50 protein-coding genes, 1 pseudogene and 1 riboswitch (2 of these 52 running past the window's edge) are annotated in these 57671 nt (G+C 66.6%); of the genes and pseudogenes, 11 read left to right on the top strand and 40 right to left on the bottom strand.

The features are described 5' to 3' along the window. Together N7I30_RS13515 and N7I30_RS13510 are read right to left on the bottom strand one after the other, a co-directional pair. Positions 1–1300: the 5' portion of an NAD(P)/FAD-dependent oxidoreductase gene (locus N7I30_RS13515; RefSeq protein ID WP_498639489.1), read on the bottom strand. The gene continues 527 nt to the left of window position 1, outside the view; only the first 1300 of its 1827 coding nucleotides appear in the window; it begins with the start codon at positions 1298–1300; its stop codon lies beyond the left edge, outside the window. A 198-nt stretch (positions 1301–1498) separates the two neighbouring features. Next, the gene (locus N7I30_RS13510) at positions 1499–2500 is read right to left on the bottom strand and encodes a 2-hydroxyacid dehydrogenase (RefSeq protein WP_498639487.1); all 1002 of its coding nucleotides are present in this window, start codon (positions 2498–2500) and stop codon (positions 1499–1501) included. Positions 2501–2693: 193 nt separating this feature from the next. On the opposite strand from N7I30_RS13510, the gene N7I30_RS13505 reads away from it, so the two are divergent. Further along, positions 2694–3239, top strand: coding sequence for an SH3 domain-containing protein (locus tag N7I30_RS13505; protein ID WP_024349534.1), 546 nt, complete (start codon positions 2694–2696; stop codon positions 3237–3239). 115 nt (positions 3240–3354) lie between these two features. Here N7I30_RS13505 and irrA read toward each other — a convergent pair whose 3' ends face one another. Together irrA and N7I30_RS13495 are read right to left on the bottom strand one after the other, a co-directional pair. Next, positions 3355–3801 carry an iron response transcriptional regulator IrrA gene (gene irrA, locus N7I30_RS13500; RefSeq protein WP_009211012.1) on the bottom strand — a complete coding sequence of 149 codons (447 nt, stop codon included), beginning with the start codon at positions 3799–3801 and terminating at the stop codon, positions 3355–3357. Positions 3802–3943: 142 nt separating this feature from the next. Then, on the bottom strand, positions 3944–4411 hold the full coding sequence (locus N7I30_RS13495; RefSeq protein ID WP_498639484.1) for a hypothetical protein: 468 nt from the start codon (positions 4409–4411) through the stop codon (positions 3944–3946). A 252-nt stretch (positions 4412–4663) separates the two neighbouring features. Here N7I30_RS13495 and fabA point away from each other — a divergent pair, with 252 nt between their 5' ends. Genes fabA through fabI form a run of 3 tightly spaced genes read left to right on the top strand, consistent with a single transcriptional unit; the run spans position 4664 to position 7309 of the window. Then, a complete protein-coding gene (gene fabA, locus N7I30_RS13490) occupies positions 4664–5194 on the top strand; it encodes a 3-hydroxyacyl-[acyl-carrier-protein] dehydratase FabA (RefSeq protein ID WP_498639482.1) in 531 nt (176 codons plus the stop codon). Positions 5195–5231: 37 nt separating this feature from the next. Next, on the top strand, positions 5232–6449 hold the full coding sequence (fabB, locus tag N7I30_RS13485) for a beta-ketoacyl-ACP synthase I (RefSeq protein WP_491374117.1): 1218 nt from the start codon (positions 5232–5234) through the stop codon (positions 6447–6449). 14 nt (positions 6450–6463) lie between these two features. Further along, the gene (gene fabI, locus N7I30_RS13480; protein WP_498639480.1) at positions 6464–7309 is read left to right on the top strand and encodes an enoyl-ACP reductase FabI; all 846 of its coding nucleotides are present in this window, start codon (positions 6464–6466) and stop codon (positions 7307–7309) included. Positions 7310–7337: 28 nt separating this feature from the next. Here the strand turns inward: fabI and N7I30_RS13475 are convergent, their stop codons facing one another. The 6 genes from N7I30_RS13475 to N7I30_RS13450 all read right to left on the bottom strand — a co-directional run bounded on the left by N7I30_RS13475 (position 7338) and on the right by N7I30_RS13450 (position 11886). Further along, on the bottom strand, positions 7338–8009 hold the full coding sequence (locus N7I30_RS13475; protein ID WP_498639478.1) for a thiamine phosphate synthase: 672 nt from the start codon (positions 8007–8009) through the stop codon (positions 7338–7340). Next, positions 8006–8803 carry a thiazole synthase gene (locus N7I30_RS13470; RefSeq protein WP_498639535.1) on the bottom strand — a complete coding sequence of 266 codons (798 nt, stop codon included), beginning with the start codon at positions 8801–8803 and terminating at the stop codon, positions 8006–8008. Before N7I30_RS13470 ends, N7I30_RS13475 begins: the two co-directional genes overlap by 4 nt. A 44-nt stretch (positions 8804–8847) precedes the next feature. After that, complete coding sequence (gene thiS, locus N7I30_RS13465) at positions 8848–9045, bottom strand: sulfur carrier protein ThiS (protein WP_228241519.1); 198 nt, start codon at positions 9043–9045, stop codon at positions 8848–8850. Next, positions 9042–10019: a glycine oxidase ThiO gene (gene thiO, locus N7I30_RS13460; protein ID WP_498639476.1), complete on the bottom strand. Its 978-nt coding sequence runs from the start codon at positions 10017–10019 to the stop codon at positions 9042–9044. The genes thiS and thiO overlap by 4 nt, the downstream gene beginning before the upstream one ends. Before the next feature lie 149 nt (positions 10020–10168). Continuing rightward, positions 10169–10294, bottom strand: a riboswitch (TPP riboswitch). A 60-nt stretch (positions 10295–10354) separates the two neighbouring features. Then, the gene (locus N7I30_RS13455; RefSeq protein ID WP_498639474.1) at positions 10355–10867 is read right to left on the bottom strand and encodes a DUF2937 family protein; all 513 of its coding nucleotides are present in this window, start codon (positions 10865–10867) and stop codon (positions 10355–10357) included. Positions 10868–10992: 125 nt separating this feature from the next. Then, entirely contained in the window at positions 10993–11886 is an 894-nt protein-coding gene (locus N7I30_RS13450) for a LysR substrate-binding domain-containing protein (RefSeq protein WP_498639472.1), read from the bottom strand. Positions 11887–11980: 94 nt separating this feature from the next. On the opposite strand from N7I30_RS13450, the gene N7I30_RS13445 reads away from it, so the two are divergent. Further along, complete coding sequence (locus tag N7I30_RS13445) at positions 11981–12289, top strand: hypothetical protein (protein ID WP_498639471.1); 309 nt, start codon at positions 11981–11983, stop codon at positions 12287–12289. Positions 12290–12393: 104 nt separating this feature from the next. Here N7I30_RS13445 and pnp read toward each other — a convergent pair whose 3' ends face one another. Together pnp and rpsO are read right to left on the bottom strand one after the other, a co-directional pair. Next, positions 12394–14526 (bottom strand): polyribonucleotide nucleotidyltransferase, encoded by a 2133-nt coding sequence (gene pnp, locus N7I30_RS13440; RefSeq protein WP_498639469.1) that lies wholly within the window; start codon positions 14524–14526, stop codon positions 12394–12396. Between the two features lie 299 nt (positions 14527–14825). After that, positions 14826–15179 carry a 30S ribosomal protein S15 gene (gene rpsO, locus N7I30_RS13435; protein ID WP_276324913.1) on the bottom strand — a complete coding sequence of 118 codons (354 nt, stop codon included), beginning with the start codon at positions 15177–15179 and terminating at the stop codon, positions 14826–14828. Positions 15180–15390: 211 nt separating this feature from the next. On the opposite strand from rpsO, the gene N7I30_RS13430 reads away from it, so the two are divergent. The 4 genes from N7I30_RS13430 to N7I30_RS13415 all read left to right on the top strand — a co-directional run bounded on the left by N7I30_RS13430 (position 15391) and on the right by N7I30_RS13415 (position 21003). After that, positions 15391–16509, top strand: coding sequence for a GNAT family N-acetyltransferase (locus tag N7I30_RS13430; RefSeq protein ID WP_498639467.1), 1119 nt, complete (start codon positions 15391–15393; stop codon positions 16507–16509). Next, positions 16510–17400: a PIG-L family deacetylase gene (locus N7I30_RS13425; RefSeq protein WP_498639465.1), complete on the top strand. Its 891-nt coding sequence runs from the start codon at positions 16510–16512 to the stop codon at positions 17398–17400. Between the two features lie 440 nt (positions 17401–17840). After that, a complete protein-coding gene (locus N7I30_RS13420; RefSeq protein ID WP_498639463.1) occupies positions 17841–19598 on the top strand; it encodes an ATP-dependent nuclease in 1758 nt (585 codons plus the stop codon). Further along, entirely contained in the window at positions 19585–21003 is a 1419-nt protein-coding gene (locus tag N7I30_RS13415) for a UvrD-helicase domain-containing protein (protein ID WP_498639461.1), read from the top strand. The genes N7I30_RS13420 and N7I30_RS13415 overlap by 14 nt, the downstream gene beginning before the upstream one ends. A gap of 674 nt (positions 21004–21677) precedes the next feature. Here the strand turns inward: N7I30_RS13415 and N7I30_RS13410 are convergent. The 27 genes and pseudogenes from N7I30_RS13410 to mutS all read right to left on the bottom strand — a co-directional run bounded on the left by N7I30_RS13410 (position 21678) and on the right by mutS (position 54006). Next, positions 21678–22607: an alpha/beta hydrolase gene (locus N7I30_RS13410; protein ID WP_498639460.1), complete on the bottom strand. Its 930-nt coding sequence runs from the start codon at positions 22605–22607 to the stop codon at positions 21678–21680. 2 nt (positions 22608–22609) lie between these two features. Further along, positions 22610–23707, bottom strand: a complete 1098-nt coding sequence (gene corA, locus N7I30_RS13405; protein ID WP_498639458.1) for a magnesium/cobalt transporter CorA — start codon at positions 23705–23707, stop codon at positions 22610–22612. Positions 23708–23815: 108 nt separating this feature from the next. Continuing rightward, on the bottom strand, positions 23816–24802 hold the full coding sequence (gene truB / locus N7I30_RS13400) for a tRNA pseudouridine(55) synthase TruB (protein ID WP_498639456.1): 987 nt from the start codon (positions 24800–24802) through the stop codon (positions 23816–23818). After that, entirely contained in the window at positions 24802–25215 is a 414-nt protein-coding gene (rbfA, locus tag N7I30_RS13395; protein WP_024349515.1) for a 30S ribosome-binding factor RbfA, read from the bottom strand. The genes truB and rbfA overlap by 1 nt, the downstream gene beginning before the upstream one ends. A gap of 132 nt (positions 25216–25347) precedes the next feature. Continuing rightward, the gene (infB, locus tag N7I30_RS13390; protein WP_498639454.1) at positions 25348–28455 is read right to left on the bottom strand and encodes a translation initiation factor IF-2; all 3108 of its coding nucleotides are present in this window, start codon (positions 28453–28455) and stop codon (positions 25348–25350) included. A 129-nt stretch (positions 28456–28584) separates the two neighbouring features. Then, positions 28585–29217: pseudogene (locus tag N7I30_RS13385) on the bottom strand (RNA-binding protein); the annotation flags it as partial. A gap of 25 nt (positions 29218–29242) precedes the next feature. After that, a complete protein-coding gene (gene nusA, locus N7I30_RS13380; RefSeq protein WP_498639452.1) occupies positions 29243–30853 on the bottom strand; it encodes a transcription termination factor NusA in 1611 nt (536 codons plus the stop codon). Between the two features lie 188 nt (positions 30854–31041). Beyond that, on the bottom strand, positions 31042–31650 hold the full coding sequence (rimP, locus tag N7I30_RS13375; RefSeq protein ID WP_498639450.1) for a ribosome maturation factor RimP: 609 nt from the start codon (positions 31648–31650) through the stop codon (positions 31042–31044). A gap of 245 nt (positions 31651–31895) precedes the next feature. Then, positions 31896–32597, bottom strand: a complete 702-nt coding sequence (gene trmB, locus N7I30_RS13370; protein ID WP_024349510.1) for a tRNA (guanine(46)-N(7))-methyltransferase TrmB — start codon at positions 32595–32597, stop codon at positions 31896–31898. Positions 32598–32600: 3 nt separating this feature from the next. Beyond that, on the bottom strand, positions 32601–33857 hold the full coding sequence (gene metK, locus N7I30_RS13365) for a methionine adenosyltransferase (protein ID WP_024349509.1): 1257 nt from the start codon (positions 33855–33857) through the stop codon (positions 32601–32603). A 184-nt stretch (positions 33858–34041) separates the two neighbouring features. Further along, on the bottom strand, positions 34042–34461 hold the full coding sequence (locus tag N7I30_RS13360) for a helix-turn-helix domain-containing protein (RefSeq protein WP_498639533.1): 420 nt from the start codon (positions 34459–34461) through the stop codon (positions 34042–34044). Between the two features lie 149 nt (positions 34462–34610). After that, positions 34611–36206: an apolipoprotein N-acyltransferase gene (gene lnt / locus N7I30_RS13355; RefSeq protein WP_498639531.1), complete on the bottom strand. Its 1596-nt coding sequence runs from the start codon at positions 36204–36206 to the stop codon at positions 34611–34613. Positions 36207–36415: 209 nt separating this feature from the next. Next, complete coding sequence (locus tag N7I30_RS13350; protein WP_024349507.1) at positions 36416–37480, bottom strand: hemolysin family protein; 1065 nt, start codon at positions 37478–37480, stop codon at positions 36416–36418. Next, positions 37452–38063 carry an rRNA maturation RNase YbeY gene (ybeY, locus tag N7I30_RS13345; RefSeq protein ID WP_498639447.1) on the bottom strand — a complete coding sequence of 204 codons (612 nt, stop codon included), beginning with the start codon at positions 38061–38063 and terminating at the stop codon, positions 37452–37454. The genes N7I30_RS13350 and ybeY overlap by 29 nt, the downstream gene beginning before the upstream one ends. Continuing rightward, the gene (locus tag N7I30_RS13340; RefSeq protein WP_040325976.1) at positions 38063–39061 is read right to left on the bottom strand and encodes a PhoH family protein; all 999 of its coding nucleotides are present in this window, start codon (positions 39059–39061) and stop codon (positions 38063–38065) included. The genes ybeY and N7I30_RS13340 overlap by 1 nt, the downstream gene beginning before the upstream one ends. A gap of 44 nt (positions 39062–39105) precedes the next feature. Next, the gene (miaB, locus tag N7I30_RS13335) at positions 39106–40557 is read right to left on the bottom strand and encodes a tRNA (N6-isopentenyl adenosine(37)-C2)-methylthiotransferase MiaB (protein WP_498639445.1); all 1452 of its coding nucleotides are present in this window, start codon (positions 40555–40557) and stop codon (positions 39106–39108) included. Between the two features lie 57 nt (positions 40558–40614). Then, complete coding sequence (olsA, locus tag N7I30_RS13330; protein ID WP_228239119.1) at positions 40615–41487, bottom strand: lyso-ornithine lipid O-acyltransferase; 873 nt, start codon at positions 41485–41487, stop codon at positions 40615–40617. Positions 41488–41544: 57 nt separating this feature from the next. Next, on the bottom strand, positions 41545–42069 hold the full coding sequence (locus N7I30_RS13325; RefSeq protein WP_024349502.1) for a GNAT family N-acetyltransferase: 525 nt from the start codon (positions 42067–42069) through the stop codon (positions 41545–41547). A gap of 92 nt (positions 42070–42161) precedes the next feature. Further along, positions 42162–42872 (bottom strand): tRNA (adenosine(37)-N6)-threonylcarbamoyltransferase complex dimerization subunit type 1 TsaB, encoded by a 711-nt coding sequence (tsaB, locus tag N7I30_RS13320; RefSeq protein WP_498639443.1) that lies wholly within the window; start codon positions 42870–42872, stop codon positions 42162–42164. 30 nt (positions 42873–42902) lie between these two features. Then, positions 42903–43478, bottom strand: a complete 576-nt coding sequence (locus N7I30_RS13315) for a NifU family protein (RefSeq protein WP_024349500.1) — start codon at positions 43476–43478, stop codon at positions 42903–42905. 138 nt (positions 43479–43616) lie between these two features. Further along, on the bottom strand, positions 43617–44108 hold the full coding sequence (locus tag N7I30_RS13310) for a universal stress protein (RefSeq protein WP_024349499.1): 492 nt from the start codon (positions 44106–44108) through the stop codon (positions 43617–43619). Positions 44109–44192: 84 nt separating this feature from the next. Next, the gene (gene trpS, locus N7I30_RS13305; RefSeq protein ID WP_498639440.1) at positions 44193–45260 is read right to left on the bottom strand and encodes a tryptophan--tRNA ligase; all 1068 of its coding nucleotides are present in this window, start codon (positions 45258–45260) and stop codon (positions 44193–44195) included. Positions 45261–45349: 89 nt separating this feature from the next. Further along, the gene (murJ, locus tag N7I30_RS13300) at positions 45350–46975 is read right to left on the bottom strand and encodes a murein biosynthesis integral membrane protein MurJ (protein ID WP_498639438.1); all 1626 of its coding nucleotides are present in this window, start codon (positions 46973–46975) and stop codon (positions 45350–45352) included. Then, the gene (locus N7I30_RS13295; protein ID WP_498639436.1) at positions 46972–49830 is read right to left on the bottom strand and encodes a [protein-PII] uridylyltransferase; all 2859 of its coding nucleotides are present in this window, start codon (positions 49828–49830) and stop codon (positions 46972–46974) included. Before N7I30_RS13295 ends, murJ begins: the two co-directional genes overlap by 4 nt. A gap of 187 nt (positions 49831–50017) precedes the next feature. After that, positions 50018–50314: a hypothetical protein gene (locus N7I30_RS13290; RefSeq protein ID WP_498639434.1), complete on the bottom strand. Its 297-nt coding sequence runs from the start codon at positions 50312–50314 to the stop codon at positions 50018–50020. 281 nt (positions 50315–50595) lie between these two features. Next, entirely contained in the window at positions 50596–51015 is a 420-nt protein-coding gene (locus N7I30_RS13285) for a hypothetical protein (protein ID WP_024349494.1), read from the bottom strand. Positions 51016–51306: 291 nt separating this feature from the next. After that, a complete protein-coding gene (gene mutS / locus N7I30_RS13280) occupies positions 51307–54006 on the bottom strand; it encodes a DNA mismatch repair protein MutS (protein WP_498639432.1) in 2700 nt (899 codons plus the stop codon). Between the two features lie 166 nt (positions 54007–54172). On the opposite strand from mutS, the gene N7I30_RS13275 reads away from it, so the two are divergent. Both N7I30_RS13275 and N7I30_RS13270 read left to right on the top strand, forming a co-directional pair. Next, entirely contained in the window at positions 54173–56452 is a 2280-nt protein-coding gene (locus N7I30_RS13275; RefSeq protein WP_024349492.1) for an NADP-dependent malic enzyme, read from the top strand. A 284-nt stretch (positions 56453–56736) separates the two neighbouring features. Further along, positions 56737–57018, top strand: coding sequence for a hypothetical protein (locus N7I30_RS13270; RefSeq protein ID WP_040325981.1), 282 nt, complete (start codon positions 56737–56739; stop codon positions 57016–57018). A 50-nt stretch (positions 57019–57068) separates the two neighbouring features. On the opposite strand, the gene olsB is transcribed toward N7I30_RS13270, so the two are convergent. Continuing rightward, positions 57069–57671 carry the 3' portion of a l-ornithine N(alpha)-acyltransferase gene (olsB, locus tag N7I30_RS13265; RefSeq protein WP_498639429.1) on the bottom strand. Its footprint extends 324 nt past the window's final position, so 603 of the gene's 927 nt are visible here — the last part of the coding sequence; its start codon lies beyond the right edge, outside the window; the stop codon is at positions 57069–57071.

Raw genomic sequence — 57671 nt, 5'->3', positions numbered from 1 at the left:
AGAAGTCGGCGTCGACCTCCCGGATCTTGTCGTAGATGGGGATCTGGAACTCGTGCAGGATCCGGTAGGGCAGCGAGGCGAAGATCATGTCCGCCTTGTGGGTGGTGATGCCGTTGGCCACCGCCTGTTCCGAATAGAGCGCCCCGAGGCCATGCTCCATCAGCGGATCGGAGCGCACGATATGGGTGGTCGAGCGCTGCACCATGGTCACGTCCGCGCCGGCTTCCCACAGGGCCGCGCAGATGTCGTGGGCCGAATTGTTGGAGCCGATGACGACGACCTTGCGGTCCTTGTAGGCGTCCGGGCCCGGATGCTGCGAGGAATGGTGCTGCTCGCCGCGAAACCGCTCCATGCCCTTGAACTTCGGCACATTCGCCTTGCCCGACATGCCCGTCGCCATGATCAGCTGCCTGGGCCGCAGCGTCACTTCCTCGCCGTCGCGGTCGACGACCAGCTCCCACTCGCCCTTCGCCGCGTCGTAGCGGGCGCTCGTCGCCGTGGTCTTCGCCCAGTAATTGAGCTCCATGACCTTGGTGTACATTTCCAGCCAGTCGCCGATCTTGTCCTTCGGCGCGAAGACCGGCCAGTTCTTCGGAAAGTCGATATAGGGCAGGTGGTCGTACCAGACCGGATCGTGCAGGCAGAGCGACTTGTAGCGCTTGCGCCAGCTGTCGCCCGGCCGGTCGTTCTTCTCGATGATGATGGTCGGCACGCCGAGCTGGCGCAGCCGCGCGCCCAGCGCGATGCCGCCCTGGCCGCCGCCGACGATCACCGCATAGGGCTGGGTCTCGTAGCCCAGGGTGCGCGCTTCCTCCTCGCGCTTTTCCAGCCAGCTCTTGCGGTTCTTCGCCGCCCCGTGCTCGGCGCCGGCCAGGCGGCGCTCGTGCGACGGCTCCTCGAAGCCCTTCAGCTCGGTCATCGCGGTCAGCAGCGTCCAGGCCTTGCCGTCCTTCAGCCGCAAGACGCCCTCGCCGCGGGCGACCTCGGTCTCGAATACGAACCAGGCGGTGGTCACGCCCCCGTCCTCGGTCGGCTCCTCCGACAGGGTGAAGCCGCGCGGGCCGGTCGCATCCAGCTGCGCGGCCAGCATGTCGCGCACGCCTGCCGGCCCCTCCACGGTCTTGATGTTCCAGGTGAAGGTGACGAGGTCGCGCCAGAAGCTGGTTTCGGCGAACAGCTCGGCGGCGGCGTCGATGTCGCCGGCCGCCAGGGCACTCTCGAAGGCCGACAGCCAGCCTTCGGCGGCGGCACGGGCAGCGCTCGGTTCGGCCGTCACCGGCCGTTCGATGGTCTCGCTCATGGTTCCTCCCCTTGCGCGGTGCTCGAGGAGAGGATTGCCGCGCGACCCCGGCTTGTCCATCATGCGGCTGCGAAACGCAGGCGCAGCAAAAGCCGCAGATCAGGGTCGGCTTCCGCGCAGCGGATATTACCGAGACGTAGAGGCGATCGTGGCTCTGCGTTTGCGGAAAAGTCGACCGCGCGCGGCGCGGCCGTTGCGTCAGATCTGGCCGGGCAGGATGCGGTCCGGCGGGCGGTGGCCGTCCATCAGCGTGCGGATGTTGATGATCACCTTCTCGCCCATCTCGATGCGCGCCTCGATCGTGGCCGATCCCATATGGGGCAGCAGCACCACCTTGTTGTCGCGGGCCAGCTTCATCAGCTTGCGGTCGACCGCCGGCTCCTCCTCGAAGACGTCGAGCCCGGCGCCGGCAATGCGCTCCTGCTCGATCAGCTTCACCAGTGCCTTCTCGTCGATGATCTCGCCGCGGGCGGTGTTGACGATGAAGGCATGCGGCTGGATCAGCGCCAGCCGCCGCGCCGACAGGAGATGATAGGTCGCCGGCGTGTAGGGGCAGTTGACCGAGATGATGTCCATGCGGGCCAGCATCTGGTCGAGGCTCTCCCAGTAGGTGGCGCCGAACTCGGCCTCGGTCTTGGGGCTGACCCGGCCGCGATTGTGATAGTGGATCTCCAGCCCGAAAGCCTTGGCCCGCCGGGCGACGGCGGTGCCGATCCGGCCCATGCCGAGGATGCCGAGCTTCTTGCCGGAGATGCGGCTTCCCAGCATCCATGTCGGCGACCAGCCCGGCCATTTCTCGTCGCCCAGAAGCCGCATGCCGCCTTCCACCAGCCGCCGCGGCACCGCCAGGATCAGCGCTATGGTCATGTCGGCGGTGTCCTCGTTGAGGACGTTGGGCGTGTTGGTGACGAGGAGATTGCGGTTCAGCGCCGCCTGGATGTCGATATTGTCGACGCCATTGCCGTAATTGGCGATCATCTTCAGCCGCGGGCCGGCCTGCTCGATCACCGCCCGGTCGATGCGGTCGGTGACGGTCGGCACCAGGACGTCGGCCTCGCGCACGGCGGCGACGAGGGCCGGCTGCTCCATCGGCCGGTCGGTCTCGTTGAACCGCACGTCGAACAGCTCGGCCATGCGCCGTTCGATCGGCGCCGGCAATTTGCGGGTAATGATCACAAGCGGCTTTTCGCGTGACGCCATCGGCCGCGCTCCTCCCCAAATCAAGACGATATTAACCGAAACGAACGATCATTCGACCCCGGAGCCGAGGGCCCTCCCTAGCAAGGCGGCAGGCGAAAACAAAGCGCTGCGCCTGCCGGGGTCCCGGCCGCTGGAAGACCCCGGCGCCGCCTGACCGCGCGCGCCCCGTGCATCTTGTCGTCTGGAGTTTGCGATGCCGTTCTTCGCCCGTTTTCGCCGTCCGCTGCTGGCGCTTGCCGGCGCCGCCGTGCTCTTCACCGGCGCCGCCCCCCTGCCCGTTGCCCATGCCGTCGAGCTGGGGCCGGTCTCCAAGCTGCCGCTGCCGCGTTATGTCAGCCTCAAGGCCAGCCGCGTGAACCTGCGGATCGGACCGGGGCGCGACTATCCGGTGACTTGGCTGTATCTCAAGGAAGGCCTGCCGGTGGAGGTCATCCAGGAATACGAGCTGTGGCGCCGCATCCGCGATTCCGAGGGCACCGAGGGCTGGGTCTATCACTCGCTCCTGTCGGGCGACCGCACCTCCATCGCCGCCCCCTGGCTGCGCGGCAAGGCGACGATGATCGACATTCACAACAGCCCCGCCACCGATGCGCCGCTGGTGGCGCGGATCGAACCGGGCGTCGTCGCGGGCGTGAAGACCTGCACGGCCGGCTGGTGCGAACTCAAGGTCGCCGACCGCGACGGCTATGTCCGCCAGCAGGAGATCTGGGGCGTCTATCCGGACGAGCGCTTCGAGTAGCCGCAATCCTCTTGCGTCAGCGCCGGCTGCGGCCGGCGCCAGACATCAAAAAAGCCCGGGTCGCGACCGCGATCCGGGCTTTCTGCGTTCCTCGGGATGGACCTGTCGTCGGCGCCTATTCGGCGGCCTGGTCCAGTGCCTTCTTGCGGCGCAGGCGCACCACCACGTCGACATTGACGATTTCCATGCCCTCCGGCGCCTCCGGCAGCCGGTCGAGCCGCAGCCCGCCATCGGGAATGTCGATCATCGAATTGTCGTCCTCGACGAAGAAGTGATGATGATCGGAGGTGTTGGTGTCGAAATAGGTGCGCTGGCCCTCCGCCGAGAGCGGCCGCACGAGGCCCGCATCGGTGAACTGGTGCAGCGTGTTGTACACGGTCGCCAGCGAGACCGGATCACCGGCCTTGTGGGCTTCCTCGTGCAGTTCCTCGGCCGAGAGATGGCGGTCGCCGGCGCCGAACATCAGGTTGCACAGGGCCACCCGCTGCCGCGTCGGGCGCAGACCCACCGAGCGAAGGCGCTCGAATACACAGAAGCTCTGGGCGCGCGTCCGGTTTTCCATTGCTGAATGCCACCAGTCTCTTGTTCGTGCGATAAGTGTCCGCAGGCTTACCGAAGGGCCTGCACGACCGCAATATACGTCATCGGCATCGCGGTCACAAATGCCGCCCCGCAGAACCCGCCATAACGGTTGATGGCGGGGCCTAGCCGCAGCCCTTGGTGAAGGCCGCCAGCGCGTCGCCCGACCCTGTCGGCGGCAGGCTGTATCGCCCGACCGGCCCCGCCACCTCGACGCTGCGGCCCTTGCGCAGGGCCTCGATGAAGGCGGCGCGGGCCGCCAGCGCGCCCTCCGCCACCAGAATCGAGCCGCTGCCGGCATCGCGGGCGATCGCCTCCAGCACGAAGGCCGTGTCGTCGACCGTCGCCACCACCGTATGGGCCTGGCCCGCCTGCAGCCGTCCCGGAAAGCCGGAAAAACTCACCGTCACGCGGCCGGCGCTCGCGCAGCGGAATGTCAGCCCGGTAAATCCCGCCCCCGCCGTAAAGCCCGCGACCGCGCCGTCGCTGCGCCAGGACTGTCCAAGGGCCGGCGCGACCACGGCGAGCAGCATCAAGGCGCCGGCCGACAGGGCGAGAGCGTGGCGGCGCGAAGGGGTGAAAAGGGCGGTCACGGCGGTGCTGCATCCTGTCGAGGGCGGCGGTCACGGCGCGCGCTGAGGCGGCTTCCTTCGCCCGGTGCTATCGAAATTGCGCGCCATGTACCACAGATAGGCTGGCGAGGACGGCGTTTGCCGGCCGCCATCCTGGCGCGCCGGATACGCCGGGCCCAGCCAAACGGTTTCACCTGTGCGGGTGGCGTGGTATGGGCGCAGCCGACAAGGGCCCATGGCAGGGTCGGGAGAACAGGGCGGACACAAGCGATCATGGCGACGAAGAAGACCTCCTACGATTACGACGACCTCATCGCCTGCGGTCATGGCCAGCTGTTCGGCGCCGGCAATGCGCAATTGCCGCTGCCGCCGATGCTGATGTTCAACCGCATCACCGAGGTCGACGAGACGGGCGGCGAGAACGGCAAGGGCATCATCCGGGCCGAATTCGACGTGAACCCGGACCTGTGGTTCTTCGATTGCCATTTCGAAGGCGATCCGGTGATGCCGGGCTGCCTCGGGCTCGATGCGCTGTGGCAGCTCACCGGCTTCTATCTCGGTTGGCTGGGCGAGCCCGGCCGCGGCCGGGCGCTCGGCGTCGGCGAGGTCAAGTTCAGCGGCCAGGTGACGCCGAAGGTCAAGCTGGTCGAATACGGCGTGGAGTTCCGCCGCGTGATGCGCTCGCGCCTGAAGCTCGGCATCGCCAATGGCTGGATGAAGGCCGATGGCGAGGTCATCTACAAGGCCAGCGATCTGCGCGTCGGCCTGTTCAGTGACGAGGACGCGGCTCAGGCCGCTGTCTGATGACGGCGCGAATCCTGGAATCGAGAAGGAGCGGACGATGAAGCGGGTCGTCGTGACGGGCATGGGGATCGTTTCCTCGATCGGCAACAATGTCGACGAGGTAACCGCCTCCCTCAGGGATGCGCGCTCGGGCATCAGCTTTTCCGAGGAATACAAGGAACTGGGGTTCCGCAGCCACGTCCACGGCAAGCCGACGCTGGACCCCACCACCATCCTCGACCGGCGCGCGATGCGCTTCCATGGCGGCGGCACCGCCTGGAACCACATCGCCATGGACCAGGCGATCGCCGATGCGGGGCTCGAGGCCGCCGACATCTCCAACGAGCGCACCGGCATCATCATGGGCTCGGGCGGCGCCTCGACCCAGACCATCGTCCAGGCGGCAGAGACCGCCCGCGAAAAGGGCCCGAAGCGCATCGGACCGACGGCCGTGCCGAAGGCGATGTCCTCGACCGCCTCGGCGACGCTGGCCACCTGGTTCAAGATCAAGGGCGTCAACTACTCGATCTCGTCGGCCTGCTCGACCTCGAGCCATTGCATCGGCAATGCCTACGAGACCATCCAGATGGGCAAGCAGGATGTGATGTTCGCCGGCGGCTGCGAGGATCTGCACTGGACCCTGTCGGTGCTGTTCGACGCGATGGGCGCCCTGTCCTCGGACTTCAACGACCGCCCGGAGATCGCCTCGCGCGCCTATGACAATGCCCGCGACGGCTTCGTCATCGCCGGCGGTGCGGGCGTCCTCGTGCTGGAAGAATACGAGCGGGCCAAGGCGCGCGGCGCCAACATCGTGGCCGAACTGGTCGGCTACGGCGCCACCTCCGACGGCGCCGACATGGTCGCCCCGTCCGGCGAGGGTGCGGTGCGCTGCATGCGCCAGGCGATCGGCCATCTCGACGGCCCGATCGACTACATCAACCCCCATGCCACCTCGACCCCGGTCGGCGACCGCATGGAGGTCCAGGCGATCCGCGAGGTCTTCGGCGACAACATCCCGCCGATCTCCGGCACCAAGTCGCTGACCGGCCACAGCCAGGGCGCCACCGGCGTGCACGAGGCGATCTACTCGCTCCTGATGATGAAGCACGGCTTCCTCGCCAAGAGCGCTCATATCGACGAACTCGATCCCGAGTTCGAGGGCATGCCGATCCTGCGCGAGCGGGTCGACAATGCGAAGATCGACCGGGTCCTGTCGAATTCCTTCGGCTTCGGCGGCACCAATGCCTGCCTCGCCTTCCAACGCGTGACGGACTGAGGTTTGGTGGGCACATGACCGATCTGATGAAAGGCAAACGCGGGCTCATCATGGGCGTCGCGAACCACAATTCCATCGCATGGGGCGCCGCCAAGGCGCTGGCGGCGCAGGGCGCGGAAATCGCCCTGACCTATCAGGGCGAGGCCTTCGGGCGGCGCGTGCGCCCGCTCGCCGAGGAGATCGGCAGCAAGCTGGTCATCCCCTGCGACGTCGAGGACACCGATTCGCTCGACCAGGTCTTCGCGACGCTGAAGGAGGAATGGGGCACGATCGACTTCGTCCTCCACGCCATCGCGTTCTCCGACAAGAGCGAACTCAAGGGCCTCTACGCCGACACGACGCGGGAGAACTTCACCCGCACCATGCTGATCTCCTGCTTCTCCTTCACGGAGGTCGCCAAGCGCGCCGCGGAGATCATGACCAATGGCGGCTCCATGGTGACCATGAGCTACGGCGGCGCCGTGCGGGTCATGCCGAACTACAACGTCATGGGTGTCGCCAAGGCCGCGCTCGAAGCCTCGGTGCGCTATCTCGCCGCCGATTTCGGACCGCGCAACATCCGGGTGAACAGCGTGTCGGCCGGACCGGTGCGCACGCTGGCCGGCGCTGGCGTCTCCGACGCCCGGCTGATGTTCAACTTCCAGCGCCGCAACGCGCCGATGCGCCGCAACACCTCGATCGAGGAAGTCGGCGGCGCGGTGCTCTACCTGATGTCGGAGCTGTCGAACGGCGTCACCGGCGAGATCCACTATGTGGATTCGGGCTACAACATCATGTCGATGCCGTCGCTCGAGGAGCTGAAGGCCCAGGAACACCGCAAGGCGGTCGTCGAGGGCGAGGACGAGAGCGGCGGCAAGTAGCCGCCCTCCCCACTCACAGCCTCAAAGCCTATCGCCGGTAGGGCGCGGTCGCCGCGAGCCATTCGCGCGCCCGCGCTTCCGGGTCCGCGGCCCGGGTCACGTCGGTGACCACCGCGGCGCCGTCGGCGCCCTGCGCGAAGACCTGCGGCAGCCGCTCCACGGTGATGCCGCCGATCGCCACCAGCGGCAGATCGCCGATACGCTGGCGCCAGACGCCGAGACGCTCGGGCGTCTGCGGCGCCCATTTCATCACCTTCAGCTTGGTCTGCCAGACCGGCCCCAGCGCGACGTAATCGGGCTCGGCGGCCAGCGCCACGGCGAGCTCGGCGCTGTCATGGGTGCTGATGCCGAGCTTCAGGCCCGCCGCACTGATCGCCGCCCGGTCCGCCTCGGCCAGGTCCTCCTGCCCCAGATGGACGACATCGCAGCCCTCCTCGATCGCCAGCCGCCAGAAATCGTTGATCACCAGCAGGCAGCCATGGGCCGCGCAGACATCGCGCGTGCGGCGGATCTCCTGCCGCAGCCTTGCCGCGTCCAAGTCCTTGGCGCGCAATTGCAGGAGCTTGACCCCGACCGGCACCAGCCGCTCGGCCATCTCGGCATCGTCGACGATCAGGTAGAACGGATCGAGCCGTAGCCCCGTCCCCGGCCGCTCCTCGGCACCGCGCTCCCCACTCCGATGTCCCTCCGCCCGGCTCATCGCGAACCTCCCGGTCCGCCGACATCGCCGAGCATCGCCTGCCCCAGCATCGGCGTCGAGGGCGCCGCCATGTCGCGCGGCGCCATCGGGTCCGCCTCGAAGGCCAGCCGGCCGGCCTCGACCGCCAGGGCAAAGCCCCGCGCCATCGCCACCGGATCGCCGGCCTTCGCGACCGCCGTGTTCAGGAGCACGCCGTCATAGCCGAGCTCCATGGCGGCGGCCGCCTGCGACGGCAGGCCGAGCCCGGCATCGACCACCAGCGTCACGTCGGGAAAATGCGCCCTGAGCTGGCGCAGGCCGTAGCGGTTGTTCAGCCCGAGCCCCGAGCCGATCGGCGCACCCCAGGGCATCAGCACCCGGCAGCCGGCCTCGACCAGCCGGTCGGCGACCGACAGATCCTCCACCGTGTAGGGCAGCACCTCGAAGCCCTCGCCGGTCAGGATGCGGGCCGCCTCCACCAGCCCGAACACGTCGGGCTGCAGGGTCTCGGCGTCGCGCACCACCTCCAGCTTGATCCAGTCGGTGCCGAAGATCTCGCGGGCCATCTGGGCCGTCGTCACCGCCTCGCGGGCCGAATGACAACCGGCCGTGTTGGGCAGGACGTCGAGGCCGAGGCCGCGGATCAGCTCCCAGAAGGCCTGGCCGGCCCGCGCCTCGCCGGATTCGCGGCGCAGCGAGACGGTGACGATACCGGCCCCGGACGCCTTGATCGCATCGGTCATCATCTGCGGCGAAGGATAGAGCGAGGTGCCCAGCATCAGCCGCGAGGCGATGCGGCGGCCATAGATGTCCATGCCGGTCACGGCGTGCGCCGTGTCGGTGTCGATCGTGTCCATGCTCAGCCTCCCTTCATCGGGGCGATGATCTCGATGGCGTCGCCCTCGGCAAGCCGCACCGTCCCGCGTTCGGTCTTCGGCACGAAGTCGCGGTTCAGCGCGGTGGCGACCACGGCGCCCTCATAGCCCAGTTCGACGAGCGCCCGGTCGAGGGTGGCGGCCTCGACGCTGCGCTCCTCGCCATTGACGGAAATTCTCATGATGCGTCCTTCAGCGTCTCTGCGAAGATTTCGGCGGCGGCCTCCGCCGCCATGGCCGGCGACAGCAGGAAGCCGTGGCGGTACAGCCCGTTCAGGCTGATAACCCGGCCGCTCCGCGTCACCTTTGGCAGATTGTCGGCATAGGAGGGCCGCAGGCCGGCGCCGGTCTCCACCAGCTCGGCCTCGGCAAAGGCGGGATGCAGCGCATAGGCGGCGTTGAGCAGCTCGACGGTGCCGCGCAGGGTGATGCCGCGATCGTCGTCGCTTTCCAGCATGGTCGCGCCCACCATGAACAGCCCGTCGGCGCGCGGCACGACATAGATCGGCGAGCGCGGATGCAGGAGCCGCACCGGCCGCGCCAGCGACACCTCGTTGGTGCGCAGCAGCACCATCTCGCCGCGCACCGCCCGCAACCGCGGCAGCTCCGGTCGCGCCGCGATGCCGCGCGCATCGACGATGCGATCATGGTCGAGGTCGGCGGCCGCGACGCGGCTGCCGAAATGCAACGCCACGCCGCGTTCGAGCAGCCGTTCGGCCAGCGCCTCCAGCGTGCGGCGCGGATCGAGATGGGCTTCCTCGGCAAAGAACAGGCCCTCGCCGAAACGGCCGGCGAGATCGGGCTCCAGCGCGGCGATCGCGTCGGCGTCGAGCCGCTCATGACCCTGCGTGCGGCGGGCGAAGCGGGCAAGGTCCGCGCGGTCGCGCCAGGGCGCCAGCACCAGCGTGCCGTGGCGCGCGACGTCCGGTACATGCCGCGACCACCAGTCGATCCCCGCCAGACCCGGCGCGACGATGGCCGCATCGGCGCTCTCGGCCTCGCAGTGCGGCGCCAGCATGCCGCCGGCCAGCCACGACGCGGCGGCGGTGCCAAGCTCGGGCGCCGCCTCGTACAGCGCGACATCGGCGCCCCGCTCGGCGAGTTCCAGCGCGGTGACAAGCCCGGCAACGCCGGCCCCGATGACGGCAACCCGCATGGTCAGGCCCCGCCGATGCAGCAGGCGTCGTGCAAACAGGCGACCCGGTCGGCCATTGTCTCGATCCTCCTCGACGCGTCTCGGAGATCCGGGTGATGGGCAGGGGAAAGATCGGCGGCGCGGCGCTCGCCGGCGGCGAACCGCATGCCATGGCCACCGCATTCCATCCCTCCGCCGGTCTCAACCGGATCAGGTTCGAAGGGTCGCCACGCGCTCACGCCTTTCGGCGGCCGATGGCCTCTCAGTTCCCTGCCGGAACTCCCCTTGGATGGACGGAATCTGTGCCTCCCAGGCGGCGCTGTCAACGCCGCCGCGCCAAGATCGCGGTCGCGGGCTCAGCTCGACGGCAGCCGACGCTCGCGGCGGCGTCGGCGCATGCGCGCGGCGCCATGGCCGCCGGCGCCGATCGCCCAGCCGAGGGCGAAACCCGCGACCGCCAGAAGCAGCCCCTCGACGGTGATCGGCAGGGCCGGCCGATAGTCGGCGGCGGCCCGCTCGGCGATCTCCCAGTCCGGATCGCCGGCCGCGACGAAGGGGCGGAACAGGGGCGCCGATTCGGCGACGCTGCGATAGCGCCGCTCCACCGCGTCATACCGTGCGATCGTCTGTTCGGCGTCCGTGCCCTGGCGCGCGACGAAGGCGTCGCGGTTCTCGCGCAACCGCGTGACGGCCTCGCTGCGCGACAGGTCGGAGGCCGCGGCACTGGCGTCGAAACGCTCGACGACCTTGCGCAATTCATCGACGGCGCCACCGAGGCGCTGCAGATATTGCTGGGTGAATTCCAGCGACTGGCTGGAGACGAGCCCGAGAAACAGCGCCGCCACGACGCGGATGATCAGCCCCGGCATTCCCTCATCCTCCCTCAAGGCTCCCCAACGCACCGGTCGCACAGAATGACCGCCGGCCCCGCGTCAGACGACGCGCCCCCGGCCACGATACGCCTGCTGCCTGATCATACCAGTCCCCGCGCCTGTCAGGCGAACAGCCGGGTGCCGCGTTCGGCGATGGCGCAGAAGCTGGCGGTCACATGGGCGGCCAGCGCATCGGCGACCGGGCCGGCGCCGTCGCGGCGGGCCAGCGTCATGCGGTAATTGCCCAGCGGCGGCAGGCCGCGCTCGGCGCCCAGCTGCACGATGTCGTCCGACACGACGCTGATCGGCAGCGGCGCGATGGCCAGGTCGGCGGCGACGGCCGCAAGCTGGCCGGTGCAGAACTCGCTGGTATAGGCGACGCGGTAGTCGATATCGCGGGCGTCCAGCGCCGCCAGCGCCATGCCGCGCCAGGCGCAGCCGGCATCGGCGAGGGCGAGCGGCAGCGGCGTTTCGGCCACGGCGAGCCCGCCGCGCGCGCCCACCCAGACCAGCGGCTCGGAATGGATGTAGTCCGGCCCGTCGAGGCGTTCGTCGTGACTGTAGACGGCGAGATCGAGCTCCCCGGACCAGCAGCGCCGCCGCAATTCCTCGGTGCGGTCCAGCCGCACCTCCACCTCGACCTTAGGATGGGTCCGGGCGAAGCGCCGGAGGATTTCCGGCATGGCGACCACGCCGTTGTCATTGGGCACGCCCAGCCGCACGCTACCCTCGCAGCAGGGCGACAGGAAGCGCGAGAAGGCCTCGTCGTTCAGCTTCAGGAGGCGGCGGGCATAGCCGAGGAAGATCTCGCCGTCGGCGGTCAGCGCCACGCTGCGGGCGTCGCGGCGGAACAGGTCTCGGCCCACCATGTCCTCCAGCTTCTTCACCTGCAGGCTGATCGCCGACGCGCTGCGATGCACCCGCTCGGCGGCCCGCGAGAAATTGCCGGTGTCGGCGATCGCCACCATCGTGCGGGCGAGGTCCATGTCGAGATTGGGCAGACTGGGGGTCAGCACAGGCGGAGCCTCCTGTTAGCGAAACTTGCCGCTAGGCTTACTCCTTCTCGTTTGTCTCATCAATGAGAAACCCTCACATTCGGCCCATCGGCAATTGGAGGTTCTCATACTGCATCATTCGGCCCTGCCCCAGCCCATCCGGCTCCACGAGGAGACGACCGGTCAACCCGGCCTTGTCGGCTGGCTGCATAACTGGACGGTGGAGAAGCGTCGGCAGCGGCTTTGCCGCGACGCCTTCAACACCCTTTTGCGCGTCGACGACCATATCCTGCAAGACGTCACCGGCCTGACCCGCCCGCAGGTCGAGGAGGTCGCGCGGCTGCCGCTCGCCCTCCACGCACTCGAGGCGATCGCCCGGCTGCAGGAGCGCTCGTCGCGGCGGCGGCACCGGCGGTCCGCCTGACGCGTAGGCACCGATCGGGTCCGAAGGTCGCGACCCTTACCCCAACGAAAAAGGCGCGCCCCGAGGGACGCGCCTTTCATTCTGTCAGCGAAGAGACGGCCTGATCAGGCGGCGTCTTCCTCGCCCTTCTTGATCTCCTGGCCGGTCTCCTGGTCGACGACCTTCATCGACAGGCGAACCTTGCCGCGCTCGTCGAAGCCCATCAGCTTGACCCAGACCTTGTCGCCTTCCTTGACGATGTCGGTCGTCTTGGCGACGCGATCGGCGGCGAGCTGCGAGATGTGGACGAGACCGTCACGCGAACCGAAGAAGTTCACGAAGGCGCCGAACTCGACGGTCTTGACGACCGTACCCTCGTAGACTTCGCCGACTTCCGGCTCGGCCACGATCGAGTGGATCCACTTCTTGGCCGCCTCGATCTCCTTGCCGGAGGACGATGCGATCTTCACCGTGCCGTCATCCTCGATGTTGATCTTGGCGCCCGTCTTCTCGACGATCTCGCGGATGATCTTGCCGCCAGCGCCGATGACGTCGCGGATCTTGTCGGTCGGGATCTGCATGACCTCGATGCGCGGGGCGAACTCGCCCAGCTCGGCGCGGCTTTCCGACAGCGCCTGGCCCATCTCCTGCAGGATGTGCAGGCGGCCGCCCTTGGCCTGGTCGAGGGCGATCTGCATGATCTCCTCGGTGATGCCCTGGATCTTGATGTCCATCTGCAGCGAGGTGATGCCCTCGGAGGTGCCGGCGACCTTGAAGTCCATGTCGCCGAGATGGTCCTCGTCACCAAGGATGTCGGACAGCACCGCGAAGCGCTCGTCTTCCTTGATCAGGCCCATGGCGATACCCGCCACCGAACGCTTCAGCGGAACGCCCGCATCCATCAGCGCCAGCGAGGTGCCGCAGACGGTCGCCATTGAGGACGAGCCGTTCGACTCGGTGACCTCGGAGACCGCGCGGATCGTGTAGGGGAACTGCTCCGGTGCCGGCAGCATCGGACGCAGGGCGCGCCATGCCAGCTTGCCGTGGCCGATCTCGCGGCGGCCGGGCGAACCCATGCGGCCGGTCTCGCCGACCGAGTACGGAGGGAAGTTGTAATGGAGCAGGAAGCGCTCCTTGTAGGTGCCGGTCAGGGCGTCGACGAACTGCTCGTCCTCGCCGGTGCCGAGCGTGGCGACGACCAGCGCCTGGGTCTCGCCGCGGGTGAACAGTGCCGAACCGTGGGCGCGCGGCAGGATGCCGGCCTCCGAGACGATCTTGCGGACCGTCTTCAGGTCACGGCCGTCGATGCGGCCGCCCGTGTCGAGGATGTTCCAGCGGACGATCTTGGCCTGCAGCGACTTGAAGACGGTGCCGACCTGTTCCTTGGAGTACTTCGTGTCCTCGACGCCTTCCGGCAGGAAGTGGCCGGTGACCTTGGCCTTCACCGCGTCGACGGCGTTGTAGCGCTCGGTCTTGTCGGTGATCTTGTAGGCGTCGCGCAGCTCGCCTTCGACCAGCTGCAGCATCTCGGCCTCGAGCGCCGAATAGTCGGCAACGACGTGCTCGCGCGGCTCCTTGGCGGCATGCTCGGCCAGCTTGATGATCGCGTCGATCACCGGCTGGAAGCCGCGATGGCCGAACATGACGGCGCCCAGCATTATATCTTCGGCCAGCTCGTGAGCTTCCGATTCCACCATCAGGACGGCGCCCTCGGTGCCGGCGACGACCAGGTCGAGCTGCGACTCGGCCATCTCGTCGACATGCGGGTTCAGCTTGTACTCGCCGTTGATGTAGCCCACGCGCGCGCCGCCGATCGGGCCCATGAAGGGCACGCCCGACAGGGTCAGCGCGGCCGAAGCGGCGACCATCGCCAGCACGTCCGGATCGTTCTCCAGATCATGCTGCAGGACGGTGACAACGACCTGGGTCTCGTTCTTGTAGCCCTGGGCGAAGAGCGGGCGGATCGGACGGTCGATCAGGCGGGAGACCAGCGTCTCCTTCTCGCTCGGACGGCCTTCGCGCTTGAAGAAGCCACCCGGGATCTTGCCGGCGGCGAAGGTCTTTTCCTGGTAGTTCACGGTCAGCGGGAAGAAGTCGAGGCCCGGCTTGGGCTGCTTGGCCGACACGACGGTCGCCAGAACGACGGTCTCGCCGTAGGTCGCCAGCACGGCGCCGTCGGCCTGACGGGCGATCTTGCCGGTCTCGAGGGTGAGCGGACGTCCCGCCCAGTCGATTTCCACCTTATGGGTATCGAACATGTTCTTGCCTTTTCATCCTGCGCGCCGAAACCGCTTTCTAGTGGTCATGGGCGGCGCGCGTTGCGGTGCCGAAACGCATCACGGGCAAGACGACGGGAGGCTTCACTTGTGGCACGCGGCGGGGGCGACCCGCATTCGCACCGGAAGCATCCGGCAATCCTGCCCCGTGACCGTTCGAAGGGTCGGACCTGCGAGCCTTGCGGGCGCGCCGGGTACCGGGGCATGACCGCCTCCGACGTGCGGAAGCGGCATAAGCGGCGGGCCGGAAGCGTATCGCCCCCGGCCCGCCGGAAAACTGACTAGCGGCGCAGTCCGAGACGGCCGATCAGGGTCGTGTAGCGCTGCTCTTCCTTGGACTTCAGATAGTCCAGGAGGCGGCGGCGCTGGGAGACCATCTTCAGAAGGCCACGACGCGAGTGGTTGTCCTTCTTGTGGTCCTTGAAATGCTCGGTAAGGTTGGTGATCCGCTCGGTCAGGATCGCAACCTGGACTTCCGGCGAACCGGTGTCGCCGTCCTTGGTGGCGTATTCCTTCATGAGCTCGGCCTTGCGCTCAAGCGTAATCGACATCGGATTCCCTTTCTTGGAAAATGTGAGGGTTGGTCGCCCTGGCCGGGATGTCGTCCAGCGAGGGCCATGAACAGCGCGGGGCAGGCAAACCGCCCGGCGCTGCGGCGCATATACGCGATCTCGGCCCACAATGCTAGCCGCGACCGGCCGTGGCCCGTTTCGCCCCATCGCTGCCGCCGATCCGCCGGCATAGACATTGCCGGCTAAGCAAGCATTTCGCCATCACGATCGCGTCAACCGAATATCAACAGGGTCACCGGTAACAATGCTGCACGAAACGGGCGACCCTGATCCCATGCCAGCAGCATCAGACGATCACGACCTGCGTATCGCCTGCGAGAAGAGCTTCGACTTTTCTGGCCCGGACTATGCCCGTCTCTTCGAAGCCGCGGCCACCGGGGCCTTCGCCCATCCGCTCTGGCTGGGCACATTCTACGCGATGCTGGCGCCGGCGCGGGGCGCTGCGCCCGTCATCGTCACCGGCCGCCAGCCAAACGGCCGCCTCGCCTTCGTCCTGCCGCTGATCCTGCGCCGCGTTCAGGGCATCCGGCTCCTGGAAGCCACCGATCTCGGCGTCAGCGACTACGCCGCGCCGGTGATCGACCCGGCCAGCCGCCCGGCGCTCGCCGCCGACACGACGCTCACCGCCCGCATCCGCGCCGTCCTGCCGGCCCACGACATGCTGCGCCTGCGCCCGGTCCGGCCCGAAGCCGTCGCCGACTGGCGGCTGTTCCTGGCCGCCGAACCGGAACCCGCCGATTTCAGCGCCCATGCCGCCACCCTGACGGCGCCCTATGCCGACTGGCGCCGGACGACCTTCTCGCGCAGCTTCCAGAAATATCTCGACCGCCGCAAGAAACGCCTCCTGAAGAACCCCGCCGTGCGGCTCGACCGGCTGGAGGGCGCCGCCGCCGCCGAAGCCGTCCACCGGCTGCGCGATCTGCGCAGCGGCCGCTTCGACGGCGACCCGATCCAGACGCCGGACGTCGCCCGATTCTACGCCGCCATCGCCGAGCGCGGCAGCGGCGCCGGCTTCTGCGCCCTCTACCGCCTGTCGGAGGGCGACACGCCCATCGCCTATGTCTTCGCCCTCACCCAAGGCGAGCGGCTGCTCTACCTCCTGATCGGCGCCGACTACGACAATTTCGGCCGCCACTCCCCCGGTCTCGTCCTCTACGATCTGATGATGGAGGACTGGCTGGCGCGCGGCGGCCGCATCTTCGACTTCACCATCGGCGACGAACACTTCAAGACCGATTTCGGCACCGCGCCGACACCGATCTTCATCCTCACCGGCACACCCACTGTACTGGGCCGGGCCGCCCGGCTAGTCTTTGCGATACGCGAAAAACTTCGCCGCCTGCGCGGGGTCATGCTGCGCCGCACAGTATCGACGAAGACCAGCGAGACATAAATGCCTGCCAGGCCCGACTTTCTGACCAATTCCATGATCATCGGCGCGCATCCCGACGACGAGATGCTGTGGTTCAACGCCATCGTCGGCAAGGTGGACAAGGTCGTCATCGTGTTTCGCGACTTCTGGGCCGCGCCCCGCCTCGGCCCGGCGCGGGCGGCGGCCATGGCGGCGCTGCCTCTGCGCGACGTCACCTGCCTCAACATCGCCGAGCCCGGCACCTATGGCTGCGCCGACTGGCAGACCCCGGTGCTCACCGATTACGGCATGCGGCTCGGGCCCGAGGAGACCCGCCGCGAGGTCACGCGCCTTGCCAAGCGCGCCCTCGGCAAGGTCTCGCCGCTGTCGCCGGTCACCTCGCCCGAGCGGGTCGCCCAGGCCTACCGGGACAATTTCACCCGCATCTGTGATGCGCTGGCGCCGATGCTCGCCCCCGACATGAACGTCTTCACCCACAATCCCTGGGGCGAATACGGCCATGAGGACCATGTCCAGGTCTTCCGGGCCCTCGACCATCTGCGCCGCAAGATCGGCTTCACCCTGTGGATGTCGAACTACTGCACCGAGCGCTCGCTGCCGCTGGCCATGCGCTATCTGCGCTGCGACCCCGCGCCCTATGTGCGGCTGCCGACCGACAAGGCGCTGGCCGAGGCGATCGCGGACGTCTACCGCGAGCATGATTGCTGGACCTGGACCGACGACTGGGCCTGGTTCGACGACGAATGCTACATCGAGGCGCCTCGCGGCGAGGCCGGCGGCAACCAGAACCGCCTGATGCCGCTGAACTTCTTCAGCGGCGAAACCGCCCCCCGCAAGCCACTGCCCCTCAAGACCTCCTCCGCCCTCATCCTCTCCGCCCTCGCCGGCGCGGCTTTGGCGGAGCTTTGGTAGGGGGCTTGGGACAAGCATAATCGAGAGTGGCCTCGCTAGCCTTCAGGTACGGAGCGGACCAAAGTTACGAAGACGCATCCGGCGAAGGCCATGATTGGACCATAGGAGGCAAACAGCCCGGCGCTACGCATGGCCGGGGCGAAAAGCCGTATACGGGGCCGACTTTGAGCCACGCCGGCCACTCCGCTGCGCCGCTCTTCAGGAGCGATTTTCAATATTGACCCTTGATGTATTCTGCGACAGCACGCCCGCACGAAGCTCTTTCGAAATCAATTATTTTATCCTGACTGGGAATGCTAAACCTATTTATTCTATCGAATATCTTACGTGATTTCATTTTTACAGCCCGATGAACTTGACACTCGCATTTAGACGCCTGCGCATTCCGGGTTGACGTCGCAACAGCCTCTACTTAATCTAATGATCAGGAGACCAACTATATGCGCGTCGGTTATGTAGAGATCAATCAATTCCGGGGCATTAAAGAATTAAACTGGGCACCTGCGGAGGGGCTTAACTGTCTTATCGGCCCGGGCGATTCTTGTAAAACTACTATTCTTGATGCTGTCGAACTGGCGCTTTCACCACGTCACAACTTACGCTTTGATGATTTAGATTTCTTTGGAGGAGAATTCAACGAAGACACTAGAATAATCGTAACGCTAACTGACCTCCCGGACGAATTTATTTCCGATGCGAATTATGCTCCTTATCTCAGGGGTATCTCCAATAATGGCAAGGTTGTCGACGAACCTCCCCTTCCCGAGGAGGGGCAACATGCCTTGTCAATAATGCTCAGCATCAATGAAGGTCTAGAGGGAACGTGGACGCTATGGAATGAGCGTGTTGCTGCGGGCCACATGAGAGAGCGCTCGCTGTCCTATGCGCACAGGACAAGAGTTGCCCCTGCTCGCCTTGGTATCTATGCGGATCGGCATCTAAGTTGGGGGCGAAATTCGACGCTCGCCCGTATGAGCGAAGGAATCGCGGACACCCAGAACATTCTTGCCCACGCTGGCAGGATTGCCCGCAATCATTTCAGGAACGAGGCGGCAACGCTTTTCAAAAGCAGCCTCGATAGCGTCAAACTGGCTGCCAAGAAGGTGGGCCTCGCACTTCCCGGTACAATCGCTGCTGGTCTGGACGTCCAGAACCTGGCGATCACGAACGGAAGCGTAGCCATTCATGATGGGCAAGTTCCCCTGCGTGCGCTGGGAACGGGGTCGTCAAGGCTGCTCGTTGCGGCGCTGCAGGATTACTCCAACGCGTCTTTATGCCTGACCATTATCGACGAGGTCGAGCACGGGCTCGAGCCTCATCGGATCGTTCGGCTGCTCAAGCACTTGAAATCGAAAGACCGCCTAAGTCCTCAGTTGCTCATCACTTCACACTCGCCGATTGTGATCCGCGAGCTGAGTGTTCACGATCTGAATGTTGTCCGCCGAGATGAGGATGGTCACGTATCTGTTCGGCCTGCGGACAAGAAATATAGCAAGCGGGATCCCCAAGCGCCTCCTCGTTCAATGCCTGAGGCATATCTGGCTCCCACAGTGCTCATATGTGAGGGAAAAACTGAAGTTGGCCTTCTGAAGGGACTGGATGATTATTGGGTTGCCCAGCATTTCGACAACTTGGCTCTCAAGGGCATCGCCCTTGCTGACGGTGGTGGGGTCGACCATGCCCCGGCGCTGGCGGGACAGTTCTGTGGTCTAGGCTATCATGTGGGCTTGCTGTTGGATTCAGATCAGGATCCTGCTGACACCGAGATACTTGGCAAGTTGGAAAGGGCCGGAGTCACCGTTTTCCGTTGGGACAAAAGCTACTCAACTGAAGATGTCCTGTTTCATCAGCTGCCCTTGGCCGCTGTCGAAATACTCTTCGATTACACCCTCACATTTCTCGATCAGACAGCTATGCTAGATGCGGCCAACAAGCCCAGACAAGCGGATGATCGCTTCATTTCCATCGATCAGATCAGAGCCCGGCTAAGCGACAAAGCCGTTCTCGACGCTTTGGCAGCGAGAGCAAAGGGGAAAAAGAGAAAAAGTAGCGAGCACCTGCATGGAGCTTGGTACAAGGACATAGCGAAGGCGGAGCACATAGCACAAACGATTCTCGGCCCCCATCTTAAGGACGCGCAAGAGGGCCTACAGGGAAAGATAAGCACTCTTCGGAGCTGGATTGATGGCCATTCCTGACCAACTCCGGATGGCCCTGCGAGAAAAAGTCCACGGTTCGGTCGTGGCACCAGCTGGATACGGCAAGACAGAAACGATTGCCGACATCGTCGCGGAAACCACGTGCCGCTGTTTGCTTCTCACCCACACCCTCGCAGGCGTTGATGCGCTCCGAAAGCGCCTCCGTGAGAAGGGCGTGAGGTCTGATCGCTACCAACTCGAAACGATTGCCGCGTGGTCCTTAAGATACGCGGCAGCATATCCGGCAACGTCGGGCTTTCCGCAACTGACAACGCCGCGGGGGCATCAATGGTCGATAGTCTATGCATCCAAGCGGAAGCTGCTTGAAGGGCGCTCGATCAACCGCGTGATCCAGGCATCCTACGGCCTCGTTCTCGTGGATGAATATCAGGACTGTAGTGCTGACCAACACGCAGTCATGGTGCTGCTGTCAGAACTTGTCCCAACCCTCATTTTCGGAGATCCGTTGCAGAGCATCTTTGATTTTGGAGGCGAAGCAGCTGTGCGCTGGCATGAGGACGTACTGCCGGCCTTTCCTGAACTCTACGAGTTGGTCACCCCGTGGCGATGGAAAAATCAGAACAATGATCCTCTTGCCGAATGGCTTTGCAACGTGCGCGCCAAACTATCCGCAGGCAAAGCTATCGACTTGCGCAAGACGCCAAACTGCGTCCGGGTGCACCACCTAGACGAACCCGAACGATTAAGAGCCTTGGAGAAAAAGGCTTGCAGTCACACTGGTCTGTCAGACACGAACCGGCTCGCCATTATAGGCTCGAAAAGCAGCGAACGGGTGCGGGCGGCGTTGGCGAAGCGAGTCCATGCTCAAAACGTCGAGACAATCGAATGCAAGGATTTGCAAACAGCCTGCTCGACGATTGAAGCGACGGCCGGCATGGATCGGTTAACGTTTGTGATGGGACTACTTCAGGGGGCGATTGTTGGGGTGAACAAGACCCCTTTCCTACGTCGGATAAGTGAAATCCATGCCGGCAAGCAGATCCGGAAGCCTCTGACGGTGGCCGAAGCTGAGGCCCTAACGATCTTGTCGGATGATAAATTGGGGCCTGTCATCGCGCTACTCGATGAATTCCGGAAGCGAGGCCGTACGTTCCGCGGTGAGCTCATCTTTGCGCTTCGTGAAAGCCTTCAGCTGCGTTGTATGCCGGACAGCCCGTCGCTGCTGGAATGCGCTTGGCATGTGCAGGAACGCCGGCGTCATGCCGGCCGACGCCATGGCTACAAGATTGTCACCAGCACCCTCCTTGCGAAGGGCCTTGAGTATGAGAATACGGTGATTTTCCTGACAGAGCCCGCCACGAAGGAAGACATCTATGTCGCTTTGACCCGAGCGTCACGCCGCATCGACATCGTAACAACCGATCTCGACCTCTTAGCCAAGTGATTGCGATCACCTGCGGTGATAGCTCGCCTTAGTAGCACCCAGTGCGCATTTAGCGCAGATCGCAGCCAGTAGCGATCTGACAAAGGTGAGTTTATTCAGCGACTCAGGCATTCCTAAAAGACTGGCAACGGGTAGTGGAGGGAACGGCAGGTGCCCGCCTGAAAAGCGTCGAAAGCCGCCAGTCCACTTTCGGCCCACATCAGCGTAGCCCCAAAAATCTTATCCCCACCCTTCGCCACCGCCTGCACACTGCCCTCACCGCGTCCCCGACGGGACGGACGATCGCCGGGATCGTTCGGGGAGGCGGGCGGCGTCCGCGACGCCTGGCCCTTCCGGAGGGTCGGGCGGCCCGGACGGATGCGTGGCCCCGCCGGACCCTGCCCACTAGGAGGCGGCGCGGAACGGTCCGCATGCGGGGAAACCCGCACCGAGCCGGCAGCCACCCACCCCGAGGCCTGCGCCCGCGCCCATGCGGCGCCGGCTGACGGAAGGGTGAAACGCATCTGCCAAGACGCCGTGCGGAGCGCCGGAGGCGAGCCGATACAAAATCAGTCGGAAGGTTCGCCTCCGGCGCTCCGCTGCCCATCGGCAGCCGGACGAGATCCGCCGGGGGAAGCCCGGCGCAGAACGGGCCACAGCCGGGGCGCATCGCGCCGCCGGGCGCGGCCGCGCGCCTAGCCGAGGAAATCCGCGATGCGGGCGCGCAGATCGGCGGCGCGGGCGATCCAGCCATCCATCTGCAGGACTGCGTGAATCATGCCCGCCTCGCGATGGGCGGTGACCTGAACGCCGGCTTCGCCGAGGCGCGCGGCAAAACCCTCGCCCTCGTCGCGCAGCGGGTCGTGCTCGCAGGTGATCACCAGCGCCCGCGGCAGGCCGGTGAGGTCCGCCGCCAGAAAGGGCGAGGCGCGCGGCGTGTAGCGGTCGGCGACATCGGGCACGAAGAGGTCGTTCTCATAGGCGAGCGAGTCTCGCGTCATCACATGGCCGCTCTCGGTGCCAAGCGACGGCCAGGGGCGGTCCGGCCGCAGATCGGTGTTGGGATAGACCAGCACCATTGCTTCGGGGCCCCGCTCGCCCGCCTCGCGCAGCGCCAGCGCCACGTCGGCGGCAAACAGCCCGCCGATGGAATCGCCGCCGATGGCAAAGCGCGCCGGATCGCAGCCGAGCGTTTCGGCCGCATCCCGCAGGGCGCGCGTGGCGGCGAGGCAATCGTCCTGGGGGGCGGGATGGGGATGTTCGGGCGCCAGCCGGTAGTCGACCGAGGCGATCGCCCAGCCGGTCGCTTCGGTCAGCTGGCGCAGCGGGACGTCGTGGCCCTCCAGCGAGCCCGCCATGGCGCCGCCGCCGTGATACCAGACCAGGAGCGGCGGCGATGCCGCGCCGTCTGGCCGGGTCAGGCGCACGCGGATCGGCCCGGCCGGGCCCGGCACCGCGATGTCGCGGGCGGTCACGCCGGCGGGCGCCTCGCCGGAATAATCGGCCATGGCGCCGGTCATGGCGCGGGCCTGGGCGAGTTTCTGGGCGGCATCGCGCGGCTCCACCTGCACGGCGGCCTTGCGCGCCAGATCGTCGAGAACGGCCTGGGCTTCAGGGTCGAGCATGATCAGATCCAGCGCCGTTTGCGGAAATAGACGAGCAGGCCCAGCGCCAGCGCCACCATGAAGGCCAGCGCGATCGGATAGCCGAGCGGATGCTGGGTCAGCGGCATGTTCCAGTCGGAAATCTCGGGGTTGAAGTTCATGCCCCAGAGACCGGCGAGAAAGCCGAGCGGAATGAAGATGGTCGAGATGATGGTCAGCAAATTGATCACCTCGCTCGTCTTGGCCGCCGACAGGGTCATGTGCAGGTCGATCAGCCCCGAGGCGGTGTCGCGATAGGTCTCGTTGGTGTCGATGAGCTGGTCGGCATGGTCCTGCACGTCGGTGAAATAGACCCGCGTCTCGGCCCTCAGCCACGGCCGGTCGAGCCGCAGGATGACGCCCAGCGCGTCGCGGGTCGGCCGCAGCCAGCGCTTCAGGCCCAGGAGCTCGCGGCGCAGGCCGTGCAGATCGTGCACCTGGTCGCCGTCGACGCCGGCCAGGATGTCGTCCTCGAGCTGCTCGATCCGCGCGATCTGGGCGTCCACCACCGGGAAATAGCCGTCGATCACCGCGTCGATCAGGGCATAGGCGAGATAGTCGGCATGGCCGGCCAGAAGCCGCGGCGCGCCCTTGGCGATGCGCTGGCGCACCGGCTCGAAACTGTCGCCGCCGCGCTCCTGGAAGGTCAGGACGAAGCCCTCGCCGAAGAACAGCGACAGCTGTTCGCTGCCGCCCTCGCGGTCGAGCATCCGCATGACGACGAAGGCGTGGTCCGCCTGCACCTCGCATTTGGGCCGCTGGGCGGTGTCGAGCACGTCTTCCAGCGCCAGCGGGTGCAGCCCGAAGGCAGCGCCGATGGCGCGGATCGCCTCGATGTCGGCAAGGCCCGAACAGTCGATCCAGACCAGCGGCCACGATTCGCGCAGCGCCAGCGCTGCTTCGACCGTCACGCCGGTCTGGCGCAGGCTCTCGCCGCCGCCGATGGCGACGACGCTGATGTCGGTGGGGGCGGCCTGCGGGTCGGCCTCGAGGGTTCCGGGCGGCGCACCGACGGCCAAACGCCGCGCCTTCTCCTTGCGCCGTGCCCGCCGTTTCGTTCCGGTTATGCTCGCCAGTCTCATCGCGCCCCTGCTGCCCTGCTGCCGCCCGGAGCTTTATCCCGGCGGCTCATCGCAGCGAGATAAGGCGCGGCGGCGGGATCGACAGGCGCGAACGGGATCAGCGGTGGTTCAGCCCTTGCCGCCGAACACGCGCTTGGGCCGGAAGGAGCCCTCTTCAACCGAGCCTAGCGCGATCAGCCGGCCATGGCCGGTGGCGTAGGCCTCGTCGCAGAAGGCCGGCGCATCGCGGCCGCGCAGCAGCACCGGATTGCCGGACAGGACGCGGCTCGCCTGCTCGTCGCTGAGCATCACCTCGTAGAGATCCGACAGGGCCGATTCCGGGCTGACGAGATACTCGTCCAACGGCTCGAAATCGACGACGCGCGGTTTGGCTCCGGATTCGATCGCCTCGGCGTCGAGCTCTTCCATGCCCTCTTCGGCCGCCGCTTCCAGCTCGCTCAGCGGCACCAAGTCGTCTTCCCCGAAGGCGCCGACGGAGACACGGCGCAGCTCGACCACATGGCCGTAGCAGCCGAGATCGCGGCCGAGGTCGCGGGCAATGGCGCGCACATAGGTGCCCTTGCCGCATTCCGCCTCGAAGACGGTCGTCTCGGCGTCGGGCATCTCGACGATGTCGAGGCGATGAACGGAAACCGTGCGCGGCGCGATCTCCACGGTCTCGCCCTCGCGCGCCAGGTCATAGGCCCGCTCGCCGGCGATCTTGATAGCGGAGAAGTTCGGCGGCACCTGGGTGATCTCGCCGGTATAGTCGGCCAGCAGATCCTCGATGTCGGCCCGCGACGGGCGCGCTCCGGAGGAATTGACCACCGGCCCCTCGGTGTCGTCGGTCGTCGTCTCGGCACCCCAGCGGACGCTGAAGCGGTAGACCTTGCGGCCATCCATGACGAAGGGAACGGTCTTGGTCGCGTCGCCCAGCGCGATCGGCAGCATGCCGGAGGCCAGCGGGTCCAGCGTGCCCGCATGGCCGGCCTTCTGGGCGAAGAACATCCATTTCATCTTCGACACGGCTTCGGTGGAGCCCATGCCCTTGGGCTTGTCGAAGATGATCCAGCCATTGATCGGCCGACCCTTGGGCTTCTTGCCACGGCGTGCCATCAGCCGTTGTCCTTGTCGTCGTCCTCGTCATCGAGGTCGCGGGCGACCTCCGGCGATTTGAGGAGCGCGTCGATGCGCGCGAAATTGTCGAAGGAGGTATCGGTGCGAAACCGCACCTCCGGCATGTATTTCATCTGTCGCAGCGCCGGCGTCAGCCGGCCGCGGATGAAGCGGGCATTGCGGTTCAGCGCGTCGACGAAGGGCTTGGTCTCGGTCTGACCGAGGATCGTCACATAGGCCGTCGCGAGTTTGAGATCCGACGACATGCGCACCTCGGTCACCGAGACGAGCGCCTTCTCCAGCATCGGATCGTTGATCTCGCCGCGCTGCATCACCTCGGTAAGGGCGTGCCTGACCTTCTCGCCGACGCTCAACTGGCGCTGCGAGGGTCCGGAGGATGAGGTTCGGGCCATATCCGAATCGTCCCGTCATATCGGTGGATGGGCAAAGGGTGCTCGCCGTTTCCGGCCAGCGTGACGCGCAAGGCTCGGCGGGCGAGGATCGCTCCCCGCCCGCCGATTGAGCCCTGTTGTTTCCGCGTCGCTCTAGAGCGTGCGGGCCACGTGCTCGACGCGGAAGCACTCGATGACGTCGCCCTGGCGAATGTCCTCGTAGCGCTCGAAGGCCATGCCGCACTCCTGGCCGCTGATGACCTTGGGCACTTCGTCCTTGAAGCGCTTGAGCGTCTTGAGCGTGCCTTCGTGGATGACGACGTTATCGCGGATAAGGCGCACGCCGGCACCGCGCTCGACTTCGCCCTCGGTGACGAGACAACCCGCGACCTTGCCTACCTTGGTGATGTTGAACACCTCCCGGATCTCGGCATTGCCGAGGAAGGTCTCGCGGCGCTCTGGCGAGAGCAGGCCGGACATCGCATCCTTCACGTCATCCACGAGGTCGTAGATGATGTTGTAGTAGCGGATCTCGATCCCGTCGCGGGCCGAGGCGTCGCGGGCCTGCTTGTTGGCGCGGACATTGAAGCCGATGATCGCGGCGTTGGAGGCGGCGGCGAGCGCCACGTCCGACTCGGTGATCGCACCGGCCCCCGAATGGACGATCCGGGCACGAACCTCGTCGGTGCCCAAGGCATCGAGCGCGCCGACAATGGCTTCGATCGAGCCCTGCACGTCGCCCTTGATCAGCAGCGGGAACTCCTTGAGCCCCGTATCCTGCAGCTGCGACATCATCTGCTCGAGCGAACCGCGCTGGCCGGCATTCTTGGCGACCTGCTTCTCGCGGGCCACGCGCTGGCGGTAGTCGGCGATCTCGCGGGCCTTGCCCTCGTTCTCGACGACGGCCATGCGGTCGCCGGCAAGCGGCGTTCCCTGCATGCCCAGCACCTCGACCGGCGTCGACGGCGCGGCTTCCTTGATCTGCTCGCCCTTGTCGTTGATCAGGGCGCGCACGCGGCCCCACTCATCGCCGGCAACGACGATGTCGCCGATCTTGAGCGTACCGGTCTGGACGAGAACGGTCGCGACCGGACCGCGGCCCTTGTCGAGCTGCGCCTCGATGACGGAACCCTCGGCGGTGCGCTCCGGGTCGGCCTTCAGGTCGAGCAGTTCGGCCTGCAGCAGGATCGCCTCGAGCAGCTTGTCGAGGTTGAGGCCCTTGGTGGCCGAGACCTCGACGTCGAGGACCTCACCGCCCATGGATTCCACGAAGACCTCGTGCTGCAGGAGGCCCGTGCGGACCTTCGACGCATCGGCGCCCGGCTTGTCGATCTTGTTGATCGCCACGATGATCGGGACACCCGCCGACTTGGCGTGATTAATGGATTCGATCGTCTGCGGCATGACGCTGTCGTCAGCCGCCACCACCAGAACGGCGATGTCGGTCGCTTCGGCGCCACGGGCACGCATCGCCGTGAAGGCGGCGTGGCCCGGTGTGTCGATGAAGGTGATCTTCTGACCATCCTGCTCGACCTGATAGGCGCCGATATGCTGCGTGATGCCGCCGGATTCGCCGGACACCACGGACGTCTTGCGGATCGCGTCGAGCAGCGAGGTCTTGCCGTGATCGACATGGCCCATGATCGTCACGACTGGAGGGCGCGACTGCAGCTTCTCGACATTGTCCTCGACGTTGAAGATGCCTTCCTCAACGTCGGATTCCGCCACGCGGCGAACCGTGTGTCCGAATTCCGACGCGATGAGCTCGGCCAGATCCGCTTCGATGATGTCGCCCGGCTTCATCATCTGTCCCTGCTGCATGAGGAACTTGATGACGTCGACGGAACGCTCCGACATGCGGTTGGCGAGTTCCTGAATGCTGATCGTCTCTGGAATGGTCACTTCGCGTGCAATTTTCTCCCGCGGCGTATTCTGCTGCGAGCGTTTGAACTTCTCCTGGCGGCGCCGGATCGACGACAGGGACCGGCCCCGTGCGCCATCATCGGCGGTCAGCGCCTTGTCGAGCGTCAACTTGCCGCGACGGCGGCCGGCATCGCGATCCGGCCGGGCCGGCTTCGGCGCCTCGGCACCCTTGACCGGACGACGGACGCCCGGACGGGCGCGCGCATCGTCTTCCTCGCCAGGCCGGCGACGGGCATCGCCGCGACCACGTGCAGCGGCAGCTTCCGCCGCCTCTGCGTCGGCCGGGCTCGGTGCCGGCGCGTTGGCGTCGGCCTTGCCCTGCGGAGCGCGGCGTTCGGCATCGGCCTCGGCCTTGCGGCGGGCCTCGGCCTCGAGCTCGAGCCGGGCGTTCTCCTCGGCCTGCCGGCGCTCGGATTCCTCACGCTCGCGCTGACGGCGCTCGTCCTCGGCAATGCGGCGAGCTTCCTGCTCCTGGAACAGGCGGCGGTCTTCGGCCTCGCGCTGCTTCGCGAGTTCGAGGGCACGGCGACGTGCATCCATCTCGCGCGACGACAGGTCGCTGAGAACGGCGCCGCGCGGCTGACGACCGGTGGCCGGCGCCGCGGGACGACGCTCGTCGCGACCGCCCGGACGTCCACCGCCCTGCGGGGGGCGACCACCGGCACCAGCCTGGCCGGGACGGCCCTGCGGTGCGGCGCCCGTACGGCCGGCAGCCGGACGTGCCGTTGCGGTCGGCGCGGAAGGGGTGCTGGCGACCGGCGCGGCCGGCTTGGCGGCAGCCGCCTTCTCGGCGGCAGGCTTCTCGGCAGCGGGGGCCGCAGCCTCGGCCTTCGGCGCATCCGGCTTGGCCGCTGGGGCCTCCGGTGCCGGTGCTTCCGCGGCCGGCGTCTCGGGCACAGCCGGAGCGGCCGCTTCGGCCTTCGCCGCGACCGGAGCTTCCGGCTCGCTCGGCGCCGGTGCCTTGGCAGCCGGCTCCTCGCCGGGCTTGGGACCGAGCTGGATCTGCTGCGGGCGACCGCCGGCCTGGGGCGGGGTCGGCGGCGGCGTTGTCGGCGCGACGCGCGGCGACGTCGCCTCTGCCGGCGTTTCGGCCGGCTTGGCGGGTGCAGCCGGCTGCGGCGCACGCGGCTTCAGGCCGGCGGCGACCGCAGGCGATGCCTCGCGCTCCTCCGGCTTGGCGATGCGCCGCTTCTTGGTCTCGACAACGACGTTGTTGGTGCGCCCATGCGAGAAACTCTGACGCACCGTCGACTGCTCGACGCCGCTCCGCTTCAGGGTCAGGGTCTTCTTCGTGCTGACGCTCAGCGTCTTGTCGTCGCCGGACTTGGTATCGCTCATCTACGCTTCCGCTTCCTGCGCGGGATCGAGCCCGCGCCCTTCATCTTGCCCGGAGCGTCGCTGTAAAGGCGCTCCCATGTCGTTCCCAGTATCGGTCACGTGGCCGGCGGACCCTGCGGGCGCGCCTGAAACCGATCCGGAGCCTTCGCCCCGATATGTCGCGAGTGCTCGAAGGCACGTCGCCGCAGCCGAGCCCGCGCCACCGGCAAGGATCGCTGCATGTATCACATTCCCCTGGCCAAAGGCCAAACCCAATTCGTCCGCATCGAGCAGACGCAGGGATGAAATCTCAGTTCCGCTGGTCGCCGCGACCGCGCGTCGGGCGGCGTCCAGCTTGCGTATCCCGTCCGGCGCCGCATCGCTGGCATGGATCACCATGAGCGCGCGTCCCGACCGGATGGCCGTGTCCACCTTGGTCGCGCCGGTCACCAATTGTCCGGCCTTCCGAGCCAGCCCGAGGGCGCCCAGTGCGGCCCTGGCCAGGAGCCCGTCCACCTGATCGCCGAGATCGGCGGGTCCGGTGACCTGCGCCCGGAACGCCCGGGCGAAGAGCTTGCGGCGAACCGCCTCGTCGACCAGCGTCCGGTCAAGCGAGACATGGGCTCCCCGTCCGGGAAGTCGACGCCGCAGATCCGGCACGACGGCCCCGTCGGGGCCACGGACGAAGCGGATGAGATCGGCAGGATCGCACGTCCGACGTGAAACGATGCACGTACGATCGTTCAATTCAACCTCCGCTTCGTCGCCCGCGTCCTCCGTCATGCCGATTCCCGGCCCGTCCTTCGACTCAGACCGCCTGGCCTTCCTCGGCCTCGTCGGTCATCTCTTCCCCTTCCGGTCCGGCAAGATCCGCTTCGGTGATCCAGCCGGCGATCAGACGCGCCTGCAGCACCATCTGGTCGGCGTCGGCCCGCGACACGTCGAAGGCGGACAGTGCCCCCGGGAAACGCGTCGTCTCGCCGTTCTTGCGCTCGGTCCAGCCGATCAGATCGTCGGCGGCGCAGCCGGCGAAGTCTTCCATCGTCTTCACGCCGTCTTCGCCCAGCGCCACCAGCATCGGCGTGGTCACACCGTTGATCTGACGCAGATCGTCGCTGACGCCCAACTCGACGCGCTTGGCGTCGAACTCCGCCTCGCGGCGCTCCAGGAATTCGCGTGCGCGCTCCTGGATCTCGGAAGCCGTCTCGTCGTCGAAGCCTTCGATCGCGGCGACCTCGTCCTGGTCGACATAGGCGATTTCCTCGACGGTGGCGAAGCCTTCCGACGCCAGCACCTGACCGACCATCTCGTCGACATTCAGGGCGTTCATGAAGGTCTCCGAACGCTCGGCGAATTCCTTCTGGCGCCGCTCGGATTCTTCCTGCTCGGTCAGGATGTCGATGTCCCAGCCGGTGAGCTGCGAAGCCAGCCGGACATTCTGTCCGCGACGACCGATCGCCAATGACAATTGGTCATCGGGGACCACGACTTCAATACGCTCGGCGTCCTCGTCGAGCACCACCTTGGCGACTTCCGCAGGCTGCAGCGCGTTGACGAGGAAGGATGCGGCGTCCGGCGACCAGGGGATGATGTCGATCTTTTCGCCCTGCAGCTCGCCGACCACGGCCTGCACGCGCGAACCGCGCATGCCGACGCAGGCGCCGACCGGATCGACGGAAGAATCGCTCGACGTCACCGCGATCTTGGCGCGCGAACCCGGGTCACGGGCGACGGCCTTGATGGTGATGATGCCGTCGTAGATCTCCGGCACTTCCATGGTGAAGAGCTTCGCCATGAACTGCGGATGGGTGCGCGACAGGAAGATCTGCGGACCGCGCTGCTCGCGGCGCACGTCGTAGACGAAGGCGCGGACGCGATCGCCATAGCGGAAGAGCTCCCGCGGGATCTGCTCGTCGCGGCGGATGATGCCCTCGCCGCGGCCCAGATCGACGATGACGTTGCCGTATTCGACCCGCTTGACCGTACCGTTGACGATCTCGCCGACGCGGTCCTTGTATTCGTCATACTGGCGGTCGCGCTCGGCGTCGCGCACCTTCTGGACGATAACCTGCTTGGCGGACTGGGCGGCGATGCGACCGAAATCCATCGGCGGCAGCTGCTCGGCGATGAAGTCGCCCGGCTCGGCGTCGGGGTTCTTGTCCCGGGCGAGATCGAGATAGATCTGGGTGTTCGGATCCTCGACCTCGTCGACGACCTCGAGCAGCCGCTGCAGCTTCATCTCACCGGTCTTCTGGTTGATGTCGACGCGGATGTTGGTTTCCTGGCCGTAGCGCGAACGTGCCGCCTTCTGGATGGCGTCGGCCATCGCCCCGATGACGATCTCACGATCGATCGACTTTTCCCGCGCGACAGCGTCCGCAATCTGCAGAAGCTCCAGCCGGTTCGCACTGACTGCCATTGTCTCTTCTCCTGACTTCGAACCGTCCGCCGCTCAGCCGCAGTCGGTCCCATCATCGCTTCCGGCCGTCCACCCTTCAGGTGGCTTGTGGCGCCTGGCGTCCGGTCGGGCTCCCGACCGGGTCACCCCGCAGCGCCCGGCTTGTCGTTCGTCATAAGGCGGCGGGCGCTGGCGCCCACTGCGCCACTCTAGTGCTCGGAGGCTCCCGCCTCGTCGTCGTCGCCGGTATCCGGATCGACGTCGCCACGCGCCTTGCGGGCAGCCTTGTCGGCCTTCAGGGCCGCGGCGATCAGATCGTCGGTCAGGATCAGCCGCGCTTCGCCGATGGCATCGAAGGGAATCTCGACGGCGCCCGGCTCGCCTTCGGCAGGCTGGTCGCGCTCGACGGTGATCGCCTCGTCGCCTACTGCCACGATCTTGCCGCGATAACGCTTGCGCTCGTTGATCAGCCGGTTGGTCTCGAGCTTCATCAGGAAACCGGCCCAGGTCTCGAAGTCGCCCTTGCGCACGAGGGGACGGTCGATGCCCGGCGAGGACACTTCCAGATGATACGCCTTGTCGATAGGATCGTCGACATCGAGAACCGGAGAGACCGCGCGCGATACCGCTTCGCAATCCTCGACGGTCATCGTGCCGTCCGGCCGCTCCGCCATGATCTGCAGCGTCATGCCGTTGAGGCCCGAGGTGCGCACGCGCACCAGCCGGTAGCCGATCTGCTCGATCGCCGGCTCGACGATCTCAGCGACGCGGCCTTCCAGGCCCTGTTCCTTCACGATGCGGTCTGTAGCGGTCGTCACGGTACTCCGAGAGAAGTGTTGCGGGCCGGCGTCCGACCCGGCCCAATTGATCGATCCGCGACATGGATCGGCGTCTTGACGCGTGATCACTGGAGATACCGCACCCCCGGTAACAAAAAAGAGCGGGACCGGCAGGACCCACTCTCTCGACCACATCGCAGAGAATTTGGGAGGGGTATACGCCGTTTTGCTCGATCCTTCAAGCATCTTCACGACGGCCCCGGCCACGCCGCGTCAAAACCGCCTCAGCGGCGACGGAAAGTCAGGTAGGCCGGCGGACGTCCCTCGCGGATCGCCTTCGCCTCGTAGCGGGTGCCGGGCCAGGCCTCGTAGGGCGTGTGCCAGTCGGCCGCGCGCTCGGCCGTCCATTCGAATTCGGCATGGTCGCGGCAGTGGCGCAGCGTCCAGTCGACATAGGTGTCGATGTCGGACGCGAAGCGAAAGCTCGATCCGGGCGCCAGCACCCGCGCGATCCGATCCAGATTGCGCGCGTTGACGAACCGCCGCTTGAAATGGCGGCGCTTGGGCCAGGGATCGGGATAGAACAGATCGACGCCGGCAAGGCTTGCCGCAGGCAGCCAGTCCAGGAGGCGTGTGGCGTCGTCGTCGTAGAGCCGGAGGTTGGGCCGCGGCGCATCCTGGATGGCGCTGAGCAGCTTCGCCATGCCGTTGACGAAGGGCTCGACGCCGATGAAGCCGACGTTCGGAAAGCGTCCGCTTTCGTGCAGGAGATGCTCGCCGCCGCCAAAGCCGATCTCCAGCCGCACCGCCTCGACCGGCACCGGAAACAGATCGGCCAGAGATTCGGGGGCAGGCTGGGTGAGGTCCGGCCGCAACTGCGGCAGAACCTCTTCGATCAATGCGGTCTGGCCGGGCCGAAGCTTCGGCCCCTTGAGCCGGCCGAAGAACGCCTCGCGCGAGCGCTCGGGATGTCCTTCGGCCGTCATCGATCAGCTGGCCAGCGCGGCCTTCAGCTTCGGCGCGAGATCGGTCTTCTCCCAGGAGAAGGAACCGTCACGGCCGGGCTTGCGGCCGAAATGGCCGTAGGCTGCGGTCTTGGCGTAGATCGGCTTGTTGAGGTCGAGATGACGACGGATGCCCGTCGGCGACAGATCCATCACCGCCCGGATCGCCTTCTCGATGGCGACTTCGTCGACATTCTTGCCGGTCTCGTGGAGGTCGACATAGACCGCCAGCGGCTGGGCGATGCCGATCGCGTAGGCGAGCTGGATCGTGCAGCGGTCGGCGAGCTTGGCCGCGACGACATTCTTGGCCAGGTAGCGCGCGGCATAGGCAGCAGAACGGTCGACCTTGGTCGTGTCCTTGCCGGAGAACGCGCCACCTCCGTGCGGCGCCGCACCGCCATAGGTGTCGACGATGATCTTGCGGCCGGTGAGACCGGCGTCGCCGTCCGGGCCGCCGATGACGAACTTGCCGGTCGGGTTGATGTACCAGGCGCAATCGTCAGCGATCGCGATGTCGCTCAGGGCTTCGCGGATATAGGGCTCGACGACCGTCCGCACCTTGGCGGAATCCCAGCTGTCATCGGTGTGCTGGGTGGACAGGACGATCGAGCTGACCTCGAAAGGCATGCCGTCCTTGTAACGCACGGTCACCTGGCTCTTGGCGTCCGGGCCAAGATGCGCTGCGTCCCCTTCGCCCTTCTTGCGGGCGGCCGCCAGGATCTCGAGGATCTTGTGCGCGTAGAAGATCGGCGCCGGCATCAGGTCCGGGGTCTCGCGGCAGGCGTAGCCGAACATGATGCCCTGGTCGCCCGCGCCTTCGGCCTGGTTGGCGCCGTCTTCGGCGTCAGACGCCTTGTCGACGCCCTGGGCGATGTCGGCCGACTGCGAATGCAGCAGGATGTCGACCTTGGCGTTCTTCCAGTGGAAACCGTCCTGCTCGTAGCCGATATCGCGGATCGCACGACGCGCGGCAGACCGGAAACGACCGGCATTGATGACTTCGTTGCCGTTCTTGTCGGTCTTCATCAGGCTGGCCGGCAGGCGAACCTCGCCGGCGATGACGACGCGATTCGTGGTCGCCAGGGTCTCGCAGGCGATGCGAACCGACCAAGGGTCAACGCCAGTCTTCTTGGCCTCTCGATAGATCAGATCGACGATCTCATCGGAGATCCGGTCGCAGACCTTGTCGGGATGGCCCTCCGACACGCTTTCGCTGGTGAAGACATAGTCAGAACGCGCCATCGATTCCTCTTTCCGTTTCTGGAGAATCCCGCTCGGGGCAGTCAGACGCGAGAGCTTGTCGTGCCGTTGAGCACCACAACAGGAACTTACGCCCGGCTTGAATCTTGCGGAATGCGGTTTGGGGCAATGGCAGCGCGGCGTCAAGTGCGCCCGGGGCTCACGTATGACGCGAGTCGCTCAGAACCTAGCTGTCGGTCTCGCCCGAGTCCGCCAGGGTGCGGACCAGATCGATGACGCGGCGGCGGACCTTCGGATCGGAGATGCGCACAAAGGCCCGGTTGAGTTGCAGGCCCTCGGAAGAAGAAAGGAAGTCGACGACATAGTCCGGGCTCGACGGCTCCTGCAGACTTTCGTTGCCGCTCATGCCGGTGGGCGCATCCTCGAAGAAGAAGGACACCGGAACGGTCATCACTTCGGAAATCCGCTGCAACCGGCTGGCACCAATGCGGTTGGTGCCCTTCTCGTATTTCTGAATCTGCTGAAAGGTGATCCCGAGGCTTTCGCCCAGTTTTTCTTGGCTCATGCCGAGCATGGTCCGACGAAGACGAACCCGCGACCCGACGTGGATATCCACCGGATTGGGCTTCTTCTTGTTGTCGACCATGGCGGGTGCCTCTTCTCTCAGCATCATCGACATCGCAACTTCCATCCGATGCGGCGGGCCGTCATCCCCAGTGGCGGTGCGCCTCCGGGCCCCAGAAAATTGTCGCAATCAATTTCGGCCTTCGGGTTAGGCAGCGCGTGTCGCGCATGTCAATCAATCAGAGCGCGCATCTTTAACCGCATTGCTATCGGGATCATCCATATTATGAAAAATGCAATCCAGAATGGGGTGTTGCCCCAGCTTGCGTAGATCGTGGCGGGGGCGGCCCTGGGCAGCGGCGTTTCGATGCTTCCCGTCGCGCCGAGCGCCAGCCCGTCGAGCTGCCGTCCATAGGCGTCCGTGACGACCGAGATGCCGGTGTTGGCACTGCGCACGAGCGGCAGTCCGAAGGCGACCGAGGTCAGTTCGGCCAGCCGCAGATGCTGGTAGGGTCCGGGCGTATCGCCATACCATGCGTCATTGGTATCGTTCACGAAAAAGCCCGGACGATCGTCGGGCGCGCCGGCCTCGATCTCGGAAGGAAAGATGATCTCGTAGCAGATCAGCGGCAGGAAAGAGGGCGCGCCTTCGAGAGGAACCGGACTGCGCACGGTACCCGCCGAAAAGCCGCCCGGCATTTCGGCGAGTTGCGACAGACCGAACCCTTCGAGAAATTCCTGGAACGGCAGATATTCGCCGAAGGGGACCAGATGCGTCTTGTCCCGCGCATCCACGATCTGGCCCGCGTCGTTGATGACGTAGACCGAGTTATACACACGAGAAGAGGTGATATCGGCGCCTTCGAGCCGTGCTGCGCCGGCAATCAGCGTTTCGCCGGGCTGCAGCGCCTCAGCGATTCGCGCGATGGCGTCGGGCCGCTCGGTCAACAGGAATGGAAAGGCGGATTCGGGCCAGACGACAAGGGTGCGCGTAGAAGGGTCGGCGGGCCCATCCGAGGCAGCGCCTCCGGCCGCGGCGGGATCGACACTGGCCGCGACAGCGTCGGCTCCGGTCAGCGACAGGTGGCGCTCGAAGATCCGCTCCGCTTCGTTCTCGTCCCATTTCAGCGATTGCAGGATATTGGGCTGCACCACCCGAACCCGGACATTCTCGACCAGCTCGGTCGGATGGGCCTGCAGCCGCCAGGCCCCGTATCCCACATGCAGGACGAGCAGGGTCGCCGCGGCCGCCAGCATCGCGGCCCGGCCCCGCCGGTCGACGAGGACGGCCGGGCTGGCAAAGACGACGACGGCCAAGAGGGTCAGCCCGTGCACGCCGACGAGGCTGCTCGTCTGCATCAACAGCGGCAGCGGCGCGGCCATGACGCCGATCTCGTTCCAGGGAAAGCCCGTGAACAGGATTTCGCGCAGATATTCGATTAGCGCCAGCGAGCCGGCCAGCGCCAGGATTCGATACGCGCTGTCGGTCCACACGCAACGCGCCAGCGCGGCCGCCAGCCCGAAATAGATGGCGAGGATCGCCGGCAGGCCGAGCACCGCGAGCGGGATGAAGATCGCAAAGCTCGCCGCGTCGACCATCATGGCGGCGCCCAGCCACCACAGGCCGGCGACGAAATAGCCGAAGCCGAACAGCCAGCCCGTGACGAAGGCCGGCGCCATGCGGCGCAGGGCCGAGCGGCCCGGCTCGGCGGCCGCGCCGTCGAGGAGCCAGACGAGCAGCGGAAAACCGATGAAGCCGACGGCGGGGAAATTGTAGGGCGGCAGGGCGAAGGTACAGATCGCCCCCGCAGACAGCGCCAGCACCATGCGGCGCCAGCCTTCGGCGAGCGACACCCAACCGGCAATCCGGTCGAGAATATTGTCGTCGCGGATGCGGTCGTCGCCGCGGGAAATAACGCTCACAGGGCCCCCTGCAGGATTCGGTCGGGCCGGCATCCTACGCCGGGCGCCGACGATATGCAGAACATTCCCGCGACTTCGGCTGCCGAAGGCGGCCAGCGGTCACCGACGCCCCCTCAGGCGTCGGCCAGTCCTTCCACGAAGCGGCGGCGCTTCTCGCCTTGGCGAAAGCGGACGATCCGGACACGGCGAACCCGGCGCGGGTCGGCATCGAGTACCTGGAACTCGAAGCCTGGAACAGCCTGCACCACTTCGCCGCGCGCCGGCACGCGGCCGAGCTCGGAGAACAGGAGACCGCCGATCGTGTCGGCCTCGTCCTCGTATTCGCTGATGTCGAAATCCTCGCCTACCAGCTTGCGAACCTCGTCGAGGTCGGCACGGGCGTCGGCGTAATAGATGCCGTCGCCGCTTTCGGTGATCATCGGGGCGTCGTCGTCGTGCTCGTCCTCGATGTTGCCGACGACCATCTCGATGATGTCCTCCAGCGACACAAGCCCGTCGGTGCCGCCGTATTCGTCGATCACCAGCGCCATCTGGGTGCGGGTGGCCTGCATGCGCGCCATCAGATCGGTGGCGAGCATCGAGGGCGGCACGAAGAGAACCTTGCGGATGATCCCCAGGTCGGACACCTTCCGGGCCAGGTTGATCTGGCGCAGGTCGAGGCCGGCCCGGGTCCGCGCGGCCGGCTCCTTGGCGCCCTGCCCGTTGGCCGGTCGCGCGACGCGGGTGATGTGGCCGACGACGTCGCGGATGTGGATCATGCCGCGCGGGTCGTCGAGGCTTTCGCCATAGACCGGCATGCGCGAATGGCCGCTCGATTCGAACTGCTTCATGAGTTCGCCGAGGGTGGTCGTGATGTCGACGGCCTGAATGTCGGCACGCGGCACCATCACATCCTCGACGCGCAGTTCGCGCAGCCGCAGAATGTTGTTGAGCATCGCGCGCTCCTCGGGCGAGAAGGCCCCCTCGCCGGGATCGTGATGCAGGAGGGCCTGGGTCAGGTCCTCGCGCATCAGGCGGGGCATGCGCGGACGCACCCGCTGGATCAGGCCGCCAAAGAAGCCGTCACTGCGGTTTGCGCCGCGCCGACTTCGGTCGTCGCCGGCTGCGTGGTCGTCGCCATTCTCGGCGCCGGCCGGTCCGCGGTTGCCGTCAGCCGCCGCGTCTGTGTCGAAGGTCATCGTCTCGCTCTTGGTTCGCCGGAACATCCTGTTCGGCTTCGTTCAAGGGACCGGGTTCGTCGCCATAGGGATCGGCGATGCCAAACTCGGCAAGAATGGCGATCTCCGCCGCCTCCATGTCGTCGGCCTCGGTGTCGACCATGTGATCGAGGCCCATCAGATGCAGGAAGCCGTGCACGAGAAGATGGCGGAAATGGTCCGCAAAGGCCTTGGCCTCCTCATCCGCTTCGCGCGCGACCGTTTCGAAGGCGACCAAAAGATCGCCCAGAAGCGGGCCCGGCCGTTCGCCCGGCGCCAGATCGGCCATGGGGAAGGACAGAATGTTGGTCGGCTTGTCCTTGTTCCGCCATTCGGCGTTGACGGCGCGTACCGTCTCGTCGTCGGCCAGCGTCAGGGATATCTCGCTGACGAGATCGCCGGGCAGGCCCAGCCGCGCCGCGGCGACCGAAAAGGTCTCCACCGCCATCGCCGGAATGTCCCCGAGCCCGGCGTCGTCCCAGCGCGGATCCTCGACGGTCAGGGCGACGGTCAGGCCATCATAGGTCGGCATGCCGAAGGCGGCACGCGGTTGCGATCCGGGCATTACCGGGCCGCGGGGATGCCCGGCGCACGGGCGCGCGTCGCATCCTCCTCATAGGCCTCGACGATCGCCTGGACCAGCGGATGGCGAACGACGTCCTTGGCGGCAAAGCGAACCGTCACGGCCTGCGGCACCGTCTCCAGAATGCGCATCGCCTCGGCGAGACCGGATTTCTGACCGGGTGGCAGATCGACCTGGGACGGGTCCCCGGTCACCACCATCCGGGCATTCTCGCCCAGGCGGGTGAGGAACATCTTCATCTGCATGGTGGTGGTGTTCTGCGCCTCGTCGAGGATCACCGCCGCATTCGCCAGCGTCCGGCCACGCATGAAGGCCAGCGGCGCGATCTCGATGGCGCCGGCGGCCAGCGCCCGCTCGACCTTCTCGGCCGGGATCATGTCGTAGAGCGCGTCGTAGAGCGGCCGCAGATAGGGATCGACCTTTTCCTTCATGTCGCCGGGCAGGAAGCCGAGCCGCTCGCCGGCCTCGACGGCCGGACGCGACAGGATGATCCGCTCGACCTGCCCGCGCTCCAGCAGCATCGCGGCATGGGCGACGGCCAGATAGGTCTTGCCGGTGCCGGCCGGCCCGACGCCGAAGACGAGCTCGGAGCGCTCCAGCGCCCGCATATAGGCGTCCTGCGTCGGCGTGCGCGCGTGGATGGTCCGGCGTCGCGTCGAGATCTGCGCGAGCGACATGCGGCCCTTCTTTTCCAGCGTCGGCAGATAGAGCTGGTCGTCGGCCGCGATCGCCATGCGGATGGCGCCCTCGACGTCCTTGATGCCGATCTCGGTGCCGGCCTGCAGCCGCTCATACAGATAGTCCAGCGCCCGCCGGGCCTGCTCGCAGCTCGCCGAATCGCCGCGGATCTCGACCTTGTTGCCGCGCGCCCGCGCGTCGACTTTCAGTTTCTGTTCGAGCAACGCGAGATGCTCGTCGAACTGGCCGAAGAGCGAGCCGGCCAGGCGGTTATCCTCGAAGGTCAGGACGATGTGAGCCATGTCGGATGCACCCGACGCAGGGGCTGCGGTACTACGCTCCGTCCTCAAGCGATCTTCCTTATCGGTTCGGCAGGCACTGCGTTGCGATGCCGCGCCTCGGCGGCCGGAACGGCACCGCCAGTCGCCAGCAGCGAATTCGGCAGGGTCGATTCGATCCGCACGGTCACGATATCGCCGATCTCGCCGGCGGCCGCGTCCAACACAACGGGCTGCAGGAACGGCGAGCGTCCGACCCGCTGGTGGGGATAACGCCCCGGCTTTTCGACCAGAACGTCGATGTCACGGCCGACGAGGCTTTCGGCGAAATCGACCTGATGCTCACGAAGTAAGGCCTGCAGCCGCTGCAGCCGCTCCGACTTCACCGCTTCGTCCACGTGATCGTCCATCGTCGCGCCCGGCGTGCCCGGACGGGCCGAGTACTTGAAGCTGAAGGCCGAGGCGTAGCGCACCTGCGAGACCAGTTTCATCGTGTCCTCGAAATCGGCGTCGGTCTCGCCGGGAAAGCCGACGATGAAGTCGCCGGACAGGGCGATATCGGGGCGTGCCTGACGAATGCGGTCGAGAAGCCGCAGATAGTCGGCGCCCGTATGGCGACGGTTCATCGCCTTGAGAATACGGTCGGAACCCGACTGCACCGGAAGATGCAGATAGGGCATCAGAGCCGGCAAATCGCGATGGGCGGCGATCAGGTCGTCATCCATGTCACGGGGATGAGAGGTGGTGTAGCGCAGGCGCGCGAAGCCCGGAATTTCGGCCAGCGCCCGCAACAATCCGCCAAGACCGATGTCGCGGCCCGCCTCGTCCTGCCCCGACCAGGCATTGACGTTCTGGCCGAGCAGCGTGACCTCGCGCACGCCGGCCGCCGCCAGCGCGCGGGCCTCGCCCATGATCTGGGCCAGCGGACGCGAGACTTCGGAGCCGCGCGTATAGGGCACCACGCAGAAGGTGCAGAACTTGTCGCAGCCTTCCTGCACGGTGAGGAAAGCCGTCACGCCCCGCGCACGGATTTGCGGCGCCGTCACCTTTGGCAGATGCCGGAACTTGTCCTCGACGGCGTAGTCGGTCTCCACGACCTTGTCGCCGCGCGCGACCCGGGCCAGCGCCTCGGGCAGCCGGTGATAGGTCTGCGGTCCGATCACGAGATCGACGACCGGCGCGCGGTCGATGATCTCCTGACCCTCGGCCTGGGCGACGCAGCCGGCCACGGCCACGCGCATCTCCACGCCCCGCTCGGCCTTTTCGGCCTTCAGCAGCTTGATGCGGCCCAGTTCGGAATAGATCTTCTCGGCGGCCCGCTCGCGGATATGGCAGGTGTTGAGCAGAACGAGATCGGCGTCCTCGATCACTTCGGTCGGCTCGTAGCCATCGCGCGCCAAGGCATCGCCCATACGCTGCGAATCGTAGACGTTCATCTGGCAGCCATAGGTCTTGATGAAGACCTTGCGGGTATTGATGCCGGTCTCGTCCGGTCGTGTTGCTGCAGTCGTGTCGGTCATGCGCCCTTCTGATCGGCCCTCGTGTGCTGCCGGCGCGCGCCGCCGGAAACGAGTGACCTATCCCCCTATATCGACAGCATCGTGACGCGGTGCAAGCGTCGGCTCGCGTCGCGATACCACAGCCGGCTGCTTTGCAGGCAGATTGTGGCCGCAAAGGCTCGCCGCCAGCATCGCCCGAACGCTGTCCTCCGCGGCCCTGGCGACATGCTTGCGGTTGGAATCGGCGGCGAAGACGATTGGCTCGCCGAACGAGATCTCGACGTCGATGGCCCCTTCCTTCAGGACGCCGAGCAGATGCGGCCCGAGCGCCACATCCCCCGGCCAGGCCACCAGTGGGCGGAACCGCCGCCCCAGTGGCACGCCATTGGCATGGGTATAGGCGATTGCCACCGGCTGAACCCGGACCTGCGCCGTATGCGAAGAGACCAGCGCCGCCTGGGCCGCGCCGAACAGCGCCGTCTTGAACGGCAACACCTCGTTGCCGTCCGAGGTCGTACCTTCCGCAAACAGCACCATGGCGTCGCCTTCGCTCAGCCGGCGGGCGATGGCCCCGGCCTGATGGCCGGTGCGGTGGCGCGCCCCGCGTTCGACGAAGACCGTGCGCTGCAGCTTTGCCAGAAGCCCAAAGGCAGGCCAGCCCTCGACCTCCGACTTGGCGATGAAGGACAGGGGCATGACCCGGCCGAGCACCATGATGTCCGACCAGGACTGGTGGTTGGCGGCGATCAGCAAGGGATGGTCGGAGCATGGCTGGCCGACGATGCGGACCCGCAGGCCCGCCACCCGGCAGGCGATACGGTGCCACAGCACCGGCAAGGTCCTGGCCAGCGACCATCCACGGGCGATGGCGACAGCCTGGACCGGCCACAGGATCAGGGTCAGTGCGACGAGAATGACGCTGACGGCTGCGACGCGCAGCGTTCCGATCATGGCCGCGCCACGTGCGCCGGGCACGCCTGCGTCTGCTTGCTCTGCATGTTCATGCGCCTAGCGGAGCGCCCGCTTCAGCGTCAATGCGCTCGTCCGGTGGCCTTCGGGATGGCGGTAATAGGCCGGCCGTCGGCCGACCTCCTCGAACCGCAGGCGCCCGTAGAGCTTGCGCGCCGCCGTGTTCTCCTCGTCGACTTCGAGGAAGAGGGATTCGGCCCGGGCTGCGTGAAGGAGTTGCAGGATCTCGTCCATCAGAAGACGGCCGACGCCGGCGCCGCGGGCGCGCTTGGCGACCGCAATGGTGAGGATCTCCGCCTCGCCTTCGGTGTTGCGCGCCAGCACGAAGCCCAACGGCGGATCATCGGGCAGGCCGATCCGGCGTGCGACCACGCCGAAGGTACCATCCTGCGCGAGGATCGCGGCTAGTTCATCCCCCGTCCATGCCTGATCGAAGGCCTGGCTGTGAATCTCGGCCGCGGCGTCGATGTCCCCCTCGGACAGCGGCGCAGCGACCACTTCCTGGCCGCCGAAGAGGCCTTCGAGAAATGAGACGGTCCAGACCCAGGGCAGAAACCAGTACATGAGCCCTCACTCGCTCCAGCGTGCCGACGATCGGTGTATTCGGCCCTGCGGGAAGACCAGAGCCGACCACCCTCGATCCTAACCCTAATCCGCTAGGCTTGCGGAGCGCTTTCGCCGGGAATGGCAAATAGTCCGGTCGCGGCTGCCGGTTTGGCGTCGGCGCCCCGTAGATAGAGCGGGCGCGGAGCCTCGCCGGTCGCGCGGCCGGCGGCCAGACGACACAGCGTCGCAATGTCGAGTGCGGCCGTCTCGGACAGGATGGCGACATCGCGCCCGGCCAGCGCCTGACGGGCGATCCGGGCACCGGTTCCCACGATTGCGAGTGACACCCCTTCCGGCGCGTGCGCCACGACGCCGACGAGGTCTTCGGGCGCCAGTGCCGCTGGCTCCTTCAGCGCGGCGCCGTCGGCATCGTAGAGGGCCGCATAGACCTCGCCACGCTTGGCGTCGAGAACGCTGAGAACGGCCATGTCGGCGGCAAGATGCGGGGCTGCGAGCACCTCCAGCGTCGTGACGCCGATGGCCGGCACCCCGAGCGTCAGCGCCAGACCACGCACTGCCGACACACCGACCCGAAGACCGGTGAACGAGCCCGGCCCGACCGTGACGGCCATCCTGCGCAGCGACCCGTAATCGGCACCGGCTGCGTTCAGGACGTCGTCGATGATGCCGAACAGCTGCTCGGCATGGCCCTTGCCGATCTCCGGCTCGTCCCGTGCCAGCATGACGCCGGCATCCATGTCGAAGAGCCCCACCGAGCAGCGCGCAAAAGCGGTGTCGACGGCCAGAAGCAGTGCAGCCATCGGCTCAGACAGGCCCGGCGCTAAGCGGCATCAGGCGGCCTCGACCGCTTCCACCGCCTCGACCTCGGGCACGAAATGGCGCAGCAGGTTCTGGATGCCGTGCTTCAGGGTCGCCGTGGACGACGGGCAACCGGCGCAGGCGCCGCGCATGTTCAGATAGACGGTGCCGTCGCGATAGCCGCGGAAGGTGATGTCGCCACCGTCCTGGGCCACCGCCGGGCGGACGCGGGTCTCGAGCAGTTCCTTGATGGTGGCGACCGTACCCTCGTCGCCAGCCTCGAAGAACTCTTCGCCGTCGGGCATCGCGGCGTTGGAGCCCTGCGCCGTCATCACAGGCTCGTTGCCCATGAAGTGCTCCATCAGGCCGGCAAGAATTGCCGGCTTGAGGTGCTGCCAGTCCGGGCCGTCCTTGCTGACGGTGACGAAATCATAGCCGAAGAAGACGCCGGTCACGCCCGGCACGTCCATCAGCCGTGCCGCCAGCGGCGAACGGTTGGCGGCGTCTTCCTTGGACAGGAACTCTTCGGTGCCACTCTCCAGCACGACCCGGCCGGGCAGAAACTTCAGCGTGGCGGGGTTCGGGGTGACTTCGGTCTGGATGAACATCTCGCATCCTCTCTTGCGACCTCGAGGTCGCGCATAATCTGGAATCGTTCTAAACTTATCTCAGAACGACGATCGGGGCAACATAAGGGGTCTGCCGCCGGGGCGACAGGGCCTGCCGTGACGGTCGGTCGCCGCGCGTCAGCAGAGGCTCTGGATATCCTCGTCGGTGAGGGTTGCCGGGACGATGGTGACCGGGATTGGAAAGGCCGCGCCCTTGCCCGCCACCGCGGAAACCAGCGGGCCCGGACCTTCGTTGGCCTCGCCCGCCGCCAGCACCAGGATCGCGATCTCGCGGTCCGCCTCGATCAGGGCGTGGATCTGCTCGATGACGGTGCCCTCGCGGACGACACCCTCGGGCTCGATGCCCACAGCCTCGCGCAATTCGTCGGCGACCTTGCCGAGCCGCGCCTCGGCTTCCTCATTGGCCTCGGCGCGCATGATCTTCTCGACGCCGAGCCAGTGCTGGAAGTCGCCGGGCTCGATGACATACAAAAGCACAGCGCCGCCGCCGCTTGCCTTGGCGCGCTGCGCCGCATAGGCCGCGGCGCGCATGCACTCCGGCGTGTCGTCGATAATCGCGAGGAACTTGCGTTTGCCGCCGGCGTCCCGACCGATGCGTTTCGATACCATGGCGGCAAGATGGCAGCGGCGGTGCCCCGCGACAAGGTGACGGGACGCACTGTCACCGCCGCTTCGCCATAAACCGTTGCAGAATCAGTCCCGCAGCAGGCCGATGATGTCCTTGACGTCGTTCATCGTCGTCGCGGCAATGGCGCCGGCGCGCTCGCCGCCATCCTTCAGAACCGCGTCGATATGATCGGGTGCCGCCAGCAGGCGGCGCATCTCGCCGCTGACCGGGGCCAGCTTCTCCACGGCCAGCTCGGCCATGGCCGGCTTGAACTCGGAGAACTGCCGGCCACCGAACTCGGCGAGGATCTCGGCCTTGGACCGCTCGGCGAGCGCGGCATAGATACCGATCAGATTGTCGGCCTCCGGCCGGCCCGTCAGCCCGTCGACCTCGGACGGCAGGGCGTCCGGGTCGGTGCGCGCCTTGCGGATCTTGCGCGAGATCGCGTCGGCGTCGTCGGTCAGATTGATGCGCGACAGGTCCGAGGGATCGGATTTCGACATCTTCTTCGAGCCGTCCTTGAGGCTCATCACCCGTGTCGCCGGCCCCTCGATCAGCGGTTCGGTGATCGGGAAATAGCCGTTCACCGTCTCGTCGCCCATCTGGATCGGCTGCCCCAGCCCGGCGGCGGCGATCTTGTCGGAGAAGTCGTTATTGAACTTGGCGGCGATGTCGCGGGTCAGCTCCAGATGCTGCTTCTGGTCGTCGCCGACGGGGACGTGGGTTGCCCGGTAGAGCAGGATGTCGGCCGCCATGAGGCTCGGATAGGCGAGCAGGCCCAGCGAGGCGTTCTCGCGGTCCTTGCCGGCCTTTTCCTTGAACTGCGTCATGCGGTTCATCCAGCCGATGCGCGCGACGCAGTTGAACACCCAGGCGAGCTCGGCGTGGCCCGGAACGCGGCTCTGGTTGAAGACGATGTGCTGCTTCGGGTCGATGCCGGCAGCCAGGAACGCGGCGGTGATCGATCGGGTCTGACCGCGAAGGTCGTCATGGACGAGCTGGGCCGTGATCGAGTGCAGGTCGACGACGCAGTAGATGCAGTCGTGGCTCTCCTGCAGCGCGACGAACTTGCGGATCGCGCCGAGATAATTGCCCAGATGCAGATTGCCCGTGGGCTGCACGCCGGAAAAGACGCGGGGGGTGATGTCGCTCATGGTCGGCGGCTCCGGAATTGGCAGCGCGGGCGGGAATTGCCGCGCGTTATGGCCGAGGGCACGGGCACGATCAAGCGCCCTGCCCCGGCTCAGGATGCAGCGGGTGGCGGAGGCGGTCGCTTGCGCTTCAGGACGGCGAGAAACAGCCGGCGGTCAGCGGCCCCTGTGGCCAGCGCCAAGGCGAAATAGATCGCCATGGCGGAGGCGATGAGAATGCCGATCGCCAGGATCTGCGTCGTCAGCGCGCTCGACGGCTGCAGCCAGTCGCCGAGCTCGATCATCTCGACGATCAGCACACCGCCCATCAGGAGCGCGCAGACGAGCACCAGCGCGGTCCGCTTCAACAGCTCCCGGTCGATCTGCCACTGGCCCTTGCGGTAGAGGCCCGCAAACAGCAGACCGGCATTCAGCCAGCCAGCCAGCGTCGTGGCCAGCGCGATGCCCCGCTCGGCGATCAGCCAGAACAGGATCAGCGACAGGACGATGTTCGCTCCCGCGGAGGCAAGCGTCGCCTTCATCGGCGTCTTGGTGTCCTCGCGGGCGAAATAGCCGGGCGAAAACACCTTGATCATCACAAAGGCCGGCAGCCCCAGGGCGTAGAGGCCGAGGACCGAGGCGACGACAGGCGTCACCGACGGATCGAAGGCGCCGCGCTCGTAGATCACCCGGATGATCGGCTCGGGGATGATGAACAGGGCGACCGCGGCGGGCAGCGTCAGGAACAGGGCGAATTCCAGGCTGCGGTTCTGGGTGTGCTGGGCCTCGCGCAGATGGCCCGCCTTCAGGGCGCGGGCGAGTTCGGGCAGGAGCACGACGCCGATCGCCACGCCGATCATGCCGAGCGGCAGCTGATAGGGCCGGTCGGCATATTGCAGGATCGACACCGCCCCCGGCTTGAAGGAGGCGATGGCCTGGCCGACGAAGAGGTTGATCTGGGTGATGCCGCCGATCAGGGCGGCCGGCCCGGCCAGCACCAGGAGCCGCTTCAGGCCCTTGGTCCAGCGCGGACGCCTGAGCGCGACGCCGAAGCCGGCCATGCGCATGGCGACGACCACCATGGCGAGCTGCGCCAGCCCGGCAATCATCACGCCCCAACTCATCAGGAAGCCGATGGTCGGCTTGTCGGCCTCGGTCCACAGGCACCAGGACAGGACGCCGATCAGGATGAAGTTCAGCAGCGTCGGCGCCGCGGCCGCCACAAAGAAGCGGCGGAAGGCGTTGAGGATGCCGCAGACCATCGCCATCAGCGACATGCAGGCGAGATAGGGGAACATGATGCGCGAGAAGGTGACGGTGATGTCGTAGCGCGCCGCACAGGAGATCACGTCACCGCCCGCCGACGGATCGTCGACGCATACGGCAAGGCCGGGCGCGATGATCGTCTTGACCAGCACCGGCATGAACACCAGCGCCAGCACCGTCAGGACGACGAGCGCGGTGAACAGCGTCGAGAAGATCTCGTTGGCGAAACGCCGCGCGCCCTCCTCACCCTCCTCTTCCAGCGAGCGGGAGAACAGCGGAATGAAGGCGGCGTTGAACGCGCCTTCGGCGAAGAGCCGCCGGAACAGGTTCGGAAAGCGGAACGCCAGGTTGAAGGCATCGGCCACCGGTCCGACGCCCAGCGCCGAGGCCATCATCATTTCGCGGCCGAAGCCGAAGATGCGGGAGACCAGCGTCGCCCCGCCGACCGTGGCGAACTTGGACAGAAGGCTCATCGATGGGGAATGCCGAATGCGCGCTGCGAGGACATGACGACAGGTGAGGACATCTCGCCCTCCGGGCTTTCGAAGACGCGTTTCAGCCGGACCTCGATCCGCTCGATGCGGGTCTCGCTGGTGATCTTCGTGCCGATCAGGTCGGTCACGTAGAAGACGTCGACGACCTTCTCGCCATAGGTCGAGATGTGGGCCGAGCGGATGTCGAGATTGAGGTCCGAGATCGCACCGGTGACGTCCGACAAGAGGCCGGGCCGGTCGAGCCCCTCGACCTCGATGACGGTCAGCTGGTTCGACAGGGTGTTGTCGACGCTGACCCGCGGCTTGACGGCAAAGAGCTCGGTACTGCGCGGCGGCCGGCGATTGGCCAGAAGGCTGGCCGGCATCTCGCGGCCCTGCAGCAGCTTGCCGATATTGGCACAGATGCGCTCGGCGCGGCGGAGCTCGTCCTCGTCGGATTCGAACTCGCGGTTGAGCAGCATCACGTCCAGCGCCCGGCCGTCCGACATGGTGAAGATCTGCGCGTCGGCGATGTTGGCGCCGGTGCCGGCGCAGGCCCCGGCGATCAGCGACAGAAGCCGCGGATGGTCGGGCGCCAGCACCATGATCTCCGTCACTTCGCGGAAGCGGTCGGTGCGCGTCTGCGTCGCCAGGGCGCCGGCATCGCGCGACTCGCGGATGAACTCGGCATGGCGAAGCTGGTCGTCCAGCGGCGCGGTGAGGAAATAGTTCGGATAATGCAGGTCGAGATAGCCGGTGCGCTCGGCTTCCGGCCAAGCGCCCAGCCGCTCGGCCAGACGCTCGCGCGCCTGCCCGATCCGCTCGCTGCGCGAGGTCTGGGTGAAGCCGCCGGTCAGGGTCGGCTCGGTCTCCATGTAGAGGGTCCGGATGAGCTGGCCCTTCCAGCCGTTCCAGACGCCGGGGCCGACCGCGCGGATGTCGCAGACGGTCAGGATCGTCAGGAGCTTCAGGCGATCGAGCGTGCGCACGCGTTCGGCGAAGTCGAGAATGGTCTTGCGGTCGGTGAGGTCACGCTGCTGCGCCGTCATCGACATGACGAGATGGTCCTCGACCAGCCAGGCGACGAGATCGGTCTCGCGCTCGTCGAGGCCGAAGCGCGGGCACAGTTCGCGGGCGATCTCGGCCCCGGCGATGGAATGGTCCACCGGTCGGCCCTTGGCGATGTCGTGCAGGAGCAGCGCCAGGTAGAGCGGCACCCGGTCCTTCTGGAGCGGCATGAAGCCGCTCGACAGCGGCACCTCTTCGACCAGGTCGCCGTGCTCGATGCGCGACAGGGTCGAGATCGACCGCAGCAGGTGCTCGTCCACTGTGTAGTGGTGGTACATGTTGAACTGCATCATCGCGACGATCCGACCGAAATCGGGGATGAAGCGACCGAGGACGCCGGCCTCGTTCATCCGCCGCAGATGCAGCTCGGGGTCCTTGCGATCGGTCAGAACGTCGATGAAGAGGCTGTTGGCCTCCGGGTTGTCCCGCAATTCGGCATCGACCAGGCGCAGGGACCGGCGGATCAGCTTCAGCGCATCGGGGTGGTATTCCAGCTCGTGCAGCGCGGCGAGGCGGAAGATGCGGATCAGATTGACCGGATCGTCGCGGAAGACGGTGGCACGGCTGATATTGATGCGGTTGTTGTCGATGTGGAAATCGAGGGTGCCGGGGATCTTCTTGGCCCGGGCGCGCAGGGTACGCACGAAGCCGCGGATGCCGGGGGCGTCCTTGGCGTGCTGCTCTTCCAGCGCCGCGCAGAAGATGCGCGTCAGATCGCCGACATCCTTGGCGATCAGGAAGTAGTGCTTCATGAAGCGCTCGACGTCCTTCAGGCCCGGATGGGCATTGTAGCCGAGCCGCTTGGCGATCTCCGGCTGCAGGTCGAAGGACAGCCGCTCCTCGGCCTTGCCGGTCGCGAAATGCATGTGGCAGCGCACGGCCCAGAGGAAATCCTCGGCCTTGGCGAAGAGCTTGGCCTCACGCCTGGAGAAGACGCCGGCCTCGACCAGCGCCTCGGTCGTGTTCACCCGGTAATGGTACTTGGCGATCCAGAACAGGGTGTTGAGGTCGCGCAGACCGCCCTTGCCCTCCTTGATGTTGGGTTCGACGAGATAGCGCGTGTTGCCGGTCTTGGCGTGGCGCGCGGACCGCTCCTCGAGCTTGGCGGCGATGAAGGCCTCGCTCGTCCCTGCCACAACTTCGGCCTCGAAGCGCGTGTCCAGTTCGGCCAGAAGCTCTTCGTCACCGGCAATGAGCCAGCGTTCGAGAATCGCGGTGCGGATGGTGAAGTCGGCGCGCGCCAGCTTGATGCATTCGTCGACGGTACGGGACGCGTGACCGACCTTGAAGCCCAGATCCCACAGGAGATACAGGAGATATTCCACCACCTGCTCGCCGAGTGCCGACTGCTTGTAGGGGAGGAGAAACAGGAGATCGATGTCGGAGCCGGGCGCCAGCGTGCCGCGGCCATAGCCGCCGACCGCCAGGACCGTCATGCGCTCGCCGGCCGACAGGTTGGAGGCATTGAAGACGAAGCGCAGGGCGTAATCGTGGATCGCGTGGATCACCGCGTCCTGCAGCCGGGCGAGACGGCGCGCGCACAGGCTGCCGCTGCCATCCTCGAACAGCATTTCCTCGATGGTGGCGCGGCCGTCGCGGATCACGTCCCGCACCAGCGCAAGGACCTCGCTGCGCGCCGTGTTCGAGGCCCCGCCTGCGCTGTCTTTCTCGGCGATCGCGGCCAGCCTGCCACGCAAGCCATCCACGTCGAGGATACCGACAAGGCTTTCCCCCTTGGGCAGGGAAGCGGGGCTCGACAAGGCGGCGGAGGCCTCCAGCATCGTCATCGGCAATCCTGATCGATCGAATTCGCGTTCGGCGGCAGGCTATATCCCATTCGCCAGCGCGAAGCGAGAAAGCCGGCAGATCATCACGTCCAGGAAGTGTCCGCCGGGCCAGACGCACAAAAAAGGGCCGCCCCGCGGGACGACCCTTGATCGGCGGAAGGTGAATTCCGCCCCGTGCAATACCGGATTAGCGCTGGGTGGCGCCACGCTCGGCTTCGTTTGCCTCGGTGCGATAGAAGTCGCTGCCCGGAACAACCGAGGTCTCGTTGGTCGCCGCGGTCGTGTTGCCCTGGGCATAGCCATAGGCACGCGCGTCGGTCTGCGTGGTGGCAGCGGCGACGCCGCCGTCAGCGGTGACCTGGCGCTGGGCTTCCTCGTTGCGGGTCTCGTAAAATTCCGAACCCGGGATGATCGACTGTGCGGCAGCCGGAGCGGCGATCGAAAGACCGATGACTGCTGCCGAAATAGCGATTACATTCTTCATTGTATTACCGTTCACTTAGATGATTTCAATTCTCTGCGTCGCCGGATAAATGAAATATCCCGTGGCGCCGATTGATCCCGATGTAAGCACTGTATCGCTCGACAAAAGTGCCGGATTGTGAACAGTCCGTGGCTAAAAATCATGCCCAATGAAATGGAACCCGATTTTTGTCACGCCGGTGTGAACGAATGGCCTGACGAGCCTGCAGAACGCAGAAAAGGGCCGCCCTTCTCGGGACGACCCTTTCAATGTGCTGCCCGCCAGAGTGCGGACGAAGCAGATTACTTGATGACGTTGGTGTTCGAGCCGTCCTGCAGCGCCTCACCCTTCTGGGTCTTGGCACCTTCCTCGGGCGAGAAGGTCGCGCCCGAACCCGGGATCAGCACGTCATCGCCGTTCTCCGGCGTGGTGGACGACGTGGTCATGCCGTTGTCCTCGGCGACATCGTTGCGCTCCTGCGCTTCGGCCGTCTCGGACTGCGTCTCGCTACCCGGCACGATGGTGGCCTGGGTGTCGTTGGCTTCCGGCGCCATGCCGGTCATGCCGTCGCTCTCGGCCACGTCGTTGCGCTCGGCGGCGTTGTTCTGCTCGATCACGGTTTCCGAACCGGGGATCTTCGGCGTGGCGTCCTGCGCCAGTGCACCAAAGCTGAACACCGAGGTACCAAGAAGGGCGGCGGTAAAGATAGCAGTCGTCTTCATAAGAAATGCCTTTCGTATGAGTATCAGTGTGAACACATCCGACGATGGCGTCGGTAAATTCACGATCGGCACAACAACGGCGCCCATCCCTGCCGGTTCCACATAAATCGACAGACCCGCCCGGGCCCGGATCACGAAGATGAGATGAAGCTGTCATGAGCGACGGGTGGATGCAGCGGGCCGAACGCCCGCTGGGTCGGGGCGCACGGGGTCTCCCGCAGCTCTGCACCCGGAGGCACGGGGGCTGCCTGAGCCCCGCCCCATGCGTCAATCTGTCATGCAACGGCGAATTCAGCCTTGCGGCTTCGCCAATCCCTTCAGCCGGTAGAGCTCTTCCAACGCCTCGCGGGGCGACAGGCTGTCCGGGTCGACTTCGGCCAGGGCGTCACGCAGGGCCGTATCGGCCGGCCGCTCCGGCGGCTCGCTCCGGCGCACGACCGCCGAGAACAGCGGCAGGTCGTCGACGAAGGCACTGCGCTTCTCGCCCTGCTCGCCGCGCTCGAGCTGGATCAGCACCTGCCGTGCCCGCTCCACCGCCTGCGTCGGCAGCCCGGCGAGCTTGGCCACCTGGATGCCGTAGGAGCGGTCGGCAACGCCGGGCTTCACCTCGTGCAGGAAGATGACCTCCCCTTCCCACTCCTTCACCCGCATGGTGGCATTCTTCATCCGGCCAAGCCGGGCCGCGAGAGCCGTCATCTCGTGGAAATGGGTGGCGAAGAGCGCCCGGCAGCGATTGACCTCGTGCAGGTGCTCGACGGCGGCAAATGCGATGGACAGGCCGTCATAGGTGGCCGTGCCACGGCCGATCTCGTCGAGGATGACCAGCGCCCGCTCGCCGGACTGGTTGAGGATCGCCGCCGTCTCGACCATCTCGACCATGAAGGTCGAGCGTCCTTCGGCGAGATCGTCGGAAGCCCCCACCCGGCTGAACAGCCGGTCGACGATCCCGATATGGGCCCGGGTCGCCGGCACGTAGGAACCGATCTGGGCAAGAACGGCCACGAGGGCGTTCTGGCGCAGGAAGGTCGACTTGCCGCCCATGTTCGGCCCGGTCAGCAGCCAGATCGCGCCGGCGTCGGCATCGTCGGGCGGCGACAGATCGCAGTCATTGGCGACGAACGGGTCGCCGCTTCCCGCCTTCAGCGCAGCCTCGACCACCGGATGCCGGCCGCATTCGACGTGAAACGCCAGGCTGTCGTCGACGAGCGGCGCGGTCCAGTCTTCGGCCACCGCAAGCTCCGCGAGAGCCGCGGAGACGTCGAGCACCGCCAGCGCCTCGGCGCCGCGCTGGATCGCCTCGGCGCAGCCGACGACGGTGTCGGCGAGGCGGTCGAAGGTCGCCAGTTCGATGCGCAGCGCCTCGGAGGCCGCGCCCGCGATCCGGCTTTCGAGCTCCGACAGCTCGGTCGTCGTGAAGCGCATGGCGGAGGCCATGGTCTGGCGGTGGATGAAGCGGGCGACGCCCTCGCCTTCGGTGAGTGCCTTCGCCTGTCCGTCGCTGACCTCGACGAAATAGCCGAGTACGTTGTTGTGCTTGATCCGCAGATTGCGAACCCCGGTCTCGACGGCGTAGCGCCCCTGCAGTTCGGCGATCACCCGGCGGGAATTCTCGCGCAGGGCGCGGGCCTCGTCGAGTTCGGCGATGGCGCCCTCGCGCACGAAGCCACCGTCACGCTTGAGCAGCGGCATGTCGTCGGCCAGCGTCTCGGCCAGCGGTTCCAGGCACTGGCGCGGCAAGGCCGAAAGCGCAGCGATCGCGCGGGCGAGTTCGGCCGGCAGATCGCCGTCGAGGCTGGCGGCGATCGCCAGCCCCGCCTCGAGTCCGTCGCGGATCGCGGCGAGATCGCGGGGACCGCCGCGACCCAGCGACAGCCGCGACAGCGCCCGTTCGGTGTCCGGCAGTCCGCCTAAAGTCGCGCGCAGCCGCTGGCGGGCTGTCATATCGGCGATGAAATGCGCCACCGACGCCTGACGCTCGCGGATCGCCGCCGGATCGGTCAGCGGCCCAGCCAGGCGCCCAGCGAGAAGTCGCCCTCCGGCGCCGGTCACCGTCCGGTCGATGGTGGCGAGAAGACTGCCCTGCCGCTTGCCGGAAATGGTGCGGGTGAGTTCCAGCGAGGCGCGGGTCGCCGGATCGATCTGCATGAGCGAGCCGGGCGCGATGCGCTCGGGCCGCTGCAGGGCGGGGCGCGCAGCCAGCTGGGTCTTGCCGAGATAGGCGATCAGTGCCGCCCCGGCGGCGAGCTCGACCCGCGAGAAACCGCCGAAGCCTTCCAGCGTCGCCACGCCGAAGAAGCGGCACAGCCGCTCCTCGGCGGTGGCTCCGTCGAACAGCGCCTGGGGCTCGGGCCGGGCCGTGCGGCCGAAGCGGCGCAGCAGCGGCTGCAAGGTTTCGTCGTGGAACACCGGATCGGCTACCACCAGTTCGCTCGGCTCGATCGCGGCAATGTCGGTCGCCAGCCGCGCCATATCGGTCTCGGCCAGGCGAAAACTGCCGGTGGAGAGATCCGTCCAGGCCAGGGCGAAGGTCGCGCCAGGTCCCGAGCCGCCGAGCCGCGCCAGTGCCATCAGGTAATTGGGCCGACCGGGCTCCAGCAGGGTCTCCTCGGTGATGGTGCCGGGGGTGACCAGCCGCACGACATCGCGCCGGACGACGGACTTGGCGCCGCGCTTGCGGGCCTCGGCCGGGTCCTCGACCTGTTCGCAGACGGCGACTCGGTGGCCGAGGGCGATCAGCTTGTGGAGATAGTCGTCGGCCGAGACCACCGGCACACCGGCCATCGGAATGTCGTCGCCCAGATGCTTGCCGCGCTTGGTCAGCGTGATGCCGAGAGCGCGCGACGCCTCGACGGCGTCGTCGAAGAACAGCTCGTAGAAATCCCCCATCCGGTAGAACAGGAGACAGTCGGGATTGGCCGACTTGATCTCGATGTACTGCGCCATCATCGGCGTCGGAGGCGGGGTCGCCGCGGCGTCCGTTTGCGCTGTCATCGCTTCGATCGTTCTCTTGCGTCCTTGTCGTCCGGTCGGTGGCAGAGGGGCCGTGTGGGGCGTGGGAACACGTCCCGGGCCGGCCGCCAAGCTTCCCTTGGCATAGCTTTGCGGGTATCGCGATGGAAGAGGAGACACCAACAATCCCAAAGGGAGGGGCACCAGCATGCTTGATAAACCGGGCCAGCGTCCGCCATCCGTGACCGACCAGGAAGCCTTAGACTTCCACTCGCAAGGCCGTCCCGGCAAGCTCGAGATCAACCCGACCAAGCCGATGGCGACCCAGCGCGACCTGTCGCTGGCCTATTCGCCCGGCGTCGCGGTTCCGGTCCGCAAGATCGCCGAGGACCCGGAAACGGCCTTCGACTACACGGCCCGCGGCAACATGGTCGCCGTCATCTCCAACGGCACGGCGATTCTCGGCCTCGGCAATCTCGGCGCACTGGCCTCCAAGCCGGTGATGGAAGGCAAGGCCGTGCTGTTCAAGCGCTTCGCCGACGTCGATTCCATCGATTTGGAGGTGGACACGGAGAATGTCGAGGAGTTCATCAATTGCGTGCGGCTTTTGGGGCCGTCCTTCGGCGGGATCAATCTGGAAGACATCCGGGCGCCCGACTGCTTCGTCATCGAGGAGCGGCTGCGCGAGCTCATGGACATTCCGGTGTTCCATGACGACCAGCACGGCACCGCGATCATCGCCGCCGCCGGCCTGATCAACGCCCTGCACCTGACCGGGCGCGACCTGACCTCGACCCGGCTGGTGGTCAACGGCGCCGGCTCGGCGGCGATCGCCTGCGTCGACCTTTTGAAGGCGATGGGCTTTGCCGCCCGCAACATCATCGTCTGCGACACCAAGGGCGTCATCCATCGCGGCCGCGAGAGCGGCATGAACCAGTGGAAATCGGCACACGCCGTGGACACCGACCTGCGCACCCTCGCCGAGGCGATGGACGGGGCCGACGTGGTCTTCGGCCTGTCGGCCAAGGGCGCGCTGACACCGGCGATGGTCGCCTCAATGGCCAAGAACCCGGTGATCTTCGCCATGGCCAATCCCGATCCGGAGATCACCCCGGAGGAGGTCGCCGAGATCCGCTCCGACGCGATCATGGCGACGGGCCGGTCGGACTATCCCAACCAGGTCAACAACGTTCTCGGCTTTCCCTACATCTTCCGCGGCGCGCTGGACGTGCGGGCCACCACCATCAACGAGGAGATGAAGGTCGCGGCGGCCGAAGCGCTCGCGGCGCTCGCCCGCGAGGACGTGCCGGATGACGTGGTGGCGGCCTATCGCGGCCAGCGCCCGCAATTCGGGCCGCGCTACATCATCCCGGTGCCGTTCGATCCGCGGCTGATCTCGGCGATCCCCCAGGCCGTGGCGAAGGCCGCCATGGACACCGGCGTCGCCCGCCGCGCGATCGGCGATTTCGAGGCCTATGACAAGGAGCTGCGCTCGCGCCGCGACCCGATCGTCTCGACCCTGCAGCGCATCTATGACGGCGTGCGCCGGGACCCCAAGCGCGTCGTCTTCGCCGAGGGCGAGGAGCCGCAGGTGATGCGGGCCGCCCTTGCCTATGTGAACCAGAATCTGGGCACCGCCATCCTGCTCGGCCGCGAGGCCGAGATGCGCGAGACCGCCCGCGAGGCCGGCATCGACCTGGAGCGGCCGGGGCTGGAGATCATCAATGCGCGGCTGTCCAACCGGGTGGAAGCCTATACCGACCTTCTCTACAGCCGGCTGCAGCGCAAGGGCTATCTGCATCGCGACTGCGTGCGGATGATGCGCAACGACCGCAACCATTTCGCCAGCGCCATGGTCGCCACCGGCGATGCCGACGCGATGGTCTCGGGCGTGACGCGCAACTACCAGACGGTGCTCGCGGACGTGACCCGCGTCCTCGATGTCGAGCCGGGCCATTGCATGATCGGCGTCTCCATCGCCCTGTGCCGTGGGCGCACCGTGCTGGTCGCCGACACGGCGGTGCATGACATGCCGAATGCCGAGGAACTGGCCGACATCGCGGTGGAGGCCGCGGCCATGGCTCGCAAGATGGGCTACGAGCCGCGGGTGGCGATGCTGGCCTATTCGACCTTCGGCAATCCGCCGGGAGACCGGGCGCAGAAGGTGCAGGACGCGGTGCGCATCCTCGACAGCCGCAATGTCGATTTCGAGTATGACGGCGAAATGAACGCCGACGTGGCGCTCAACGCCGAGCTCATGGAGCAGTACCCGTTCTGCCGCCTGTCCGGCCCGGCCAACGTCCTGGTCATGCCGGCCTTCCACTCGGCCTCGATCGCCACGAAGATGCTGCAGGAGCTCGGCGGCTCCAAGGTGATCGGACCGCTGCTGGTCGGGCTCGAGCGGCCGGTGCAGATCGTCTCGCTCGGTGCCCGCGATTCCGACATCGTCAACATGGCGGCCATCGCCGCCTATGACGCGATCGGCTGATCGCCGCGACGGGCCGGGGGGCGAACCGGATGCGCCCCCGGCACCAATGCGTTCACCGCTTGGCGCGTTGTAGCGCCGACCGGTTCGGGCCATTTGCGGATTGTCAGCCTGCGTTCATCGAAGGCATGCTAGTTCGGGCATCTTGCAGGCGGAGACCACTCGGCCGAAGATGTCACCGTCGGCTGACGGGGAACGGATCGGCGCCTGCGGGCGCTGCCGCTCCGTGACAATGCCGTTCACCTGCCGATCGTAGCCGGCAGGCCATCGCCTGAGGAAGTCGAGTCATGCCGAAAACCATGCAGATCGCAGTCGCAGCTCTCCTGGCGATGACGCTGGGCGCCGCCGCGCAGGGCAGCGACGAAAAGGTCAATGTGCTGCAATACGCGCTGTCGCATCCGTCGGACAACGCCCAGATGCAGCGCCCCCCGGCGCTCGGCGATTCGGTGCCGGCAAGCGTCAACCTGCAGCAGGCCAACGGCAATACGAGCTTTGCCTATTTCTACTATGCCGGCCAGCCGGTCATCGTCGACCTGAAGACGCGCAGCATCGTGCGGATCGGCGAGTAGCAGCGCCCCCGCCGAAACGCGGCGGGGAGACACAAGGGCCCGGTCGCGGTTCAGGCGGCGAAGCGGCCCGCATCGGCGCCGTAATGGCCAATATAGCGCGGATTGATCCGTTCGCGCGGCAGCACGACGAGAACGTCGGTGGTGCCGAACTGGTGGTCGACCACCGCCCCTTCCCCGATATAGCCGCCGAGGCGGAGATAGCCCTTCAGGAGCGGCGGCATCTGCGCCAGCGCCGATCGCATGTCGGCGATCTCGCCGATATCCGGAAAGAACGTGCCGCGATGGGCATGGGCGCGCACGGCCCACTCGGCCGGAGCCGGGGCATTCTGCTTCAGGAACGCCAGCGGCAGCGCTAGCGCCTCGGTGTCGGTGCCGGCCAGCGAGGCGCAGCCGAACAACACGTCGATGTCGTGGGCGAGGACATAGCTCCAGATCCCCTGCCAGAGCAGTTCGACCGTGCGCTTGCCGCGATAGTCCTTGAGGACGCAGGAGCGTCCGAGTTCGAGAAAGCGCTTGCCGGAATGGCGGGCGATCATCGGCGCGATGTCGAATTCCTGCGCCGTGTAGAAACCACCGGCGAGTTCCGCCATCTCCGCCCGCATCAGGCGGTAGGTGCCGACGATCCGGTTGGTCGTGGAGCCGCCGCGCTTGTG

This window comes from Aurantimonas litoralis (genome assembly GCF_026153195.1).
Classification (GTDB): domain Bacteria; phylum Pseudomonadota; class Alphaproteobacteria; order Rhizobiales; family Rhizobiaceae; genus Aurantimonas; species Aurantimonas coralicida.
The sequence above is the reverse complement of the archived record's forward strand: the minus strand, read 5'-3'. Positions and strand labels throughout refer to the sequence as shown.

Coding starts and splice junctions, on each gene's coding strand:
- N7I30_RS13475 (WP_498639478.1), bottom strand. CDS start 8,009: ATGAGCCGGGCGGAGGGACATCGGAGTGGGGAGCGCGGTGCCGAGGAG.
- fabB (WP_491374117.1), top strand. CDS start 5,232: ATGAAGCGGGTCGTCGTGACGGGCATGGGGATCGTTTCCTCGATCGGC.
- pnp (WP_498639469.1), bottom strand. CDS start 14,526: ATGTTCGATACCCATAAGGTGGAAATCGACTGGGCGGGACGTCCGCTC.
- mutS (WP_498639432.1), bottom strand. CDS start 54,006: ATGACAGCGCAAACGGACGCCGCGGCGACCCCGCCTCCGACGCCGATG.
- N7I30_RS13310 (WP_024349499.1), bottom strand. CDS start 44,108: ATGGTATCGAAACGCATCGGTCGGGACGCCGGCGGCAAACGCAAGTTC.
- N7I30_RS13275 (WP_024349492.1), top strand. CDS start 54,173: ATGCTTGATAAACCGGGCCAGCGTCCGCCATCCGTGACCGACCAGGAA.
- trpS (WP_498639440.1), bottom strand. CDS start 45,260: ATGAGCGACATCACCCCCCGCGTCTTTTCCGGCGTGCAGCCCACGGGC.
- infB (WP_498639454.1), bottom strand. CDS start 28,455: ATGAGCGATACCAAGTCCGGCGACGACAAGACGCTGAGCGTCAGCACG.
- N7I30_RS13470 (WP_498639535.1), bottom strand. CDS start 8,803: ATGGACATCTATGGCCGCCGCATCGCCTCGCGGCTGATGCTGGGCACC.
- tsaB (WP_498639443.1), bottom strand. CDS start 42,872: ATGGCTGCACTGCTTCTGGCCGTCGACACCGCTTTTGCGCGCTGCTCG.
- N7I30_RS13290 (WP_498639434.1), bottom strand. CDS start 50,314: ATGAAGAATGTAATCGCTATTTCGGCAGCAGTCATCGGTCTTTCGATC.
- N7I30_RS13315 (WP_024349500.1), bottom strand. CDS start 43,478: ATGTTCATCCAGACCGAAGTCACCCCGAACCCCGCCACGCTGAAGTTT.
- thiO (WP_498639476.1), bottom strand. CDS start 10,019: ATGCGGGTTGCCGTCATCGGGGCCGGCGTTGCCGGGCTTGTCACCGCG.
- N7I30_RS13420 (WP_498639463.1), top strand. CDS start 17,841: ATGCGCGTCGGTTATGTAGAGATCAATCAATTCCGGGGCATTAAAGAA.
- N7I30_RS13455 (WP_498639474.1), bottom strand. CDS start 10,867: ATGCCGGGGCTGATCATCCGCGTCGTGGCGGCGCTGTTTCTCGGGCTC.
- N7I30_RS13340 (WP_040325976.1), bottom strand. CDS start 39,061: ATGGCTCACATCGTCCTGACCTTCGAGGATAACCGCCTGGCCGGCTCG.
- trmB (WP_024349510.1), bottom strand. CDS start 32,597: ATGACGGCCGAAGGACATCCCGAGCGCTCGCGCGAGGCGTTCTTCGGC.
- N7I30_RS13410 (WP_498639460.1), bottom strand. CDS start 22,607: ATGCTCGACCCTGAAGCCCAGGCCGTTCTCGACGATCTGGCGCGCAAG.
- miaB (WP_498639445.1), bottom strand. CDS start 40,557: ATGACCGACACGACTGCAGCAACACGACCGGACGAGACCGGCATCAAT.
- irrA (WP_009211012.1), bottom strand. CDS start 3,801: ATGGAAAACCGGACGCGCGCCCAGAGCTTCTGTGTATTCGAGCGCCTT.
- N7I30_RS13425 (WP_498639465.1), top strand. CDS start 16,510: ATGCCTGCCAGGCCCGACTTTCTGACCAATTCCATGATCATCGGCGCG.
- lnt (WP_498639531.1), bottom strand. CDS start 36,206: ATGGTGCTGGCGCTGTCTGCGGGGGCGATCTGTACCTTCGCCCTGCCG.
- N7I30_RS13350 (WP_024349507.1), bottom strand. CDS start 37,480: ATGACCTTCGACACAGACGCGGCGGCTGACGGCAACCGCGGACCGGCC.
- thiS (WP_228241519.1), bottom strand. CDS start 9,045: ATGAGAATTTCCGTCAATGGCGAGGAGCGCAGCGTCGAGGCCGCCACC.
- N7I30_RS13510 (WP_498639487.1), bottom strand. CDS start 2,500: ATGGCGTCACGCGAAAAGCCGCTTGTGATCATTACCCGCAAATTGCCG.
- murJ (WP_498639438.1), bottom strand. CDS start 46,975: ATGAGCCTTCTGTCCAAGTTCGCCACGGTCGGCGGGGCGACGCTGGTC.
- N7I30_RS13430 (WP_498639467.1), top strand. CDS start 15,391: ATGCCAGCAGCATCAGACGATCACGACCTGCGTATCGCCTGCGAGAAG.
- metK (WP_024349509.1), bottom strand. CDS start 33,857: ATGGCGCGTTCTGACTATGTCTTCACCAGCGAAAGCGTGTCGGAGGGC.
- fabA (WP_498639482.1), top strand. CDS start 4,664: ATGGCGACGAAGAAGACCTCCTACGATTACGACGACCTCATCGCCTGC.
- N7I30_RS13295 (WP_498639436.1), bottom strand. CDS start 49,830: ATGACGATGCTGGAGGCCTCCGCCGCCTTGTCGAGCCCCGCTTCCCTG.
- olsA (WP_228239119.1), bottom strand. CDS start 41,487: ATGATCGGAACGCTGCGCGTCGCAGCCGTCAGCGTCATTCTCGTCGCA.
- N7I30_RS13325 (WP_024349502.1), bottom strand. CDS start 42,069: ATGTACTGGTTTCTGCCCTGGGTCTGGACCGTCTCATTTCTCGAAGGC.
- nusA (WP_498639452.1), bottom strand. CDS start 30,853: ATGGCAGTCAGTGCGAACCGGCTGGAGCTTCTGCAGATTGCGGACGCT.
- ybeY (WP_498639447.1), bottom strand. CDS start 38,063: ATGCCCGGATCGCAACCGCGTGCCGCCTTCGGCATGCCGACCTATGAT.
- truB (WP_498639456.1), bottom strand. CDS start 24,802: ATGGCACGCCGTGGCAAGAAGCCCAAGGGTCGGCCGATCAATGGCTGG.
- N7I30_RS13415 (WP_498639461.1), top strand. CDS start 19,585: ATGGCCATTCCTGACCAACTCCGGATGGCCCTGCGAGAAAAAGTCCAC.
- N7I30_RS13285 (WP_024349494.1), bottom strand. CDS start 51,015: ATGAAGACGACTGCTATCTTTACCGCCGCCCTTCTTGGTACCTCGGTG.
- N7I30_RS13505 (WP_024349534.1), top strand. CDS start 2,694: ATGCCGTTCTTCGCCCGTTTTCGCCGTCCGCTGCTGGCGCTTGCCGGC.
- N7I30_RS13360 (WP_498639533.1), bottom strand. CDS start 34,461: ATGGTCGACAACAAGAAGAAGCCCAATCCGGTGGATATCCACGTCGGG.
- N7I30_RS13270 (WP_040325981.1), top strand. CDS start 56,737: ATGCCGAAAACCATGCAGATCGCAGTCGCAGCTCTCCTGGCGATGACG.
- fabI (WP_498639480.1), top strand. CDS start 6,464: ATGACCGATCTGATGAAAGGCAAACGCGGGCTCATCATGGGCGTCGCG.
- rbfA (WP_024349515.1), bottom strand. CDS start 25,215: ATGGCCCGAACCTCATCCTCCGGACCCTCGCAGCGCCAGTTGAGCGTC.
- corA (WP_498639458.1), bottom strand. CDS start 23,707: ATGAGACTGGCGAGCATAACCGGAACGAAACGGCGGGCACGGCGCAAG.